This is a genomic window from Marinobacterium iners DSM 11526 (assembly GCF_900107855.1).
GTDB classification, from domain to species: Bacteria; Pseudomonadota; Gammaproteobacteria; order Pseudomonadales; family Balneatricaceae; genus Marinobacterium; species Marinobacterium iners.
Map to the genome: position 1 here is coordinate 1 of NZ_FNRJ01000015.1, position 57,017 is coordinate 57,017.

A 57,017-nucleotide genomic window follows, 5' to 3' on the forward strand; every position below is an offset into this window, starting at 1 on the left:
CAACCGCACCGTTCGGTGCAACCTGTTGTCTCAAGCGAGGCGCGTATTCTACCGCAACCCGTTTCAGTGTCAACCGTTTTTTCGTTTTCTGTTTCAGTGCTGAGCACTCAAACAACGATTCGGCAGTCACTCAAGAAGCGTAATGATGAACCAAAAAACCACTTAATTCAACATCTTACCACTTGCTCAATCGATCTGCCCTGAACCGTTTCCGGTGGGCGTCTCAAGCGAGGAGGCGAATTCTACAGACACCACTGAGGGAGTCAACACCTGCGTGTAAAAAAGTTTCAGAAAGATGAAAACCGGCATTGCCCGACCCCAAAACAACAACAGGCGCCAGAGCGCCTGTTGTTCTTTTGGATGTAGTAACACTACTTATTAGGATCAGCCGCGGAGTCACTTTCATCCTCAGCTTCATCCGGCTTCCGAACCAGTATGGTTCCAAGCAGTATGCCAAGTTCAAACAGCAACCACATCGGAACAGCCAGCAGGCTCTGGGAAATTATATCGGGCGGAGTCAGCAGCATGCCAAGAACAAAACAGCCGACGACGACATAGGCACGCTTCTCTTTTAGGCTTTTGACCGTCACAGCACCAGACCATAACAGCAGCAGGGTAGCCACGGGTATTTCAAAGACGATGCCGAAAGCAAAAAACAGTTTGAGGACAAAATTGAGATAGCTGCTTATATCGGTCATTACCGCAATATTTTCAGGCCCTACACTGGTAAAGAAACCGAAGATGATCGGAAACACCACATAGTACGCAAACGCGATACCCATATAAAACAGCAGGATGCTCGAAATCAGCAATGGAATGGCTAGACGCTTTTCATGCTTGTACAAGCCAGGCGCAATGAAGCTCCAGGCCTGATGCAAAAGAAAGGGCATGGCAATGAAAGCTGATGCCACCAGTGTTAGCTTGAATGGCGCAAAGAAAGGAGAGGTCACATCCGTTGCGATCATGCTTGTGCCTTGCGGCAGCAAGGCTGTCAATGGCGCGGAAATCCACGTGTAGAGGTCGTTGGCAAAGTAGAACAGACCGAGAAAAATCACCAGTATCGCCAAGACGCTGTAAAGCAGTCGTTGACGAAGCTCCACCAGATGGGCAATCAAAGGTTGTTCCTGATCAGAGTGATCCACGCTCATGGTGTCTCTTTCTTGTCACTGGTTTTACTTTCATCCGTATTAATACCGGCCTCGCCTGAACCTTTGGCCTTATCGGCGGTGCCGGTTTCAAAAGGCGAGTCTGAAAATGGTTGGCTCATCTCCCGCAGTTCTCGCTCAAGTTGCTCTTTTTCGATCGCCGTTGTCCGCTTCAGCTCTTCCATTCTGAGCTCTTCCCTGATCTCACTCTGGATGGAGCCAACGGTACGCCGCAGACGCCCCAGCCACAGGCCGCAGGTGCGTGCGGCCATCGGCAGACGCTGAGGACCCAGCACCAGCAGCGCAACAACACCTATGACCAGAAGTTCAAAGAAACCGATATCAAACATCTGCCGTCAGCTTACTTGTCTGACTTGCTGTCGGATTTGGTCTCAGTCTTTTCAGACTCTTTGAACTGAGCATCCTGCTCGGCCGAGATCTTTTTCTGCTCGGCTTCACTGTCGCTCTTACCTGAATCATCCTCATTCACGGCCTTCTTAAAGCTTTTCAGGGCTCCACCCAGATCACCACCGATATTGCGCAGTTTTTTGGTGCCAAACAGCAGAATGATGATTACCAGAACGATCAACAGCTGCCAAATACTGATTCCACCGAGCATATTGCCTCCCGCGGTTGTAAAGATTCACTGTAGTGAATATACCAGTCATATCTTATAGCACCGTTACAGCCCGCAGCTGAAACGGTTTTAATGTTTATTGTTTGCCTCGCGAGGCCTTCTCTTCCAGACCTGAAAGATCAAAACGACGTGCCAACTCCTGCAGTACAGCCGTATGACTCTCTCCCAGATGTGACAGCATCACCAGTGTATGGAACCAGAGGTCTGCGGTTTCATAGATCAGATCGGTATTGTCACCGCTGAGGCCGGCATCCTTGGCAGCCAGTATCGTTTCGACACTTTCTTCACCGACTTTTTCCAGAATTTTGTTGAGTCCCTTGGCATGCAGAGATGCCACATAGGAAGTTTCGGCATCCGCCTGCTTACGAGCCTCAAGCACCTGTTGTAGTTGATCAAGCACATCACTCATCATGCGAGCCTTTGCTGGTATAGATTTGATTCGGATCCTTGCGTACGGCATCAACGGTTTCCCATTCTGTGCCATTGCGCAGTACACGATAGAAGCAGCTCTCACGACCGGTATGACAGGCGATGTCGCCCAACTGTTCAACACTGAGCAGAATCACGTCCCCGTCACAGTCCAGTCTAAGTTCATGCAGTTTCTGCACATGTCCGGATTCTTCACCCTTGCGCCAAAGCCTGTTGCGCGAGCGCGACCAATAGATGGCTCGCTGTTCGGACACCGTCAACTGCAGCGCCTCTTCATTCATCCAGGCCACCATCAGGATGCGCCCGGTTCTGAAGTCCTGGGCGATGGCCGGGATCAGGCCCTTTTCGTCCCACTTGATCTGCTCAAGCCAGTCTGCAGACATGATGCCTCTCTGTACTGTTCCGATTGAATTGGAAGCGTCGAAGCATAACTGATCGTGACGACCTGAACCAGCAGCCTCAGGCTCGCCAGATCAACAGCCAGCCGCAGCCCCCCGCTAGCAGCGCATACCAAGGCAGATCCTGTAGGCTTTGTTGCAATGCTGGCAGTGCAGTCACCGTCGCGGCAGCCAGTAGGGTTATCCCCGTCAGCAGATAACGTCTTTTACGTTGTTCATCCCGTACCCGCTGTTGCTGAAGCTTGAGTTGCAGCCCCTCATTGTTCTCGGAACCAAGCTTGAGTTGTTGCAGGCTGTCATACACCAGCTGGGGTAAGTGGGGCATTTTTTCCAACCATTCCGGCGCCTGTTGCTTGATGCTTTGATAGGCTGCCTTAACGCCCATCCGCTGCTGCATCCAGTTTTCCAGAAACGGCTTGGCGGTCTGCCAAAGGTCGAGGTCAGGGTAGAGTTGGCGCCCCAGCCCTTCAATGTTAAGCAGGGTCTTCTGCAACAATACCAGCTGCGGCTGAACTTCCATATTGAAGCGACGTGCGGTCTGAAACAGCCCCAGCAGCACCATACCAAAAGATATATCCTTCAGCGGCTTCTCAAAAATCGGCTCACAAACGCTGCGGATCGCTGTCTCGAACGCATGCACGTTAGTATCTCTCGGCACCCAGCCTGAGTCGATGTGCAACTGCGCAACCTGCCGATAGTCGCGCTTAAAAAAAGCGAGAATATTACGTGCCAGATAGTTTTGATCCTCGGCATTGAGTGAGCCGATGATGCCAAAGTCTACGGCAATATATTGTGGATTGGCCGGATTATCCCGTGATACGAAAATATTGCCCGGGTGCATGTCGGCATGGAAAAAGCTGTCACGGAATACTTGCGTGAAAAAGATCTCCACGCCACGCTCTGCCAGCAGTTTCATGTCAGTCCCCTGCGCCCGCAGCTGTGCCACATCAGCAACAGGGACCCCCTGTATACGCTCCATCACCAGAACTTGCTGACGGGTGTAATCCCAGAATATTTCGGGCACATACAGGATGTCAGAGTCATCAAAGTTGCGTCTCAGCTGCGACCCGTTGGCAGCTTCCTTGCGTAAATCCAGCTCGTCGAAAATGGTCTGTTCATACTCATGCACCACCTCGACAGGGCGCAGCCGTCGCCCTTCAGACCAGATCGCCTGCATCAGCCGCGCCAGCAGATACAGCAGCGCCACATCTTGACGGATAACGCTGCTGATACCGGGGCGTATCACCTTGACCACAACCGCCTTGCCATCATTCAGTGTCGCCGCATGTACCTGCGCCACCGAGGCAGACGCCATTGGCTCTACACTGAATGATGAGAAAATCTCCGTAACAGGTCGCTTCAATTCGCGCTCGATTATCTTCTGCGCCAACTGACCGGAGAAAGGCGGTACCCGGTCCTGCAGTTTTGAGAGTTCCTGTGCGATGTCATCCGGCAGCAGATCTCGACGCGTAGACAGCATCTGACCAAACTTGATGAACACCGGCCCCAATGCCTCAAGCGCCAGGCGCAAACGTTCCGCCTGCGGGTGGCGAGCAGGAATAAGGTAGCGGGATGGGAGTAGCCAGAACAGAGCCCTCACATACCAGGGCAACAGTGGCTGATTGAAAAACGTGTCGAGACGATAGTAAGAGAAGATCCAGGCGATCTTCAATGAGCGCAATACGGTCCGCACAGCTCAGGATATCCCGTGGTTGACGAAAAGCCCCATTCTACCCTGTCGTGGCCAGCTGTGTCTGGTTTCGGCCCTGTTGCTTGGCTCGATAAAGTGCCTGGTCCGCACGTGTAAACAGATTTTCTGCGTCATCTTCGGAGGCAACCTCAGCGACACCAAAGGAGATACTAACTTCAACCCGCTCACCCTTGAAGTTGAAGGGGCTGTCGGCAATGGCCTGACGCAACTTCTCGGTGGCACGGTAGGCCTCATCGGCACTGGTTGAGGGAAACAGGATAACAAACTCTTCACCGCCAAAACGGGCAATAAAATCAGTGCTGCGCAGACTATGCATCAACACCTTGGTTACAAGGCGCAACACTCTGTCACCAGCAAGGTGCCCCAAATCATCATTGATTTTCTTGAAAAAATCGATATCTCCGACAGCAAGGGAAAACCGTGTTTGATAGCGTCGCCAGCGATCCATCTCCGATTCCAGATGCTGCTCATAGGCAGTTCTGTTCGGCAGACCGGTCAGGGGATCCGTGCGCGCACGCAGTTGCTCCTCTTTCATCCTTGCCTTGACCTTACTGGTCTCGACTTCCATCTGCTCAACCTTGTGCAGCAGGTCATCATAACGCCGGTTCAGACGGTCTTCGCGCGTCTGCTCCTGCTGTCGGTAGCTGTCCATGGTACGCACGATAGAGGCCAACTGCCGGGCAACACTCTGCTTCAGCAGGTTGAGGTCCTCGGACTCTTTCACCGTAAGATGAATATTGCGTACATCACGACGCACCGTCGAGTCCAGCTGATGATGCGCCTGCACCGCCTGCGCCTCATCAGTTCGACTTTCTTCCAGAAACTGTTGTACATACGAGAGTTGGGAATTCAACGTCAGCAGGTAATTTTCAAAATCTTCCTGAGTGTTTCCTCCTGCAAGACGTACCAGCTCAATCACTGTGGAAAGCATCTCAGGCAGCTGCTCCAGCTCCAGCCCTTCCTCAAGCTGACATACCAGGCTCCGAGCACGTTCAACACCCTCTGCTGGCACCTGCAATGCTTCAAGCAACTGCAGCATCTCCGATGCGACACTGGCACGGAGCACATCAATATCCTGGCCCGCATCAGCGTTCAGTTCAAAATCATTTTCAGGGGAGCCTGAGGTTGCGTTACTCACCAGCATGCCATTTTGCAGCTCGACCAGGTCCATCAGCAAATCAGATAGCTTGTACAGACGCTCGACTGCATCCGGGATACGGTTTTCAACGTTGCCCAGAAGATTATCGACAGAAGGAACCTTATTGACCCGACGCAGCTGCTGGCTCCAGCGGCGCAGCACCTTGGCAAGGCTGTCGGAGACTCCGTGCCGATCCTGATCCAGTTGTTTGACGCTTTTACGGACCTGACGTGACAACGATGCCACACGTTCGGTATTCTGTGACTTCAGTGAAGCCAAAAGGGAAGCAAGTTCGCTGTCAAGTTCAGACCCATTGCCCTGCAGGCCCAGTGCCATGTGCTCGACCAGTGCAGTAAGCTCACTTTTGATACGGGCATCAGACTGCTGCTGCCGCTCAACTTCGAGCGTCAACTCCGTATATTTGCGCTTCCAGTTTTCCTGGTCAGACACTCACTTTCCTCACCACAAGACAATCTACGCTTCTGAGCTACAGCATATTACCTTGCGTTTCTGAATGGAAACGAAAAAACCGCCTGCAAAAGGCGGTTTTTGGTGTTGCGGCATGACCTGAATCAGAGTGCCGAGCGTTCGCGCTCAACCAGATAGTCCACGACCTCAAGCATTTCCTTGTGCCCCCCGGCTGAAGCAGCACTTACACGGTACTTGCCATTCACAACCATGGCCGGAACACCGGTAATTTCATAGCCACGCAGCTTGGAGTCTCCCTGCTTGAGTTTCATGTTAACGGCAAAAGAATCATAAAGCTTCGTGAACTCTTCCTTCTCAATACCCAAGGTAGCATAAAACTCAGCCAGCGCTTCCACACTGCTGAAACGCTTGCGCTGAAGGTGGATTGCGTCAAACATTGGCTGGTGCGTTTCTTTAACTTTATCGCTCAATTCGGCAACATAATAGGCCCGCGCCAGCGGCTCCCAGCTGCGACCAAACACCACAGGCAGACCAACGAAAGCAACATCATCAGCCTGCTGTTCGCGCCAGTGAGCCAACATAGGTTCAAAGGTGTTGCAGTGAGGACAGGCATACCCGAAAGCCTCAACCACTTCTACCTTATCATCCGCGACCGTTTTGACCGGATGAGACAGAGCGAAATAGTGCTCACCTTCGCGATAGTCCTGAGCCCAGGACAGTGCGGCAAACAAAGACAGCGATGCTGTCAGCAACAGCTTTTTCAACATTTCAATTCTCCCAGAGCTGGCATCTTGTCGAATAGTGACCTCGACAAGCCTGAATAAGTTTCATGCTCAACAAAAAAGGCAGCCTATGCTGCCTTTTTGATCAGACTGGACGCAACGCCTGCCGCTTAGTGCAGGCCCTGAACGTACTGGGAAACCGCTTTCATTTCCGCTTCGCTCATTTTGGATGCAATATCGCGCATCATGTTGGCCGGATCGTTGTTGCGGTCACCGCTGGCAAACTTCTTCAGTGTAGACTCAACATACTGGGCGTGCTGACCGCTAAGCGACGGGTAGGCCGCAGAGTCTATCCCCTTGCCGTTGGGGCCGTGGCAAGCCGTACAGGCTGCTACGCCTTTATCTGCAACACCGGCGCGCCATATTTTCTGACCCGCCTCAACCTGGTCTGCTGCAGCCTGCCCCAGCTGAACGTTCTTGCTGGCGAAGAACGCCGCAATATCAGCCAAGTCCTGTTCATTGAGGTTATCCAGCAAACCGGTCATTTCCGGCACGGAACGGACACCGCTTTTGATTTCGAGCATCTGCTTGAGCAGGTATTTTTCACCCTGCCCAGCCAGTTTCGGGAAGTTACCCACGACACTGTTGCCATCGGCACTGTGACAGGCAGTACATACGGCTGTCTTGCCCTGGCCTGCAGTTGCATCACCTGCCGCATGCGCGACGCCGGTGATACCGATGCTTACCAGTAAGCTGATCAGTAGTTTGTTCATTGACTAACCCAGACTCTTGCTTGACGAAATGTGTTTTAATCTACCGCTGATTTTGCAGTAAACAGCAGTAAACGGCCAATTTCCACTATTACCCTGACTGGAGACAGACTCGGTTCGCGGGTAAAATTGGCGGCATTATAAACCAATATCCCCACAAACTGGAACGTATATGTTCACTTTGTGGCCACCCGAGTCTTGCGCCATGTCTACGTTTGACCCCGTTATCCATTACAACCTTGCTCATTTCGAGACCAGCGCATCACGTCTCGACCAATGTCCGCCCGACACCGGTGCCGAGGTTGCCTTTGCCGGTCGTTCCAATGCCGGCAAATCCAGCGCGATCAACGCACTGACCGCACAGACCGCGTTGGCACGGACCTCAAAAACCCCCGGACGTACGCAGCTGATCAACTTTTTCAGGCTCAACATTGAAGGCCTTAGACTGGTCGACCTACCGGGTTACGGCTATGCCAAGGTGCCGGTTGCGATGAAACTTCACTGGCAGCGCCATCTGGATGCCTACCTGCAGCACCGCGAATGCCTGCAGGGTGTGGTACTGGTGATGGATATTCGCCATCCAATGAAGGAATTCGACGAAATGATGGTGCATTGGTGCTCATCGACCGGTGTACCCCTGCACGTGCTGCTGACCAAGGAAGACAAACTCAAGCGAGGTCCGGCCAAGAGCACCATGTTGCAGATTCAGAAGCAACTCAAGGAACGGTTGGGCGACAAGGTGAGTGTGCAGACGTTTTCGGCTCTGAAAAAGTCAGGTGTGGACCAGCTGCGCCAGAGGATCAACAGTTGGCTGCTGCCGGATCTGAAAGAGATGCAACCGGATGAGGTGGAGCTGATTCCACCCAAAGCAGACTGACAGCCAAGAAAAACCCCGGCAGATGGAAGGGGAGCACCACTGCCGGGGTCAAGATGTCATGACAGACAGAGCCGCGACTCCACGCTGGCAAGACTGGGATTTCATGCCGCGGCTCAACAGTTAAGACCCTTGATTCGACAAAAGTTCACTTTTGTACAAAAAAAGATCAGTGTGCCTGTTCCCAGTTATCGCCGACACCGGCTTCAACCAGCAGGGGTACCGCAAGTTCGGCGGCATCTTCCATCAGCGGTTTGACCTGCGCGATAAAGTTATCCACTTCGCTTTCACGCACTTCGAACACCAGCTCATCGTGTACCTGCATGATCATGCGAGCATCCATCTGGCCCTGTTCCAGCCAGTTATCCACCGCAATCATCGCGCGTTTGATAATATCTGCTGCCGTACCCTGCATGGGTGCGTTAATCGCGGTACGTTCGGCGGCCTGACGCTTCATCGGATTGCGGTCGTTGATCTCCGGCAGGTAGAGACGGCGACCGAACAGTGTTTCTACATAGCCCTGATCCCGGGCCTGGGCACGAGTTTCGTCCATGTAGCGCTGTACGCCGGGATAGGTGGCGAAATAGTGCTCGATGTAGGTACCGGCCTCCTTGTTGCCGATTCCCAACTGCCGTGCCAGACCAAAGGCGGACATGCCATAGATCAGGCCGAAGTTGATCGCCTTGGCGTTGCGGCGCTGATCTGCCGTTACCTTGTCCACAGTAATGCCGAACACTTCGGCAGCAGTCGCCTTGTGGATATCTTCACCGTGTCGGAAGGCGTTGAGCAGCCCCTCGTCACCGGACAGGTGCGCCATGATGCGCAGTTCAATCTGTGAATAGTCCGCCGCAATGATTTTGTAACCCTCGGGTGCAACAAAAGCGTTGCGGATACGACGCCCCTCGAGGGTACGTACCGGGATGTTCTGCAGGTTGGGCTCGGATGAGGACAAGCGTCCGGTCGCCGTCACTGCCTGATGATAGGAGGTATGGATACGCCCGGTAGCCGGATTGATCATCTGCGGCAGCTTGTCGGTGTAGGTACTCTTGAGCTTGCTCAAGCCTCGCTGTTCAATCAGCAGCTTGGGCAGCGGATAGTCCAGCGCCAACTCCTGCAGCACCTCTTCGGCCGTAGACGGCGCACCCTTCGGTGTTTTCTTTTTCACTGGCAGGCCCATCTTGTCGAACAGAATCGCCTGCAGTTGTTTGGTGGAATTGAGGTTGAACTCTTCGCCCGCCAGCTCGAAAGCGTCTTTCTCTATTTCGCCCAGGCGCTTCTCCAGTTCCCGACTCTGTTCGCCCAGAATCTTGGCATCCACCAGCGCACCACGATATTCCATGCGTGACAGTACCGGGATCAGCGGGCGTTCAATGTCATTGAAGACCTTGAGTAGTTCACCCTCGGCGGCCAGCTGCGGTTGCAGTTTATGATGCAGGCGCAAGGTTATATCGGCATCTTCAGCCGCATAGGGCGCCGCCTGTTCCAGCTCGATCTGGTTAAAGGTCAGCTGTTTTTTGCCCTTGCCGGCGATATCCTCAAAGCTGGTCGTGGTCACGCCCAGGTGACGATCCGCCAGCGTATCCATGTCATGACGACTGGCAGTGGAGTTCAGTACGTAGGACTCCAGCATGGTATCGGCGCCGATGCCCTGCAGTTCAATGCCATAATGGCGCAGCACATTCATGTCGTATTTGATGTGCTGACCGATCTTTTTCAGCTCGGAATCTTCCAGCAGCGGCTTCAGCTGCGCCAGCACAGCCTCGCGATCCAGCTGTACCGGAGCACCCATGTAATCGTGCGCCAGTGGTACATAGGCGGCCTTGCCTGGCTCGACCGCGAAAGAGACACCCACCAGCTGAGCTTCCATGTAGTTCAGGCTGGTGGTTTCGGTATCGAAAGCAAACTCGCCCGCGGCCTTGAGTGTCTCAAGCCAGGCATCGAAGGCTTCCTGCGTCAGGACCGTTTCATATTCGGTTTCGATGGCGTCTTCCAGAGCCACCGGCTCCTCAGCCCCCAACTCTTCGGCATCTCCTGCTTCCAGTTCACGCACCCAGCTCTTGAACTCGAACTGTTTGAACAGCTCCAGCAGCTGCTCCGGCTGGGGTTCAGGCAGGGTAATGTCGTGCAGGTCGATCTGCAGCGGTACATCGGTCTTGATGGTGGCCAGCAGATAGGACAGCTCCGCCGCTTCGCGATTCTCCTCCAGCTTTTTCGGCATGGTCTTGGCGCCACGGAAGCCCAGCGTGGGTATTTTATCCAGGTTCTCATAAAGGTCCTGGATGCCGCCGATACCTTGCAGCAGTGCCAACGCGGTCTTTTCACCCACACCGGGCACACCGGGAATGTTGTCTACCTTGTCCCCCTGCAGCGCCAGCAGATCGATCACCAGCTGCGGCGGCACACCAAACTTTTCCTCGACCCCTGCCACATCCATCTTGCTGTCGTTCATGGTGTTGATCAGGGTGACATGTTCGTCCACCAGCTGTGCCATATCCTTGTCACCGGTGGAGATAACCACCGCGCGGCCGGATTCGCTGGCCTGACGCGCCAGGGTACCGATCACATCGTCCGCTTCCACGCCGTCTTCGACGAACAGCGGCAGTCCCATGGCCCGAATGATGGCATGGATCGGCTCCACCTGAGCGCGCAGGTCATCCGGCATGGGCGGGCGATGTGACTTATACTCAGCATATATCTCGTCGCGAAATGTTTTGCCCTTGGCATCGAAAATAACGGCGACAGGGCTGCCCGGATAGTCCTTGAGCAGACGTTTGAGCATCGAGGTCACAACCCTGATGGCACCGGTTGGCGTGCCGTCAGCTGTACGCAGATCAGCCTGCTGGGAGGCGAAAAATGCTCGATAAAGGTAGGAGGAGCCATCCACCAGAATGACCGGGGCGTGCTGTTCGCTCATGGGAGTATCCATTTAAAACTGTTTCGGGGTTGTCGGCGCCTGCGACAAGGCCCACAATCATAGACAATTCGACCCCGACTAACCAATTGGGAAGCAATGATGCTGAAAAAACTGACGCTGGCGGCGGTATTGGCACTGACGCCCCTGGCCCAAGCCGAAGTAGTGGATGACCCGGCCCTGACCGAGCCAGAGATAACCATCACCCACGATGGTGAAAGCACCTATTACGAGTACACCGTCAACGGCCAGCTGCGCGAAATAAAGGTCGTGCCCAAGGTTGGCAAGCCCTACTATCTGGTGCCGGCTGATGGCTCCAAATTCATTCGTGTAGAGGAGTCGCAGCTGCTGATTCCGAAATGGGTCATCTTCCGCTGGTAACCGACATTGGCCGTATATACCGATATCAGCCGCGCTCAACTTGAAGCCCTGCTGGAAGACTATGCGCTGGGTAGACTGGTCAGCTTCGAAGGGATCGAAGGTGGCATCGAAAACAGCAACTTCTTCGTTACGCTGGACCTTGACGGCCACGAACAGCAGTACGTTCTGACACTGTTCGAAGAGTTGGCCTTCGACGAGATGCCATTCTTTGTCGAGCTGGGCCAGTGGCTGCATACGCGTCAGGTACCGGTTCCCTATGCGATCAAGGATCGCAACGGTATTGCGCTGAAACAGGTGTGCGCCAAACCCGCCTTTTTCCAGCCCCGCTTCCAGGGACATCATGTCAGTCGCGAACAGCTGACAGCGGCACACTGTACCGAGATCGGCACAGCACTGGCACAGTTCCACCTGGCCGGCGAAGAGTTCTATCTGCGCAGACAGGCTCAGAGGGGCGTTTTCTGGTGGCGACGCGAGAGTCAGGCCATTCGCCATCTGCTCAAACCGGAAGATGCTGAACTGCTGCAGCAGGAAGTAGCCCTGTTTGACCAGTTGCGAGAAAAACCCTTCGGCTTGCCGCTGGGTACCATCCACGGCGACCTGTTCCATGACAACGCCCTGTTCCGTGATGGCCATCTGGAAGCGATCCTCGATATCTACAACGCGGCAACCGCTTTCCTGCTGTTTGATCTGGCCATTGTCGCCAACGACTGGTGTACCAACGCACAGGGGCAGGCTGATCCGGTACGGGAGCAGGCACTGCTCAAGGCCTATGCCAGTGTACGCCCGTTTACTGATGAAGAAATCGCCGCCTGGCCGACGCTGGTTCGCACTGCTGCCATGCGTTTCTGGCTGTCGCGGCTAATACCCTGGCTCGGGGTTGAGCAAGCTTCACGCAGTGGCATCAGCACCAAACTGAAAGATCCGGACGAGTTCCGTCGTACCCTGCTGGCACGTATCGAAACACCCGCCTCAATCTGACGGTTGCGGCCCGGATCGGCTGTTGGCTTCAGGCCAAGTCGTCCGGGCTGGTATACTGCAGTCTTTCCACCTCGATTCATCTGATTTCAACTCGGCAGGGCCCATGGACGTTACACACATCATCGACTCGCTCAACGACGCCCAGCGGCAGGCGGTTACCGCTGATCTGAACAACCTGCTGGTTCTGGCAGGTGCCGGCTCCGGCAAAACGCGGGTACTGGTGCATCGCATCGCCTGGCTGATTGAGACCGAAGGCCTGTCACCCTATTCAATCATGGCTGTGACCTTTACCAACAAGGCGGCCCGGGAGATGCGCGGGCGAATCGAACACCTGCTGGGGATCAACACCCACGGCATGTGGGTGGGCACCTTCCATGGTCTGGCGCACCGGCTGCTGCGTGCCCACTGGCGCGATGCCGGGCTGCGCGATAACTTCCAGATCATGGACAGCGACGACCAGCTGCGCCTGATCAAGCGTCTGTGCAAGGAGATGAATCTGGATGACAGTCGCTGGCCGGCACGTCAGTTTCAATGGTTCATCAATGGCCAGAAGGACGAAGGCCTGCGCAGCGCCCACATTGAGCGGACGGGCGATCCGTTCCAGGCGATGATGATTCGGGTCTATGAAGCCTACGAAGAGGCCTGTGAACGAGGCGGCATGATCGATTTTGGCGAATTGTTGCTGCGGGCACTGGAACTGCTGCGCGACCGCGCACCCCAGCTGCTCAAGCACTACCGCGAACGTTTCCGCTATGTGCTGGTGGACGAGTTTCAGGATACCAACGCCATTCAGTACGCCTGGCTGCGCCTGCTGTGTGAGGGCGAGAACAAACTGATGGCCGTGGGCGATGATGACCAGTCGATCTACGGCTGGCGCGGTGCTCGCATCGAGAACATCCAGCATCTTGAGCAACACTTCCCGGGTACCGAAACCATCCGTCTGGAGCAGAACTACCGCTCCACCGGCACCATTCTCGGCGCCGCCAACGCCGTGATCCAGAACAACTTCGGCCGCCTGGGCAAAGAGCTGTGGACCGAGCTGGGCGATGGTGAGCCGATATCGCTCTACAGCGCCTTCAACGAGCAGGACGAGGCACGCTTCATCGTTGACCAGATCCAGAAGTGGGTAGAAGAGGGTAATCGCCGAGATGAATCGGCCATTCTATACCGCTCCAACGCCCAGTCCCGCGTACTGGAGGAGATGCTGATCCGGGCCGGCATGCCCTATCGCATCTACGGCGGTCAGCGCTTCTATGACCGGCTGGAGATCAAGAACGCACTGGCTTATCTGCGTCTGCTGGCCAACCGCGATGATGATACCGCCATGGAGCGAGTGATCAATGTCCCCACCCGCGGTATCGGTACCCGCACCATCGAGGCGATCCGCGAACACGCCCGAGGCGAGAACGTTTCCATGTGGCGGGCCGCCAATGAAATCACTGAGCTGAAGACCCTGCCAGCCCGCGCCAGCAATGCGCTGCAGGCGTTCATTGATCTGATCAATCAGCTGGATGCTGGTACTCGTGGTACCGAGTTGCACGAACAGACCGAGCATGTGGTGCAGCATTCCGGCCTGATTGAACACCACGAAAAAGAGAAGGGCGAAAAAGGCCAGTCCCGTATCGAAAACCTTGAGGAGCTGGTCAACGCCGCCCGCCAGTTTGCCGGCCAGTGGCAGGAAGACAACGAAGAGGGCTTCAATTCACCGCTGGCGGCATTCCTGGACCAGGCGGCACTGGATGCCGGTGAAGCCCAGGCCGATGTGCACACCGACAGTGTACAGCTGATGACGCTGCACTCCGCCAAGGGGCTGGAGTTCCCGCTGGTGTTCCTGGCGGGCATGGAGGAGGGTCTGTTCCCGCACAGCATGTCGGCGGAAGAACCGGGCAGGCTGGAGGAGGAACGCCGCCTCTGCTACGTGGGCATCACCCGCGCCATGCAGAAGCTGTACATGACCTACGCTGAATCACGCCGCCTGCACGGCAAGGAAACCTTTAACCGCGTATCGCGCTTCATCAACGAGATACCGGCAGAGCATATCGAAGAGGTACGCCTCAACGCCACAGTACGCCGTCCCTACAGCAGCGGGTACGATTCAGAGAGCAGCCTGTTCGGGGGTGGCAGCTCGCTGTCCAGCGCCGAGATCCCCAGTACCGATCTGCGCTTGGGGCAAGCAGTAATGCACGCCAAGTTCGGCGCAGGTATGGTGACCAACTTCGAGGGCAGTGGCCCCAAGGCACGGGTACAGGTCAACTTCGAAGAAGCCGGCAGCAAGTGGCTGGTGGTGGGTTTTGCCAACCTGCAACCCTTGTAAAACGTCAATGCTGGAACGGGTAGAGACTATCCAACTGCAGAATGCGCGTCAGCTCATCCAGAGCGGCGTGCGACTCATCCAGCAGTGCCGGGTCGGCCAGCTCGGAGGGTACCAGCCGATCACGGTAATGGCGCTCAACCCAGTCGATCAGCTGCGCATATAGTTGATCGCTGAACAGAACTCCCTGATGGCAGGCTTCCAGAGCTTCAGACTCCAGCACCACCCTTAGCCGCAGGCAGGCCGGACCGCCACCATTGCGCATGCTCTGGCGCAGATCTATCACTTCCACTGCATCGATCCCTTTGCGTGCTTTCAGCAATGTTTGCAGGTAATGCCAGACCTGTTCGTTTTCGCGACATTCCAGTGGTACCAGCAGCAAGGTATGGCCCCCTGAAAGGGTCAACAGCTGGCTGTTGAACAGATAGCTCTGCACTGCTGCCTGCAGCGCCACTTCCTGCTCACTCACCTGAATCAGATTCAGCTTGCCATCGAGTGCATGGCTCAAGCGACCAATCACCTGTGTCTGATCTACAAAAGCGCCTTCGTGACAGAACAGCAGGTTACGATTGGCGACTGCAATAACATCATTGTGGAAAACACCGGCATCGATGGCGTCAGGTTGCTGTTGTGCATAAATAACCCGTGCCGGATTCAGCCCATGCTGACGCGCCACCGCCTCACTGGCTTCAAGGGTTTGACGAGCAGGGAAGCGGTGCGGTCCTGACTGCTGCCGGCTGCGGCCATAAACAAACAGAGCAACACCCGGATCGGAATAACCTGTGCATAACCGATTGTGATTGGCACCACCTTCGTCACCGAGTGCCGAGCTGGCCGGCAGCGCGTTGTGGACACAAAAAAACTGCTCGTTGTGGAAAACCCGCCGCAGAATTTCTCCTGTCATCGCGCTTTCCATGCTGCGATGAAGCTGAGAGACCAGATTGGCTGGTGTAAAGTGCACACGTCCGTCCGCTGTATCAGCCGCCGGTGACACGGTCGCCGCGTTTGCTGTCCACATGGAAGAGGCGGAACAGGCAGCTGAAAGTAGCCAAGGAGCCTCGACTGCAGCGCGAGACAACACCTGAGAATCCGAGCCGGCAAAGCCCAGCCGACGCAGCAATTCAGGCTCCGGCCTGGGTTGCGGCGGCAGCACCCCCTGCGTCAGCCCCAAATCATGCAGCCGTTTCATCTTGGCCAGCCCCTGCAAGGCCGCTGCCCTTGGATTCGAGATCTGGTCACGATTACGGACCGAAGCCAGGTTGCCCGGCGCCAATCCGCTGTAGTTGTGGGTAGGCCCTACAAGACCATCAAAATTGACCTCTACCGCCTTCATTCCTTCGCTCCCAATACCATGCCCGGTGGCAGGCTCTGTGGCAGCTCAAGCCGTGCACTTTCCAACCCAGCCACGGGGTAGGCACAGTAATCCGCCGCATACCAGGCACCGGGGCGGTGGTTACCGCTGGCACCGATGCCGCCAAAAGGCAGTGCACCGGACGCCCCGGTCAAAGGCCTGTTCCAGTTCACCACACCGGCGCGAATATGGCGGTGAAAGTGGTCAAACTCTGCCTCACTGTCACTGATCAGCCCAGCACTGAGGCCATATCGGGTACGATTGGCCAGGGTAATGGCCTGATCAACATCCCGGTAGCGGATCAGTTGCAGCAGAGGACCAAAGTACTCCTCATCAGGCGCCCGAGCACCCAGCTCGGTCACATCAATCAATCCCGGCGTCAGCAAAGCACTGCCTTCACGCACGGATTGCATCGCCAGCACCACTTCAGCCCCCATCGACTGCAGCCTCAGCTGTGCAGCCAGCAGGTTATCCACAGCTTCAGACGAAATCAGGCTGCCCATGAACGGCTGTGGATCAGCAAAGGGGGCACCCACTGCCAGCCTGCCCACCGCTTCAACCAACCTGTTGATAAACTCATCGCCCCAATTACCCACAGGTATCAGCAGACGGCGCGCACAACTGCAACGCTGCCCACTGCTTAAAAAGGCCGACTGGATAACACAGAACAGCGCTGCCTCAATATTATCCACAGACCGCACTACGAGCGGATTATTCCCTCCCATCTCCAGCGCCAGCAGCTTGCCGGGGCGGTTGCCAAACTGCTGCTGCAAGCGCTCTCCCGTAGCCGAACTGCCGGTAAAACAGATACCGTCAAGCTGCTCACTGGCCGCCAACGCCTGCCCGACTTCCGCGCCGCCCTGTAACAGGTTGAGCACGCCGTGCGGCAGTCCGGCTCGTTGCCACAGTTGAACCATGTGACGGCTCACCAGTGGGGTCTGTTCACTGGGCTTGAACAGCAGTGTATTCCCCGCCAGCAGGGCCGGTACGATATGACCATTGGGCAGGTGACCGGGAAAGTTGTAGGGTCCAAACACCGCCAGCACGCCATGTGGCTTGTGACGCACGGCTGTGCGAATACCATTCTGTTCGCTGATATGGCAACCGGTACGTTCTGAATATGCCCGGATTGACAGAGCGGTTTTGCCGATCATGCTGGTGACTTCGGTACGTGCCTCCCACAACGGCTTGCCGGTTTCTTCCGCGATACAAATTGCCATTGGTTCGGCTTCCTGCTGCAGCAGGTCTGTATAACGCTCGACCAGCTGTCGACGCAGGTCAAACCCCAGCCCAGCCCAGTTCGGCGCCGCCCGCCTCGCAGCAGACAACGCCCGGTCAACCTGTTCCAGACTGGCACTTTGGCCACTCCAGAGCCGCTCGCCATTCACCGGATTGATGGAAACCAGTGGCGTACCTTCACCGGTCACCCAGATGCCGTTGATCAGCAGATCCAGCATGCTTACCTCCGTTTACGGCGCCACTGCGCCGGGTCATCCTGGGCCAGTTCGAACAACAACGCGGCTGTCAGTCGGGCGCGCTCTGAAAGACTGCCAACCAACAGAAATTCATCGCTGGAATGAATTGAGCCACCACACACTCCCAGCGTATCAATGTTAGCCACTCCTGCAGCGGCCAGATTATTGCCATCGCAGCAGCCTCCACTGGGCAGCCAGTTCAGCTTGGTGCCCAACCTCTGGCCGATCTGGCGAAGGCGTTCAAACAAACGCAGGTGCGGCCCAAACGGTTTGGGCTTGCGTCCAAAATCACCGTCCAGCTCAATTTGAATACCCTCCTGCCGGAAGATTCGCTGTTGTAACTGCTCAAGCTGTTGCAGGCACCAGAGCTCATCTTCAGGCTGTTCAATACGTATATTGAAACGCGCCATCGCCCGATCGGGCACCACGTTGACCGCACCACCTCCATGAATATAGCCGGGGTTGATGGTCACCCCTTTTCGCTGACCGTTAAGGTTATCCAGCGCACTGATAAAATCGCACAACGCCCGGATCGCGTTACGACCCAGGTGATGTTCGCGCCCCGCGTGGGCAGCACGTCCCGTTACACGCACACTGAAATTGCCACTGCCCTTGCGCGCACCGGCGAGAGAACCATCGGCCAATGCCGGTTCAAACACCAGCCCCAGGTCAGCCTCTGCCGCACAGCTCGCAATCAGTTCAGCAGAGCAGGGCGAGCCGATCTCTTCATCCGGGTTAAGCAGCCATCGCCAGCCGATTTTGCCCGCCAGCGGCGAGGCTTCCAGCACCGTCAGAGCATGCAGTGCTACCACCAGGCCACCTTTCATATCGGTTACCCCGGGGCCGTTGAGGCGCTCGGCATCAAGCCAGCGTATCTGCTGGAAGGGATGGTCAACGCCGTAGACCGTATCCAGGTGTCCCATCAACAACAGCTGCAGCGGCGCATCTGGATGTTTTTGCAGCTGCAGCGCCTGTCCCAGTGGTTGCTCCTGCCATTCGGCCCTGTCCGTGAGCTGACGGTAATGCGGCAGATCGATCCGCTGCACCACGGCATTCAACCCAGCGGCCAGTTCAGCGAGCCTGTCAGCGACGGCATTAACGCCCGTGACATTGAACGTACCCGAATTGATTTCGGCCAGCGCAATTGTCTGCTCCAGCATCAGCGCCTGCTGATCGGGTAACCAGTGGTAATAGGATTGCCGCACACGACCTCCGATTCCGTTGCACGGTTTCAGTATCGGTCAGGCCGAAAGGGGATGCCAGTTCGTTTAGATAAGGGGTTGCAGTGCCTGCCACAGCAGACGCAATGCCAACACAGTGACGATGATGCGGAACAGGCGGTTGAACCAGACCGAGCTGACTTTCTGCAGCAGGTTAAGCCCGATCCAGGTGCCCAGCATACCACTGAGAATCATCAGACCGATCAGTGGCAACCAATCGATAAAGGAAAAGCCAATAAAGGAGAACACCACACCCTTGAGCAGGTGCTGACCAGTCATCGCCGCGGCAAAGGTGGCAACGGTCTGCATCTTGTCATGGCTGTGACGGTGCACGAACGCAGCGACCAGTGGACCGCTGGCCCCGACGAACATGGAGACAAAAGTGGTTAATGAACCGGCCAGCAGGGTGCGCAAGGGTGTCAATGTGCGCATAGCCGGCTTTGGCCCCCACACCATCCACAGAATGAAACCGGCCACTGCCAGCTGAATCACCTGCAACGGCAGCTGTACCACAACCAGTGATGCGAGCCCTGCGCCAATCAGAGCACCGAGCAGAAATCGGCCACACAGAGGCCAATCAATATGCTGACGGGTCATCAGGGCACGGTTGCCATTGGAGCCAAGCTGAACCAGGCCATGCACGGGGATCAGTGCGGCGATCGGTACAATCTGTGCCATCGCAACCAGCAGCAAAACACCGCCACCAATACCAAGGGTCGCGGTCATAAGGGAGGTAAAGCCAGCGGTCAGGATCAGCCAAACAGCATCCATCGCCACCAGTTCAGGCGGTAACCAGCCGATCACGCCTGCTGCATGGCCAGCATCACCTGCTGTGCCCAGTTCAGGCTGTGGCGATAGGCCACCTCATAGAAGGGCTTGTCCAACTCCCGGCTGAGCTGCTCAAACTCACCCCTTTCATAATGTTCAACCTGCTGCAGCAGCTCACCGCATGAGCCTCTGCGGCCAACCAGAGCATCTTTCATATCCTGCTGCAGGGGGACCTGAGACAGAAGATCTTCCATTTCCATGTCCAGCAATACATCCAGCTGTGACAGCAGGCCTACGATGAAATGGTTGATCGGCTCATTTCGCCCCAGCATCTCGGCCAGCAGCTCGCAAAAACGGCCACGCACCAGCATGTTGCGCGTCAGCTCGTCCGGCTTGGTTTTATCGGTGCTGGTCAGGAACAGCATCACCCAGCGTTTGATCTGATCGATACCGAGCAGGGAGATGGCGTGGGAGAGCGAGCTGATTTCACGTTTGAGATTGAAGGCAGCGGAGTTGACCACCCTCAGAATCCGATAGGTCAGCGCCGGATCATGCAGGGCAATCTGTTCAATGGACTGTGCCGTGGCGCTGGGACGCTGCATTTCGGTGAGCAACTCCAGCAGAACCACCTTGTTACCGGTAATTTTCTTGCCTTTGACCGCCTCGGGCTTGCTGAGGAAATAGCCCATATAGAGAGCAAAACCCATCTCCAGACAGCGACGAAACTCTTCCTGAGTTTCCACCTTGTCGGCCAGCAGCTCAAGCTGATAGGTTCGCAGGCGCTGCAACAACGCAGGAATGTTATCCAGCCCCAGCAGCTGAATATCCAGCTTCAGTACATGAACGATGTTCAACAGTGGCTCGAACTTGGGGTCTCGCGGGTCGTAATCCGCCAAAGCCAGTCGGTAGCCCTGCTGCGCCAGTCCCTTCACTCGAGCAATGAACTCGGGCGTTACGTCCGAGTGGCCCAGAATTTCCAGCACAAAATTCTGCTTCGGCAATTCGGGCACATCATTATTGAGCAGGAAGCTGTCCGTCACCTTGAGGAAACAGGGCAGTGACTGAACCGCACCGCCCTTGGTGATACTGGAGTAAGTACCCAGCAACACACCGAGCGTGGCATCTTCATCCTTCAGACCTTCAACGAAATTGCCATCCGTATCACGGAACAGCAACTCAAAGGCGACCACATCCTGGCTCTTGGTATAAATCGGCTGTCGCGCCATTAATACCTGGAGCTGCTGTTCATCTGCCATGATTTGAGAGCCGGTCGACGCCACTGTTGACTCCTTGTTGGTCTGTTTCTGCTTGTTTTCAAACGAGGGTTAGAGTATAGCCACTCACCCTCGCCGAGAACAGAGCCTTACAAGGTTACATTGTATTGGATCAGTACTGATCAGCTTGCTCTTCGATGGTTGCGTAAACCTCGTAGCTGCCATCTTTCTTCACCAGCAGCACCTGATACGGGCTGAAGCGATCATCAACCTCCATACCTGGACTGCCCATCGGCATGCCCGGTACCGCCAGCCCCAGGGCATCGGCGGGCGGCTGCTCCAGAAAGCCTTGCATCAGCTTCGCCGGCACATGGCCTTCAAACAGATAGCCTTGTTCGGATACAGCGGTGTGACAGGAGTGATACTGCCCCTGCAAACCCATTTCCAGCTTCAGTTGGGTCAGGTTATCAGGGTGATGGGTCACCGAATGGAAGCCTGCATCTTCGACATGGTCAATCCAGTCCACACAGCAGCCACAGGTAGGGCTCTTGTAGACACGCAGATTCATGGCATCAACGCTGGCTTGCTGGGCCGTTGTCTGTGTTGCCGGCTTCGGTGCTTCTGAAGTTGCCTGAGAATCGCTGCAGGCACTCAGCACAGCGGTAGATACAACTAACGAAAGGGCCACAAGGCCAGTACGATAAAGGGACATGGAATTTCTCCTCTGTGCGAACGATCAGGCCGCACAATGCTGTTTCAAGGGGAGGGAGCCAGGCTCCCTGAACACACTTCAGACCAATGTGCGGGGTCTGGGTGGCTCATAGCGGGAGAAAACCGGTGCATCCGGTAGCTGTAACAGATCGATAGGGCGGTGCACTGCAGTCGGTCGCAACAGCACCATTTGGCTGTTTAGTACCAGTGCACTGCCCTGAGCACAATGATCGGCGCAGTCAGCTTGAAAACTGTCGCAACAGGCCGCTTCATGAGGCTGCTCCAGATGACAGCTGCTACCCGAAGGTTGATGCGCAGTGTTCATCTGAGCCATGCAGTGACTACTGACGGCATGATGTTCAGCGGGGAGGGACGCCTGAACCAGACTGAACAGCTGCAGCACCAGAACAGCCATCAGCATCAGAACCACAAGGACCTGAGGGCGATGAGAATCAAAATGGTCAGTGCGGGTCTGAAACACGTCGGGTTCGTCAATTGAAAGCTAAACGCCTAAGGTACCCACAAGCAGAAGCGGGTTCAATGCTGCTGACAGAACCACTGGTACTAAGCTTTCTCCATGCTGGTATAAGGCCATTCATCCGGCACCAGAAAAAAACGCTTTGTCTCGTGCCATACACCGCTATTTCCATCCTGCCCCAACTGTGCAAACAGCTTTGGTGGGCCTCCGGCGGCAATTCGAGAGGCCTGCGCATGCGCCAGCATTCCATCCGGGTGACATGTCTGGTGCCAGGGCCCCAGCCAGTCAGGCTTGTTCAGTTGCACACTGGTTTCCAGCCGTAATTCACTTACCTGCGATGCTCGCAGCCAGTCGCCACGCAAGTGGTTCTCCGACACATTGGGCGGCAACGGCAGCGCACTCTGCCCGGCTGGATAAAACAGATATCCCGGCATCAACACATGTGATCGAGCCGACTGCGGCAGCCCTTTTTCAGCCAGCATAGCCCGGCTGGCGGGCTGTTCAGCCATCTTTACCTGATGACCAAGCAAGCGCTCGGTTTTCAGATCCAGCCGGTCACGGCTGTTGGGGCCGTACCAGTGCGAGTCATCAGCACCGGCCGCCAGATAGAATTTCACCGCGATTTCGTGATGCTCAACTTCACCGCTGAGCGGGTTGCGCAGCAGAAAGTCCAACTCGCCCAGTGTACGACCCTGCTCACGCACCTGAAGGTTGTGCCCCAGCAGTTCCCAACCCAGTACGTGGGTCATCAGGCAGGCATACAGCTGCTCAAAGTACAGGCCAAGGCGCAGCTCTGCCGCCATATTCAGTTGCTGCAGCACATCGGGACAATGTGCCAGACGATCAATCCGCAGCCTGTAGTCCTGTGGCAGCGCTGCTGTCAGGTCAAATACCCGCTCATGCCTCATCAGTGATGGCGCCTGACAGAGCCAGTACAAATGACGCAGGCTTCGCGGCAGGTATTCAATTTCATTTGCCCTGTACATCACCCTCTCCACTAACCTGAACCCGGTATTCGGCATCATAGCCCATATGGCTTGAGGTTTCGGAACTTGACCTTCATATTGCGCGACGAGCGGCAGCAGGGTGCTTTCCGTTATACTCATTCACAACAACACGGAGCAAATCGACAGGAGAGAGTGCCATGCGTTGCCATGAAGTGGATTACGAGCTGATCGGCTCGGAGATGCAGCTGGTTGAAGTAGAATTGGACCCGGGCGAGGCCGTCATCGCCGAAGCTGGTGCCATGACCTATATGGAAGAGGACATCGCTTTTGAAACCAAAATGGGTGATGGTTCCAATCCCGACGAGGGTCTGATGGGCAAGCTGTTTTCCGCCGGCAAGCGCGTGTTCACCGGCGAATCGATCTTCACCACTCACTTCAGCAACCGAGGCAGCCACAAACGCCGGGTAGCCTTTGCCGCGCCCTATCCGGGCAACATCGTGCCTCTTAACATGGCACAGCTGGGCGAAAAGGTGATCTGCCAGAAGGATGCCTTCCTCTGTGCCGCGCTGGGCACCCGCATCAGCATAACCTTCAACCGTCGCATCGGCGCCGGCTTTTTCGGTGGTGAAGGTTTTATCCTGCAGAAGCTGGAAGGCGATGGCATGGCCTTCATTCAAGCTGGCGGCACCGTGGTGGAAAAGAAACTGAACGGCGAAACCCTGCGCGTGGATACCGGTTGTCTGGTCGGCTTCACCGAAGGGATCGACTACGACATCCAGCGCGCCGGCAACCTGAAATCGATGGTGTTTGGCGGTGAGGGATTGTTTCTGGCCACGCTCAAAGGCACCGGCACTGTCTGGCTGCAAAGCCTGCCGTTCTCACGCATGGCAGACCGTATTCTGGCCCACGCCCCATCCAACGGCGGCAAGGACCAGGGCGAAGGCTCGGTGCTGGGCGGTATCGGGCGGATGATTGGGGGACGTTGAGTTTTCGCACCTTTGTGCAAGCACCCCTTGCACAAAGGTGCTACCACTACATTCTCTTATTCTGCTCACCCAGCACCTGCTGCCTTAACCACGCCAGCATCAGCCCCTGCAGCTCTTTGGTGATCTGCGGTTCGGACAGATACTTCATCGCAATGCCCTGCTGTGTGTCCATGCGGGCGATCACGGCGTCATCCATCGCTTTGGGGAAGTCGCCATTCATGACCGCAGCGTCGGTGTTGTGGCGAATCTGGTCCATCACGCTTTCGTTCTCGGTCAGCTTGCTGGCCAGCCCTTGCACGAAGTCGAGTTTATCGCCATCGGTGGTTTCGGTGCCAAACAGCTCGTTCATCTTCTCGACGATGTGTGACAGCAGATCGTACTCGCCCTCCTTCGGCTTACCCGTGCCCACGGCGGTGGTGCCGGTGATGTATTGGCCCTCGCCGTCCTTTAGCTTGAGGTCCTGAGTGCGTTTCTGCTTCAGGTTGTAATGGCTCAATGCCACGGCGGTGAGATCGATTTCGTCCTCTTCGATCACTTCCTGACGCAGCAGCGGCAGCAGGTGGCGGCTGTAGACGTTGAGCTGCTCCAGTGCCGGGTCTTCAAATGGGGTGATCTGGCTGATGAACTCGTAAAAGCGGATATAGCTGTTCACGTCTTTCTTGAACAGATCCAGGCTGTCGCGGGTTTCCTCTGCGGCTTTCACTGAGCGTTCGGCATTGGCACGTTCGCTGTCGCTGCCGGATTCGATCAAACGCTTGAGCTGGATACGGGCATCGCGCAGCACTTCGTTGGCGTGGCGGTAGCGCTGGATAAACCGATCCACGGCAGGTTTGATGTAGCCGGTCAGCGCCTCGGCGCCCCGCTTGGGGTCGAAGTAGGCGTCGGCAAATGCTTCCACCTCATGCCACTGGAGGATGCTGTTTTCCAGAAGCTTGTGCTGCAGATCGTATACCAGGTTCGGGTCCGAGGTCTGGTCGAGCTGGGCGGTTTCAAAATACTTCTGGAACTCGGCCAGCACCTCCTGCGGGTCGTTGGTGAAGTCCAGCACATAGGTGGTGTCCTTGCCCGGATAGGTGCGGTTGAGCCGCGACAGAGTCTGGATACAGTCGACGCCGGTCAGTTTCTTGTCCACGTACATGGCGCAGAGTTTGGGCTGGTCGAAACCAGTTTGGAACTTGTTCGCCACCAGCATCACCTGATAGTCGTCGGTATCGAACGCCTTGCGCATATCACGCCCCTTGAGGCCGGGGTTCATGTTGCGCTCGGTGAAGGGATCAGGGCCGCTTTCCAGATCGTTGACCTCACCGGAGAAGGCCACCATAGCCTGAATGCGCTCGTAGCCCTGCTCTCTGACGTACTTGTCGAACGCCAGCTTGTAGCGCACCGCTTCCATACGGCTGCCGGTGACCACCATCGCCTTGGCTTCGCCAGCCAGCAGGTGCATCACATTCTCACGGAAATGCTCAATGATCACCTGTACCTTCTGGCCGATATTGTGGGGATGCAGGCGCACCCAGCGCGACAGACGGGTTTTGGCCTTCTTGCTGTCCACCTCCTGATCGGCTTCCTGCTGCATCGCCAGCTTGTAGGCCAGCGCGTAACTGGTGTAGTTGCGCAGCACATCGAGGATAAAGCCTTCTTCAATCGCCTGGCGCATGGAGTACACATGGAAGGGATGGGGCGGGTTGTCGTCGCTGATCGGCATGCTCGGGTCGTCGGAGCGCCCGAACAGCTCCAGCGTCTTGGCCTTGGGCGTGGCGGTAAAGGCGAAATAGCTGATCTTGTCAGAACCGCCACGGGCTGCCAAGGTGGCGTTCATCACGTCCTCGGCAGACAGTTCATCCTCGTCCTTCAGCTGCTCCGCCATCAACACCTCACGCAGCTGGCGCGCAGTGCTGCCGGTCTGGCTGGAGTGGGCTTCGTCGGCAATGACGGCAAAGGTGCGATCCTGCAGGCCGGTGCTTTCCTGTATCGCCTTGAGCACATGGGGGAAGGTCTGGATGGTGACGATGATAATCGGCGTGCCCCGGCTCAGGGCATCAGCCAGCTGGGCCGACTTGCTGCCGTCGCCTTCTTCGCGGTTGATGCGGCTGACAACGCCGGACTTGTGCTCGAACTGGGAGATAGTCTCCTGCAACTGGCTGTCCAGCACGGTGCGGTCGGTAATCACGATCACCGAGTTGAACACCTTGTCGCCCTCGGCGTTGCACAGGCTGGAGGCCTGATGCGCCAGCCAGGCGATGGAGTTGGACTTGCCGGAACCTGCCGAGTGCTGAATCAGGTACTTCTGGCCGGTGCCTTCCACGCGCACGGTGTTGAGCAGTTTTTGCACCACCGCCCACTGGTGATAACGCGGAAAGATCATGGTCTCTTTAGTGTGGATATGGCCCAGCTCGTCGAAGACCTCTTTCGACTCCAGATGCACGAAGCGGTGCAGCAGCTTGAGCCAGTTATCGGGCTGGAACACCTCGTTCCAAAGGTACTCGGTGGCATAGCCATCAGTAGGCTGATCGTTACCGGCGCCACCCGCCGCCGTGCCCCGGTTGAACGGCAGGAAGAAGGTATCCTTGCCGGCCAGTTTGGTAGTCATCGCCACCTCAAACTGATTCACCGCAAAATGCACCAGCGCCCCGCGCTTGAACTTCAGCAGCGGCTCGTCCTTGCCGTTGGTTTTCGGCTTGCGATCATAGCGGTACTGCTTCTTGGCGTTTTCAAGGCTCTGCTTGAAGCAGGATTTCAGCTCCAGCGTAGCTACAGGCAGGCCGTTGACGAACAGAGTCAGATCGATACGGCCGTCATAGCCGTGGGGACTGTAGATTAGCTCAGGCACCACTCGCAGGCGGTTGGCGGCATAGCGCAGCTCCAGCTCGGGGTTGAGGCTGTTGTCCGGCTTGAAGGTGGCGACTTTGAGGCGCACGCCGCGATCTTCGATCTGATTACGCAGCAGCCAGAGGGTGCCCTTGCGGCTCAGACTGCGCTCGGCAGCATTGAGCAGGTGATGCTCCGGTTCGCGGCCATAGATCTTGCAGAACTTGGCCCAGGCATCGGGCTGGGTCTCCTGCACATAGGCGATCAGGTCGTCCGGGTAGAGGGCGCGTTTGCGGTCATACTGGCTCGACTGCCCCACCTGCCAGCCCTGTGCCTGCAGGGCGGCGATGATGTCGTTCTGAAATGCCAGTTCGCGGCTGTCAGCCATGACGGTTCCTCTTCCATGTATCGGTTGTTGGTGATGCGGGTTATGCGTGCGCTACCTCGGCCAGCGACTGGACTGATGCCAGATAGCTGTTATCGGCATGCTCTACCTCCCAGACATCATAGCGGGTCTGCATGGTGAGCCAACTGGCCACCGAGGTGCCGGTGGCCTTGGCGATACGCAGCGCCAGCTCCTTGCTGCAGGCTGCATGGCCATTTACGAACAGCGAAAGGTGCTTGCGGGAGACTCCCATCGCCTTGGCCGCAGCCGTTACGCTCAGGCCCAGCGGGTCGAGTACGTCAGCCTTGAACACTACACCGGGATGAACCGGTTTGCGGGTACGAATGCGCGTCATGGTGCACCTCTCAGTGGTATTGTTCATAGTCCACGACAATGGCATCGCCATCATCAAACTCAAAGGTAAGGCGCCAGGCGCCCGACACATCAATCGCGTACCGCCCCTGCATCTTGCCTTTCAGGGGATGCAGGCGATAACCCGGCAGATTCATATCCTCCGGGGAGGTGGCGGCATCCAAACGATCAAGGCGGGTTTCCAGCTTGTTGGCATGCTTCGGGTTAATACCCTTGCTGGTGCCGTCATAGAAGAAATCTTCCAGTCCCTTGTGCCTGAAGCTTTTAATCGCCATCCGTCGCGCTTTGATGCGTTACCACTTAGGTAACATTATAGTCATTCACGTCGCAAAAGTGCCAGCTTGTCCTGCTCCAAAGCGGATCTACTGAGCTATATCTTCAGCTGCTTCAATGGTTTCGCATTCAACCTGTTGTGCTTGCCACTCACCATAAGTTGTCTTGCTGCCTTCAACAAACCAGCTGATACGACCGTTGGCACTGCGACCGGAAACCACAGCAGCGGCAGCGCTGGGGCTGGAAAAGGCATGATCCTTGGTGAAGGTACAAAATTTACCCTCACCTTCGACCAGTACACCATCGGTGATCAATTGATCATACAGCCCCTTGTAGCCTCCGTCGGTGCCTACCCATTCAGTACGAGCCTGAGAGCCAGCCAGTACAATGAAGTCACTATCCACTTCCTGAGCCTTTGCGGTGATATTGTGGCGGGGTAGTGTCAGCTCGAAGGTAGGGGAGGGCAGCGTGGTGTTGGCGCTGCTATCAGCGTGGACTGGCTTGGTGGCGGCCTCACGCAGGAAGTCGAACCCTAACACCGGCAGGATGGTGCGGATCTGTTCGATGAAGAACGCCATGTCGGCCTGATCGGCTTCCGGCAGGTTAATGTACTCGTGGGCAGTGCCGTTTTTCAGGCCGCAGCGGCCTGCAGCGGTAGTAAGGGCGATCGACTGGCTTTCCAGATACTTCACATGGGCCTTGGTCAGGTTCTGATCCTTGCTCGTGATCAGGCAGACCCGCTCCCAGAAGTCCTTGCCGCCTTTCTCTTCCGGCTGGTTGTGCTGCTTCAGGCGCTTGGCTACATCGTCGGACTCGCCGATATAGACCAGTGGTCGTGCGGTGTTGTCCGGGTCAGGCCCCACCAGAAAGTAGATGCCGGTACGGCTGCATTCGGGGCGCTTCACCAGCTCCGACAGGCGGGAACGCGGCCCGGTCAGAGCATGACCCGTCCAGTTCATGATCTCGGCGGTCAGCAACCCGTTGGGGCTGCCATCGACCAGAAACAGGCGAATACTGCGTCCTTGCGTCATGGTGACTCCTATACTCGATATTCTGCCGCTTGCTCTGCAGCCATAGGCAGATCGGATTCGGCGGCTTGGGTGCTGGTGTTTAGTTGCCAGTTGCGTACGTCGATCTTGCCGGTGACGGCGGCGGAGATCAGGGCCGTGCGGCGCTCTTGGAGTAGAGCGATCTGTCTTGAGGCAAACTCGCTTACTTGATCAAGCTTTGAGGTCATATTGACGAGATACTTCATGATCTGTTGCCGCTCGATCTTAGGAGGTATTACCAAGGGCGTCTCCTTGATGTTGCTTGAGGAAATGGACGCAAGATTGGTACTCTGCTTTGCCACACAATAAAAATGATATTTAGCATATTTTGAACCGGTAACAAGACTGAGCCACTCAGGTTCAATATCCGACACACGAATTGCGAATACATGATTCTGATGGATGCACGGCTCTAGCTGACCATGCCATACAGCTCCACGCCCGAGCTTGTCGTTATCTCCTCCTTCATTCATTAATACGTCACCAGACTGGAGCGTGTACCGCATCAATTCATGTGGTTCAATTTCAATTTGATGAACGTCATCAAGCTTCACGTAGCCGTCCTGAACATTGGCCACACGAAGCATCGGCACACTAATTGTCTGCTTACCTGAAAGGTCTTTTCCTTTCGGGATGCCAGACTGAAGTTGTGCGATGTGCTTAAGTCTGCGAATGACCCAATGCGCTGGCACCTGCCCCAACCACTCTACGCCGGAATCTTTCATCGGCACATTGGGATCAAGGCCCTTGGTGACGGCATGGGAGATCACCGCCTGCCGCTTTTCCTTCAGCAACTCGATCAGCCGCTGCTGTTTTTCGATCAGCCGATCGATACGGGCGGTTTCGTGGTCGAGGAAGGCGGCGATGGTGTGCTGTTCTTCGAGTGGAGGCAGTCGAAGTGCAATAGCATTCATATCCGCCTGGGTAAGTTTGTCTCTGGTACTTCCGTTTATATACAAATGGAAATCAACACGATTTAGAGCGTACTTCAAAAAGATAGAACATATCTTGTGGCTATTTGGGCGCAGAATGTGGGCATGGTTATTAACCCAAACTTTCCCTGAAACATTGAAGGCAACGTCCTTGTTTGATTCGAAAAAAGGAGCGCCATCCTCCCCGATGAGTACTAAATCTTCATCGAATAACCATTCTCCAACGTGGTCAACAACACCGTTGGCCCCCCAGTATGGATATGGGCCGGGCATTTCACCGCGCTCTGTTGCATTCAGCGGTATGCGTTTACCGTCCAAACACTCCGTCAAGTAGCGTACTTTCGATATGATCCAGCTAGAAGGAATCAAGCCTAACCAAGAGTAGCTGGAGTTTTTATATTCAGGATACGCCTGATACTTCGCCGCCATCAGCTATGCACCTCCGCCAGCAGTTCCATGATCTCGCGGCTGACCTTGTCCAGATCGGCGTCGATCTCTTCCAGTGAGCGCGGTGGCTGGTACTGGTAGAAGTGGCGGTTGAACGGGATCTCATAGCCGACAATGCCCACCTGGCCATCCTGCTCGTCGCATTTGCTCTCGTCGATCCAGGCATCCGGCACGTGGGGCAGCACTTCGCGGGCAAAGTAATCATGAATATCTTCGCCCAGCGGTACGTTTTCGTTGTCGCGCAGGTCCGGGTTAGCTTCCGGCTGGCCTTTGGATTTACAAACTTCCGCTTCGTCGTCCTGTTCGCCGATCTGCTTGCACAGCAGCTTGAACGCGGGTGTGGGCAGTTTGATCTCACCCAGCAACGCAGTGAGCTGCTTCTTGAACTGGGTGCGTGACAGCAGCCGGTCCTGATCGAATCGGCTCAGGGCGTCCAGAATCGCACTCTGCAGGTTGCCGTCCAGCTTCTCCCAGGCCTTGTCGGCCTGCAGGGCGGCGATGCGCTCGGCATCTTTCGGGTAGAACGCCAGTTTCAGCGGTCGCTCGACGGTGATGCGGCGGTAACCGAAGTCGGTGGTGTTGAACACCTTGGCGATGCCGGAGGCTTCCAACTCGGCGCTGTCGTAACGGCTGTAGAGGCCGACGATCTTTTCCAGCGCTTCGTCGTTGAGCTGCTTGCGCTTGGAACCCAGCGACTTGCGCATGGGGCTGTGCAGATCGGTGGCGTTGATCAGCAGCACCTTGCCCTTGCGCTCCACCGGCTTGTGATTGGACAGCACCCAGATATAGGTGGCGATGCCGGTGTTGTAGAACATATCCGTGGGCAGGGCGACGATGGCGTCGAGCAGGTCATGCTCCAGCACATAGCGGCGGATCTCGCTCTCTCCACTGCCCGCACCGCCGGTAAACAGCGGTGAGCCGTTGAGGATGATGCCGATGCGGCCACCGGGGTTGGTCTCGGTTTTGGGTGCCATTTTGCTGATCAGATGCAGCAGGAACAGCAGCGAGCCATCGGATACTCGCGGCAGACCGGGGCCGAAACGGCCATTGAAGCCCTGCAGCTTGTTCTCGTCCTTGATCACCTTTTCTACCTTCTTCCAGTCCACGCCGAACGGCGGGTTGGAGAGGCAGTAATCGAAGGTGTTGCCGCGCAGCTGGTCGTTGGAAAGCGTGTTGCCCAGCTTGATGTTGTCGATATGCTGCCCCTTGATCAGCATATCCGCCTTGCAGATGGCGTAGGACTCGGGGTTCAGTTCCTGGCCGAAGGTCTTCAGGCTGGCGCGTTCGTTCAGCTCCAGCAGGTACTCCATGCCGCTGGAGAGGAAGCCACCCGTTCCCGCTGTCGGGTCGTAGATCGTTTTGATGATGCCCGGCCTGGTCAGCGCTTCGTCGTCACCGCTGAACACCAGCGAAGTGGTCAGGCGCACGATATCACGCGGGGTAAAGTGCTCACCGGCGGTATCGTTGGCGCTTTCCGCAAAACGGCGGATAAGGTCTTCGAACACCAGCCCCATCTGGTAGTTGCTCACCGCCTCCGGCGACAGATCGAAATGGGCGAACTCCTGTACCACGCGGTACAGCAGGTCGGCTTCATCCAGTTTGTCGAGGCTGCTTTCGAAACTGAAGTGCTCGAAGATCTCCCGCGCATCCTTGGAGAAGGCGCGCACGTAGCTGTCCAGGTTATCGAAAATATGCGTTTCGCCCAGGTGCGCCAAATCCAGCTTCGAGGTGTTGTAAAACGTCTTGTCGGCGGCATGGAGCAGCACCTTATGGCGAGCGTCATCCAGCATCGCTTTGCTGCTTTCGGCCAGCGCCAGCACTTTGTCCTTGGTCGGCGCCAGCACGCACTCAAGGCGGCGTAGTACGGTAAACGGCAGGATGATGCGGCCATACTGCGACTGCTTGAAGTCACCGCGCAGCAGATCGGCCACCGACCAGATCAAGCCAGCCAGCGAGGCGGTGGAGGTGTTCATGGAAGCAGGGTCTTTGGGCAGCATGCGGCGATCCTTGCAACAGGTAAAAGGCCTGTTTGGTTGACGGTTGATTTGGCTATGGGCGAAATCATATCAACAAATCGAGCAACATAGGTGCAGCGGGCAACAAAGCGGAGCAAAGAAGAAAGGTAAAAAATGGCGCGCCTGGAGGGATTACTCGGCTACGCCTCGCCCTGCGGGTCGTTGCCTTCGGCAACGCGGTCTCGCTTCGCTCGGCTCGAACCCATCGGGGGTTCTCACCCTCCAGGCGATAAGGCTCTGTTTGAAGCTGTAGAGAAACTGGAAGGGTGTTGCAATAAGAAAAAATGGCGCGCCTGGAGGGATTCGAACCCCCGACCAACAGGATCGGAACCTGCTACTCTATCCAGCTGAGCTACAGGCGCGTAATAGAAGTGTTTGCGGGCCATATACTACGGATCAGAACCGTGTTTGCCAAGTGAATTCTAACGCCTCTGCAGCCCGCCGGGTGATCCTTGCGACTAAAAGGCAGGTATAAAGTGGCGCGGGAATGCTTCAACTCAATTTCCGTATGGGCTTTTTTGCCGGTATAATCCCGGGTCAGATTTTTGTGTGCGCAGTCATGTCTGCATCGGGTCCTGCCGCTACGGCATCTTCGACCATCAGCCAGGCATCGCTGCCCCGCCAACTTACCAAGTGATGAGGTCGTGACTGTGAATAAATTTGCTGCAAAAGCTGCATCTGCACTCTGCGCGTTTGGTCTGGGCATGGCCCTGACTGTATCGGTTCAGGCTGCTACTCCTGCTGAAGAACAAATCATCGAGCGCATCAAGCCTGTCGGTTCAGTTTGCGTTGAAGGCGACGAGAATTGTGGCGGTGCTGCAGCTGTTGCCGCCGCTGGCAGTTCTGCCGGTGGCCGTTCTGGTGAAGATGTGTACAAGGCCAGCTGTTCAGCCTGTCACGGCACCGGTGTACTGGGTGCGCCCAAGTTTGGCACCAATGAGCTGCAGCTGCGCCTCGACGAAAAGGGCATGGAAACCCTGCTGACGCATGCTCTTAATGGCTTCAATGCCATGCCACCACGCGGCACCTGCTCTAGCTGTTCCGACGAAGAGATTCAGGCCAGCATCGACTACATGCTGGGTAACTGATACCTCTCGAGTACTTGTTTTGGACAGGGGCTGCTTCGGCGGCCCTTGTTGTTTCTGGTCGGCACGGATAGCCGATCCAATCTGACTCAAGGATGATACTCATGTTCAAATCCGCCTCTGCCTTGTTGCTGCTTGGGCTTCCTTTCGCCCTGCAGGCAGCCCCGACTTCTTCGCACACTCCCATGCTTGCCACCTCAATTGGTCCTGACGTAGTGCAACCTGAAAGCTTGCATGACTGGCTGGTCAGTGAAAAATATGATGGTGTGCGTGCCTACTGGGATGGTCGTCAGCTCTACAGCCGCAGTGGCTATCCGATCAACCCGCCCGCCACAATTACGCAGAACTGGCCCAACACGCCACTGGAAGGCGAGTTATGGATTGACTATGGCCGTTACAGCGAGGTCGCTGCCCTGATCAATCGCCACCAGACAACCGCTGATGACTGGAAGAATGTGCGCTTCATGCTGTTTGATCTTCCGCACTGGCCCGGCAATTTCCGCCAGCGCTTAACCCGGCTTGAGGCCCTTATTTCGACAACTGAAGCCGACAACCTCGTGACAATTCGCCAGCACAGCGGGTTGGATCAGCCGGCTCTGGAACGATTGCTGGATGTGACGGTCAGCCGCGGTGGTGAAGGGCTGATGCTGCACCGGGCCAGTGCCTTGTATCAATTCAGCCGCAGCACTGATCTGCGCAAGCTGAAACGGCACCAGGATGCCGAAGCCGTTGTAGTGGCTCACCTGCCGGGCAAGGGCAAATACACAGGCATGCTGGGTGCCTTGCTGGTCGAGCTGGAAGATGGCCGTCGTTTTCGCCTCGGTACCGGCTTCAGTGATACCGAACGGGCCGAGCCGCCTCCCATTGGCAGTCAGGTCACCTTTCGTTATGACGGGTTGACCACGCATGGGCTGCCACGGTTTGCTCGTTTTCTGCGAATACGTCGATCGGAATGACATCGCTCAAGCTCAGGGTATGCCTGGATATGGTTTTCATTCACGGGGTAACGTAGGATCAGTGTCTGTAAGCCCGACCTCTGAATGCGATAGCCATGACTCTTTCCAACCTGACCACCTTCCCCTTACGGCTGGGCAGCACTCTGCTTTTGCTGTTGCTCAGTCTGCCGCTGACTGCACAAACACTGGTGCTGGCCCAAATCAGCGATCGGCCCAAGAAGGATTTTCGCCAGCTGCGACCGATGGTGCAGTTCATGGCAAAAGCACTTGAGGCAGAGGGCTTCAGCCGTGGTGAAGTGCGCCTGTTTCCGGACTATGAACAGTTGAGTGCCGCCATCAGAGCCGGCGAGGTTCACTGGGTGACTGAAACACCGCTGACCGCTGCCCGCCTGGTGCAGGCAGATCTGGCGACGCCACTGCTGCGTAAATGGAAACGGGGCCAGCGTTCCTACCAGAGCCTGATCTATGTGCGTGCTGACAGTGATATCAACACACTGCAACAACTGAAAGGCAAAACAATCGCATTGGAGCACCGGGACTCTTTCAGCAGCTACCTGCTGCCCCTGATGGCGTTACAGGCGGAAGGACTCAAGCCCGTCGAGCTGGACAAGCCCGGCCAGCCCACTCCTGCCGATCAGGTCGGTTACCTGTTCAGCCGCAATGAGAAGAACAACATTCTTTGGGTAGATAAGGGGGTCACGACAGCAGGCAGCGTGAACGATGGTGACTGGACAACAGCCGGCCGCCTGCCTGCCGGTTTGACCGAAAAGATGCGAATTATCCACCGCTCGGAACATTATCCACGCGCATATGAACTGGTAACGTCTGCGCTGGCCCCTGCTGCTGCCGAAGCATTGGCACAACAACTGCTGACACTTGATGACGCGCACCGCTCGCTATTGCAGCGCTATGAGCAGACCCGTCGCTTTGAACCTGCCAGCCAACAGGACCTGGATCTGCTGCAACAGCTCTCTACCGGAATAGCGCCATGAAGCCACTGCGCTCACTGGCTGATCGACTGACGCTCAGTTTTGCACTCGTTGCCTGTGTGCTCGTTACGATTTTGATGCTGACCCTGCTGTCGGCATTCGGGCGTTTTAATCAGTTCACAACAGAAAGCGGCCAGCGTCATATGTCCGAGGTGCTTAAAACTCAGCTGGAACAGGATGCTGCCCTGCTGACCGATACGCTCAGCGCTCAGCTGGATATCCCGTTGTATCATCTGGACTTGACCGAAATCGGCAAGCAGCTGCGGCAGGTACAGGCCCAGCCGGGACTTGATTACGTACTGCTGTTCGACCATGAGCTGAAACTGGTACACGACGGCTCCGAAGCAGTGGCCGATTACGGTCGTCCACTGGAAAGCATCGACCAGGTGCCGGGCGATGCTGAACAAGCCTGGGTGGACAGCACCCTGCACCTGTTCAAGCCGATACAGGTCTCCAACCAGACCATCGGCCAGCTGGCACTGGCGGTGGACTTTACCCGCGCGCTTGAGAATCTGACCGCACACAGCAATGCAATCTCGTCAGAGGCTGCTCAGAAGCAGCGGCAGCTGGCTGGCCAGCTGGTAATGGGGTCTGTAATCCTGTTGCTGCTTGCGCTGCTGTTTACCTGGCTGTTCTGTCGCCGTCTGTTCCGCCCGCTGCGTCAGTTGGCGGATAAAAGCCTGCGCTACGGCGAAGGTGACAAAAGCATCAGCTTCAGACTGGAACAAACAGATGAACTGGGGCAGTTGGGCAATGCATTGGAGCAGATGCGGCGCAGCCTGGAACAAAGCCATCATCAAACTACCCAGCTGGCCTATCTGGACAACCTGACACAACTGCCCAACCGCCACTGGTTCCAGCAATCACTGGAACGGCTGCTGCAGTATTCGGAGCGCAACGGGCAACGGCTGGGTGTTGTCTTTATCGATCTGGATCACTTCAAGGAAGTGAACGATACCGCCGGTCACGACATGGGCGACCTGCTGCTGTTCGAAGCCGCAGCGCGGTTACGCAACTTGTTGCTGGAGCTGAATGTCTGCGATCCGGAAACCGGTGAAGTACTGCTGGCACGCCTTGGCGGCGACGAATTCGTAACGCTTTATCCCGCACCCGAGCGCAGCGACCAGGTTGCCGAGCTGGCTGGCAAGGTCGCCGCGACCCTGGACCAGCCATTCCTGATCGATGGACGCTACTTCAACATCTCGAGCAGTATCGGCATTACTCTGTATCCCGATGACGGCGCCAGCAGCAGTGAAATTCTGAAAAATGCCGATATCGCCATGTACGCGGCCAAGCAGAGCGGACGCAACCAGTACGCCTTCTTCTCGCCACAGATGAACCAGGAACTGTACGAGCGGCTGGAAATACTGCAGGGCGTTCGCACGGCACTGGCAGAGTCCCAGTTTCATCTTGAGTATCAGCCGGTGATTGATCTGCGCAACGGCCGCATTCGAGCAGCCGAAGCCCTGCTGCGCTGGAATCACCCCGAACAAGGGTTAATTTCACCGGCACGTTTTATCCCGTTGATTGAAGACTCGGATCTGATGGAGCCGGTTACCCGTTGGGTCGCTCACCAGGCCATTCATGATCTGCTTGAGCTGCAGGCGCTTTACCCAGGCTTCGCCATCTCGATCAACATCTCCGGTGCCGCACTGCATCAGGCCAGTACTCGAACATTCCTGACTGAACTGATCCAGACACGGGGCGTACCGCCGCACTGCCTGAGCATTGAACTGACCGAGACCAGCATGATTCGTCATCTGGATGACTGCCGCGATACCCTCACGCAGTGGAAAGATGCCGGCATCAACATCTGGATCGATGACTTCGGTACCGGCTACTCCTCATTGAGTTACCTGCATCAACTGCCGATTGATGGTCTCAAGATTGATCGCAGCTTTATCCGTGAGCTGAGACCCGAATCTGATCACTCGCTGGTGGAGTCGATCGTGACTCTGGCGCGCAGCATGAAGCTGAAGACCGTTGCCGAGGGGATCGAAACCGACTCCCAACTGGCGTGCATCACTGCATTGGGCAGCCACTATGGTCAGGGCTTTGGCCTCTATCGCCCCATGCGCTATTCATCTCTGAAACCGCTGCTGGAACAACAATGCACCGAAACCTCCTCCTGAGCGGCCTGCTGCTTGGCAGCCCGGCACTGGCCATGGACATTGAGCTGAAAACCGATCTGGAATACAGCCGCAGCCCCGAAACCCGTGAAATCCAGTACAAGAAAAGCGGTGCCTTTGATGAACTGGACGTAAATCGCAAAACCCGCTGGGAAAGCAAAACCCTGCTCATACTGGGGTTTTGGCAAGGTGAGCGCTGGACGTGGCAGAGTCGAATGGGGATGAACTACCGCCGCACACAGGACATGAGCCTGGAGTTTCGTGAAGATGGCTCACTCAAGAACGACAAGAGTCGAACCGAGTGGCGTACCACTCCCGTTATCGGCGCCGGTTTTCGTTACGACATCGGACGTGCCCTGGGTGGTTATAACTGGACGCTTGATGGTTACCACGACCGCTTTATAGACGTTTCTTACAAGGCCACCAGCGTTGCTCCCGATGCCAACCAGCGCAGCGGTCGTGGTACCGGCCATGAGTCGAAACTGCTGTTGAACGGCGAATACATGACGCCGGTCAGCAGCCTGTTTTTGCAGCCCCGGCTGGAAGTAAAGCATCAATATTTCAGCCAGTGGCATGACAGTGCCCGTGAGCGTGACGAAGCAGCAGAACAGGAGCTGCAGTATGAGGCCAGCCTCTGGCTGAGCTGGATTCCGCCATTGGATGGCTGGGAGCTGACTCTGGGCCCTACCTGGCAGCGGGAAGACAAGGCAGAACGGGATACGGACAGCCACCAGTGGAGCTGGGAAGACGAGGAACGCTGGCTGGGGCAGGTCAGGCTGGAGTACGAAGCCCCTGTGCCCGGGTTTGAATTCGAGTTCAAGATCGAGCGCCATCTGAACGGTCCCGACCGACGCGAAATGAAGTACCAGGCCGAGCTCAGCTACGAATTCTGAGCCCGGCCGGCCTTAGCCTGTTTACAGACGCACTTCAATCCCGTGCTGGCGCATGTATTCCTTCGCCTGCGGGATGGTGTACTCGTTGAAATGGAAGATAGAGGCCGCCAGAACGGCATCGGCCTTGCCCAGAGTGCAGCCTTCCACCAGATGGTCCAGATTGCCAACGCCACCCGACGCAATGACCGGCACATGCACAGCCTCGCTGATGGCACGGGTCACGCCAAGATCATACCCACTCTTGACACCGTCCTGATCCATTGAAGTGAGCAGAATCTCGCCGGCACCATAGTCGACCATTTTCCTTGCCCATTCCACTGCATCCAGTCCGGTCGGCTTGCGGCCGCCGTGGGTGAAGATCTCCCAGCGGTCGGGTTCGCCCGGCTGGCTGACCTTCTTGGCATCGATCGCCACCACGATACATTGGCTGCCAAATCTTTCCGCCGCTTCACGCACGAAGTCGGGGTTGGTCACCGCCGCGCTGTTGATCGACACCTTGTCGGCACCTGCATTGAGCATGGTGCGGATATCCTCGCAGGTGCGAATGCCGCCACCGACAGTCAGAGGAATGAACACCTGAGACGCCATCTTCTCCACGGTATGCACCATGGTGTCGCGGCCTTCATGGGTGGCGGTAATGTCGAGAAAGGTGATCTCGTCTGCGCCCTGTTCATCGTAGCGCTTGGCCACTTCCACCGGGTCACCGGCATCACGAATGTCGAGGAACTTGACCCCTTTCACCACGCGGCCGTTTTCAACGTCGAGGCAGGGGATGATGCGTTTTGCCAGAGCCATCTCGTGTCCTCTTACTTGGCAGTCAGCTGATCGCTCAGCGTCTGGGCCTCGGCCACGTCCAGCGTGCCTTCATAGATGGCACGGCCGGTAATAGCGCCCAGAATACCCTGATCAGCGACTGCTGCCAGTGCCTTGATATCGTCGATATTGGTCACACCACCGGAGGCGATTACCGGAATACCGGCTTCACGCGCCAGTTCCACAGTGGCGTCCACGTTCACGCCCTGCATCATGCCATCGCGACTGATGTCGGTGTAGACAATGGCACTGACACCATCGTTCTTGAAGCGCTTGGCAAGATCAACCGCTTTCACGTCGGTAACTTCCGCCCAGCCATCGATCGCCACATAACCATCCTGTGCGTCCAGTCCCACGATGATGTGGCCCGGGAACCGCTTGCACATTTCGGTGACGAACTCCGGCTCTTTCACCGCCTTGGTACCGATGATGACGTACTCTACGCCAGCATCCAGATAGGCCTGAATGATCTCGGCGGAACGAATTCCTCCGCCGATCTGGATCGGCAGGTCCGGGTAGGCCTCCGCAATCTTCTTCACGATCTCGCCATTGACCGGCTCACCGGCAAAGGCGCCGTTCAGATCGACCAGGTGCAGACGACGACAGCCGGCGTCCACCCACTTGGCGGCCATATCGACCGGGTTGTCGGAGAATACGGTGGAGTCGTCCATGCGCCCCTGACGCAAACGAACACAGGCACCATCTTTAAGGTCAATCGCGGGAATAATCAGCATATCGGCTCAGATCCAGAATAATCAGTAAAAAGTTTTCGTGCGAATGTATGGCTCAGGGGCGGCCGTCCCAGTTGAGGAAGTTCTGCAGCAGCTGCAGCCCCACCTTCTGGCTTTTCTCAGGATGGAACTGCACCGCAAACACGTTATCGCGAGCGATCGCCACATCGAAGTCGACACCGTAATTACAGGTCGCAGCCACGAGTTCAGACTGCTTTGCCTTCACATAGTAACTGTGCACGAAGTAAAAGCGGCTGCCGTCATCGATATTGGCCCAGAGTGGGTGATCGATTGTCTGGTAGACCTGGTTCCAGCCCATATGCGGCACTTTCAGACGCTCGCCATCGGCATCCTTGAGGTCGTTGCCGAAGAAGTTGACGCGGCCCCCGAACTCGCCGAGGCAGTCGACGCCGCTGTTTTCCTCGGAAAAGTCCATCAACGCCTGATAGCCGACACAGATACCCAGAAACGGCTTGCCTGACGCGATCGCTTCACGCACTTCGGCATCAACACCCAGACGGCGGATCTCGGCCATACAGTCACGAATTGCCCCAACACCGGGCAACAGAACACGGTCTGCACTGCGCACCTGCTCCGGGTCAGCGGTTACCCGTACCTCAACGCCCGGCTGAACATGCTCCAGCGCCTTGGCCACCGAGTGCAGGTTGCCCATGCCATAGTCAATTACTGCGATACTGCTCATGACTTACAGGCACCCCTTGGTGGAGGGCATAATCCCTTCGCCACGTGGATCGAACTCCAGCGCCATGCGCAGAGCACGGCCGAACGCCTTGAAAACGGTTTCGGCCTGATGGTGAGTGTTCTTGCCACGCAGGTTGTCGATGTGCAGCGTTACCTGAGCATGGTTGACGAAGCCGTGGAAGAATTCACTGAACAGATCCACGTCGAACCCACCCACGCGGCCCCGCGTGAAATCCACATGCATTTCCAGGCCGGGACGACCGGAGAAATCGATCACCACACGCGACAGGGCCTCATCCAACGGAACATAGGCGTGGCCGTAACGACGGATACCCTTTTTGTCACCCACCGCCTGCTTGAACGCCTGACCGAGGGTGATGCCGATATCTTCCACGGTGTGATGGTCATCAATATGCAGATCGCCGATGGCGCTTATTTCAAGGTCGATCAGGCCATGCCGGGCGATCTGATCCAGCATGTGATCCAGAAAAGGCACACCGGTATCCACATCCAGCTGCCCGGTGCCATCAAGGTTGATTGCAACACTGATCTGGGTCTCCAGCGTGTTGCGGGTTACCTGGGCTTTGCGCTCGGCCATCTTTCTCTCCGCCATGGTTTTACCAAAACGATCATTATACATTCAACCGTCGCTGAACGGCAGGTTCATTGCCTACTGACAGAATCTGGCGTTCAGTTCCGCTATACTCAGACTCAGTCTAAATCCCCGGGGAAACACAGGGCCACTTTATGAAAGCAATCAAGTTGATAGCTGTAATCTTCCTGCTGATCATTGCCCTGCTGGTGGCGGCCGCCATCGCAGTGGTGACGCTGGTTAACCCCAACGATTACAAATCACAGATTCGTGATGCGGCGTTGAAGCAGGCCGGCATTGAACTGGATATTGCCGGTGATATCGGCTGGTCTTTTTACCCCTGGCTGGCACTTGAACTGAACAGTGTAGGTGTGGGCTATCCCGAAAAACCAGCACTGGGTCGGCTTGAACGTGCTGAGATTTCAGTCAGCATTCCAGCTTTGCTGAGCGGGCAGCTGCAGATGAACCGTATTCTGGTCGACGGTCTGCAACTGGAGCTGGTGCAGTCGGCCGAGGACAACAACTGGACTGCAGATACTGAGGCCCTGGCAGCCGCTTCTGAGGCTGGAGAGACCGCGGCAGAAACCAAGCCTGCAACGCCGGCCGATGGGGGCAAGACGCTGGCGATCGATATCGAGGCGATTGAGCTGCGCAACGCGGCCCTGACTTTTACCGACCAGACCAGTGACAGCCGCATCGAGCTGAGTGACCTTAACCTGTCCACTGGGCGCGTCAGCCAGGACAGGGCATTTCCACTTGAGCTGAGTTTTGCCCTGCAACAGTTTGCAGCCAACGAACTGCAGCTGAGTACCCAAGCCAATCTGACTACCGATATCACTCTGGACCTGACACAGAACCACTACCGTCTGGACAATCTCAATTCCACCCTGAAACTGATTGAGGGCGCAGCTGTTCCCGCCGTCCTTGAGTTTGCGCTGGCAGCCAACATTGATGCCCGCATCAATGAGCAGCAGGTGGACATCAGCAACCTTAGCCTTAAAGCTGATCCACTGATACTGAGCGGTAACATCAAACTGCGCAATTTCAGTCAGCCTGAACTCAGCGGCGCTCTACAGAGTAACAGTTTCAGCCCGAAACAGTTGCTGACCCAACTCGGTCAGAACACGCCGGAAACGTCCGACAGCAACGCTCTGACCAGCGCATCCTTCAAGGCGACTCTCGGTGGCCCTGCCGGTACGGTACAGCTTAAACCGTTTTCTGTGCAGCTGGACGATACCCAACTCGACGGTGAAGCCAGTTTTGTACTCGCTTCTCAGGTGATCGCACTCAAGCTCAGGGGTAACTCTCTGGATGCAGATCGATACCTGCCACCGGCAACCGGCTCAGCCGCCAAAGAGTCGGACGGCACCGGCAACCGTTCAACGGCTCGCAGTTCTGGCTGGCCCAAAGACGAGATCATTCCGCTGGAGCCCCTGCGCGCGCTTAACCTCAGTGCCGACCTTGATCTGGAGAGTCTGAAGGTCAACGGCATCAACATGAGCAACCTCGGACTTAGTACGAGCGCTGACAATGGCCTGATTCGTCTGACCCGTTTCAAGACCGATGTATTTGAAGGGCAGATCAACGCTACCGCTCGCATCGATGCTCGCAAGACACCGCTGCAACTGAGTGTCAGCAAGCAGATCAACGGTGTACAGATCGGTTCTGTGTTGCAGACACTGGCCGACACCGATGTAATGGCCGGCAAGCTCAATGCAAAGGCAGAACTCAGCATGAGCGGACAATCAATCCACTCCTGGATCAACTCCCTCAACGGTACTGCCAATCTGGGCATGGCCGAAGGTCTGATCAAGGGGATTGATGCCGCTCAGTCCATGTGCCAGGGCATCAACAATCTGTCGGCGCTGTGGATCAACGCCGAACAGGTCGACAAAACCACGCCCTTTGCCGATCTGGGCGCCAGCTTCAACATCCGCAACGGTGTGGTCAGCAATCAGGATCTCAAGGCCCAGTTGGATGCGATGGCACTGGCAGGAAGTGGCAGTATCAATCTGCCACAGCAGACATTGGACTATCGAGTGGGCCTGACCATTGAAGACAACCTGTTCAACCAAAGCTGCTCGGTCAATGACCGCTTGGAAGGCGTCGAGGTGCCGGTAAACTGCAAGGGCGGCTTTTACGATGAGCCTGCCAAGTTATGCCGCCTTGATACCAGCTTCATTTCCGACATCATCAAGGCAGAGGCCCGTCGCAAGATTGAAGAAAAAGTCGGTCCTCAGGCGGAAGACAAGCTGAAGGAGAAACTGGGCGAAGAGGGTGCAGGCGTGCTCAAGGGGCTGTTTGGCCAATGACAGCAGAGCAGTTCCACTCAGCCGTGCTGGAATGGTTTGACCGGCACGGCCGCCATGACCTGCCTTGGCAGGCCGAAAAAACCGCTTATTTCACCTGGATCTCCGAGATCATGCTGCAGCAGACTCAGGTGAAAACGGTGATTCCCTATTTTCAACGTTTTGTGGAGCGCTTCCCGACTGTGCATGAGCTGGCAGATGCCGACCAAGATGAGGTGCTGCACCTCTGGACAGGTCTTGGCTATTACGCCCGTGCGCGCAACCTGCACAAGACCGCCCGCATCGTCAGCCGTGAGCTGGGCGGCGAATTCCCGCATACGGTTACAGAGATGGCACAACTGCCCGGCATCGGTCGCTCCACCGCCGGAGCCATAGTCTCGATCTCGACCGGCAGGCGCGCCGCCATCCTCGATGGCAACGTCAAGCGGGTACTGGCACGCTTTTACGCCGTGGAAGGCTGGCCCGGCACCCCCTCGGTGATGAAGGAGCTTTGGGCCTATGCCGAGCACAATACCCCGCATCAGCGGGTGGGCGACTACACTCAGGCGATGATGGACCTGGGCGCAACGCTTTGCACCCGCAGCAAGCCGAGTTGTCTGCTCTGTCCGCTGCAACAGAGCTGTGAGGCCCGAGCGCTGAATCTGACTGACCGTTTGCCGTCCCCTCGGCCGAAGAAAGTGTTACCAGTGAAACAGACGCTGATGCTGCTGATCCGCAATGAAGAGGGCGAAATCCTGCTGCAGCAGCGCCCGCCCAGCGGTATCTGGGGTGGCCTTTGGAGCCTGCCTGAAGTGGCCGACCTGCGCGATGCCCCCACAACCCTTGGTATCGCGTTGGATGATGCTGCGACACAGGTACTGGAACCGCTGCGCCATACCTTCAGCCACTACCATCTGGATATCACTCCGGCCCGGGTTGCACTTAAAGACCCCACAAACTCTGTCATGGAAGGCCCGCCTGCACTCTGGTATAACGTGGACCATCCTGCAAATATCGGGCTGGCCGCACCGGTCAAGCGCCTGCTTGAACGTTACGCCAGCTGAAATCGGAGACAGCATATGACACGCACGGTTTTCTGCCGCAAGTACAAACAGGAACTGGAAGGTCTGGAACGCGCGCCCTATCCGGGTGAGCTGGGACAGCAAATCTATGACAACGTATCGAAAAAGGCCTGGCAGGAGTGGACCGATCATCAGACCATGCTGATCAACGAGAAGCACCTGAGCCTTATGGACCCGGAAAGCCGCAAGTATCTGCAGCAGGAGATGGAAAAGTTTCTCTCCGGTGAAGAATATGACAAGGCTGATGGCTACGTGCCGCCGGCAAAATAATTCCACCTGCGGGGCTTGACCACCTTAAGGCTTTCCGGTTTAATACGCCCCCGTTGCCCAGATAGCTCAGTCGGTAGAGCAGGGGATTGAAAATCCCCGTGTCGGCGGTTCGATTCCGTCTCTGGGCACCAAAATTCAACAAAAGAGCCCCGCGAAAGCGGGGCTTTTTTGTATCTGCCTGTTTTATCTGTCTATCTCAGCGTCTCGTCACCGGAGCCCGAAGCTGCTGCACGGACGTACTGCGTCCGCAATAGGTCTGCTGCACCAACTCCTTGGGCACACTCACCATCAACTCGGACGAGGGCATACCGATAAGGGCGCCCTGTGAGAAGCTGATCCCAAGCCTCAACACCTCCATCTGAATTTCAGGCGAGTGTACAAACTCCGCCACGGTCTCAATCTTCATACTGCGTGCAAGGCCGACAATCCCGCGGGTAACTCGACGCGCATTGGTGTCACTGTCCAGGTTGCGGATCAGGCTGGCATCAATTTTTATCAGGTCCACCTGCAGCTGCAGCAGATGCTCGAAGTTGGAATAGCCTGTACCGAAGTCATCGATGGCAATGCGACAGCCGCGCTGCTTGGCCTGATCGACAAACTCTTTCACCTGATCGTAATTGTCGATACTGTCCGATTCCAGAATTTCGAATATAACCCTCGGCCCCACGCCTGTTTCATCCAGTTTTTCAAGAATGAAGCCGGTCAACTCGATATCCTGCAGGTCACCGTAAGCCAGATTAATCGAAAATTGCAGCGGCGAGTCCTGAAAACGGGCAAAGCAGCGTTCCACCATGATCCGGGTTATATGACGGTCAAGCCGCAGCTTTCCGGCCACTCCCAGAAAGTGCCCGGGGCTGGCCGGGTTGCCTTCGGCATCCAGCATGCGCACCAGGCATTCGTACTTGTCGATACGACCGGTGGTATTATTCAGTATCGGCTGATACCAGGCTACCAGCCGCTCACTGTCCAGCGCTTCACGCAGTTTCCCGGCCCAGATCTGATTGTGTTCAAACTGCTGCTCCAGCGGCTGCGAGCCATCATACACACGATAATGCAGCCCCTGCTGACGTGCTTCTCGTAACGCTTCCTTGGCGTGAATGAACAGGCTGTGCTGACGCGGAGCATCGTACCAGGGCACCGCTGCACTCAGGGTTGCACTGAGGTTGATCTGGTGGTTTTGCCAAAATACCGGAGCCTGACGCAGGCAGCGCAGCAACGCCTCCAGTTCAGCTTCAATCAGTTCCGGTTTACGCCGTGGTGCCTGAATCGCAAACTCATCTCCGCTGAGGCGGTAAAGCCGGGTCCCATGCCATTCCATGCTACTGATATACCCTTCAAGCCGCAGTGCAACCTCTTTCAGGATATAGTCACCGCAGGCATCACCAAACAGGCCATTGATCTCGCGGAATCGGTCCAGATTGACCAATATCAGTGTCACACCACTTTCGTAATGCAGCTCCTGTAACAGACGAGCGCGGTTAGGCAGTCCCGTCAATTCATCGGTGTAAGAGGCTTTCAGCTCGCGCAGAGGGGCAGTGACCTTGAACAGAATGGGCGCCGACAGCAGCAGGATCGCCAGCCCCCCCAACAGCAGAATACGGTTACTGTTTTTCTGCAGTGGCAACAGCACCGCGCTCATTTCATCTCTTGGTACCGCTGCCGTCAGGCGCAGGCCGGCACGGGTGGTAGCGTAATACAGCTCCAGTGGCTGCCCTGCTATCCGGTAGGAATCATGCTGCATGGCGGCGCCCGCCGTTTCGAACATCAGATACTGTTCGACCTGGTCCAGTATGGCGCCCGCCTGTGCTTCGTCCAGCGGCGTAGCCTGACGCCGGTCATGCCCTGAACTGAGCCAGATTCGCGCACCGGAAGCGATGTCAGCACTGTTCAGCAAGGCCAGCAGGCTTTGGAGTTGCCAGTCTGTGCTCAAAACTCCCACTACACGGGAGCCTTCCAGTACGGGCATGACCAGGCTTATGACAGGCTCGCCACTGAGTGGGTGGGTATACATGGGGGTCCACCAATAACGGGGAGGACTCACATTCTCGGTCAGCAGTGGCTCCCAGTGCTCCTTGCGCAGCTCCAGCCCTGCCTGCGCAGACGCAGTCTGTGCACCGTCCTCCATGCGATAGACTTGAGCACCACCACCGGGCACACCATCACTGCTCACTCCATACCAGAACCCAGCTCCAGCCAGTTCAGAGCGTTCCAACAACATCTGCATCAGTTCAGTTTGCTGACCGGGAGTGGAGCTGGCTTTCAGACGCTGCCCGATGCGTACCAGCCTCAGGGAGTCCTGCTCTATTTGCTGCAGGCGGCTATTAACCCGATCAAGACTGTTGGTAAAGGCAACTTCGATCTGACGCTGGTGAAATTCGGCCAGCGTTCGCTGAGAATATTCCAGATTGAGGCGGGAAATCACCCAAAGCCCGACAAGAAAGAGCCCGACCAGTGACAACAGCCCCCAGATAATTGACTGCTTGAGGGGTGCTGTCGCACGCGGTCGTCTGGCCAGCAGGCGGGCTTTGGCTCGATTACTACTGCCGAAAGTCATCTCGGGTCTCCAATCCCTGGGGCCAGCAAACGAGCTGCCGCTGTCCCTGTGGCAAAGTGCTAGTCACCATTATGCAACATACCAGTGCCATCGGCACCTTGCATGGGTCAATGAACCCATGGAAACATGTTCTTAAAGAGCAACGCAATAAATCAGTAAGTCACTACGTTTTAACCTTACATAACCAATACGAGTGATCCAATGAGTTGCCGATGCGAACAGGTTACACACATAACTGAGATATCCAGCCGCTCCTGTGCACAAAAGATCACGAGCACTCTGTCTTCTGAAAGACCTGTGGATCAAAGCGCTTGATTGTTATCCCCAGTATCGCTGCACAGAGGTGTTAACAACCTTGGTACGGTTTTATGACAACCCGCCACAGCCCCCACTATATAAGGCTTGTGAAAAACTGGTTGTTTACTGTCCAGTTTACCGAACAACCTGTGCCATACACATTTTACCCACAACTCGATTGATTCCAGGGCCAGGGAAGCCAAGGTTGATGTTTTCCGAAAAAGCTGTGTGTAACTTCAGTTCTGTGGATATTCCGTCCATGGATCTGTACTTGACGACCACTGTCGGATTTACGCAAATAAACTGAACCGGAAAACAATCATCACTGTCAATAATGGCGTCATATGCCATAAATGACATATGAGTCTGCCAGTACGATTCTGATAACCCGCCCTCAATCGTTGCTAACATACTGAAAATTACCACTTATATGGAGATTAGTCAGGTTGGCACCGGGTTTGCTATACCCATTATAGATACAGGGTAAACGATACGCTCTGTAGTGAATCGATCTTAAAGGGGTATTTGCCATGAGTTATGCACATGAAGAGAAAGGCGTAGAAGTAGTCGGAGTGGTACCGTCAATCGCCATGGTACTAGCAGGGTTGGTCGTGGCTATTTTTCCGGCACTGGTGCAATTGTATTTGCTGGTGGCCAACTGAAAACATTGAAACAAAACAACAGAAAGCCCTGATGACATATGATGTTGTCGGGGTTTTTGTTTATCTGTGGTTTCATCCCGGATGATCAGGAACCTGATCGGGATGGTGCAGATGGGGAGACTCGAACTCCCACGCCCGTGAAGGCACTAGCACCTGAAGCTAGCGTGTCTACCAATTCCACCACATCTGCATTGGGTGAGACGTTTTAATGTGCGTTACCACTCAAATTTTGCTTTCGAAGAGCCTTACATCCTGAGATGAAAGGTGGTGCAGATGGGGAGACTCGAACTCCCACGCCCGTGAAGGCACTAGCACCTGAAGCTAGCGTGTCTACCAATTCCACCACATCTGCTTCGAAAGTGGGGCGCATTATATAGCGCCCCATTGGGCTTGTGAAGCCCGTCTGCGATTTTTAGTCCGCTTTTTTTGCCAAACAACTACGAAAGCTGTCGCTCAGGCTCTGCAGATAATCCAGATAACCCTCAGCACTGACGTTGATCGAACGAGCCAGTGGATCAAGCTCGCCCTGAGCAACCGGCAAGCCGCTGATGATTGCGTCCACTACCGCACTGGTAAACTGGGGTTCGCTGAATACACAGACAGCTTTCGCTGCTTCAAGCTGCTGCCTGATCTCGGCCAGATGTCGTGCACCGGGTTTGCGTGCAGGATCTACCGTGAAGTAACCCAGCTGCTTCAGGCCATAGTGTTCAACAAAGCCTGAATAGGCATCGTGGAATACAAAGAACCCAGCATCACCGTAGGGAGCCAACTCTTCTGCAATGGCACGCTCCTTTTGCTTCAGTGCACTGGCAAAGGCCTCATAGTTCTGTTGCAATTGAACCGAGTGCTGAGGCAGTGCCTGCTGCAGTGCAGGCAGTAACTGCTGTGCAATCTCCAGCCCGTTCATCGGATCCAACCAGATGTGTGGATCATTGCCTGCGCCGTGATCGTGGTGCTCTTCGGCATGATCATCGGCCACATGATTTTCGTGCTCATGTTCGTGCTCATCATGATGGTCATGATCGGAAGGCTCAGCCTCCTGATGCAGGTGCGCCTCAAGATCGGGACGCAGTGTTACAATCTCTGCATCGGTTCGGGCAAGAGGGCGCACCATGAACTGCTCAAGCCCGGGGCCAACCCAGATCACGACTTTCGCATCCGTCAGCTTACGCATGTCTGATGGCTTGAGGGCGTAATGGTGGGGTGAACCCTCAGCCGGCAGCAACACCTCCGGGCTGGTTACACCTTCGGTCAGGGCAGCTGTAATCAACTGCAGCGGCTTGATACTGGTAACAACCTCGGATGCTTGAACCACGGGCGCCAGCGCCAGGGCAGAAAGCAGGGTCAGTGTCCGCAGGGGGCGGGCAGAATTATGCAGCATGGTGTAAAGTCTCCTCAGGATGCTTTATAGGTTATAATATAACACATTGAATCGGATGTACTCACGTCATGACGACTGACTCGCTTGCCTTCGCGGCCGATCATAATCACCAGCACTGCATCGACCAGGCACTTACCCTCGCTCGGCAGATTTGCCGCGAGCGACGCCAGCGTCTGACACCGATCCGTGAACTGGTATTGAAGCTGATCTGGCAGAGCCACCAGCCGCTGGGCGCGTACGAGCTGCTGCCGGCACTGGCCGAGGCAGGCTTCAACTCGGCACCGCCCACCGTATACCGCGCACTGGAGTTTTTGCAGCAGCAGGGGCTGGTCCACCGGATTGCGTCACTGAACGCATTTGTCGGTTGCCCTCACCCGGAACATCCTCATCAAGGCAGCTTCCTCATCTGTCGACATTGCGGCTCAACCTCTGAGCTGGACTCGGCCTCGATTCATGCCGTACTTGAACAAAGTGCTGCTGCGCTTGGATTCAAGGTCGAACAGGAAACTGTCGAAGTCACCGGTCTTTGTCCCAATTGCCAGCGCCAGGAGCACTTACATGGCTGAACACGGGCCAGACCTGGTCAAGCTTGATCAGGTCAGCGTACAGTTCAATCGCCAGCCGGCGCTGCAGAATATCAATCTGCATCTGCATGATAACTGCATCACAACCCTGATCGGCCCCAACGGGGCAGGGAAGACTACTCTGGTACGAGTCATTCTGGGACTGATCAAACCTTCCAGTGGAAATGTTTGGCAAAAACCACAACTCAAGATCGGCTATATGCCGCAGAAACTGCATATCGACCGTACTTTGCCTCTGTCGGTCGAGCGCTTTCTCAGTATTCCGAAACGGGTAGATCAGAGCCTAATGCTCAAGGCTTTGGAAGATGTCGGCGCGGCCTATCTGCTTAAACATTCCATCCACAATCTTTCTGGTGGTGAGACCCAGCGCGTGTTGCTGGCGCGAGCGTTGCTGCGTGATCCCGAGTTGCTGGTGCTGGATGAGCCTGTTCAGGGGGTGGATATTAACGGCCAGCTGGAGTTGTATCGGCTGATCTCCGATATTCGAAAACAGCGCCAATGTGGGGTACTGATGATTTCACATGACCTGCATCTGGTGATGGCCTCTACCGACCATGTCGTGTGCCTCAATCATCATATCTGCTGTTCGGGCCACCCCGAGCATGTCAGTAACGACCCGTCGTTTCTCGAACTGTTCGGCCCGGCACAGGCGAGTGCTCTGGCACTTTATAATCATCACCATGGCCACAAGCATGATGTCCATGGCGATATCATCGTTGACCATCCGCAACCGGATGAATGCAGTGGAAGTGGACATCATTGTGGCTGATTTTCTGATCCTCGCCCTGGCCGGCGGCATTGGCATTGCCGCGTTGGCAGGCCCGCTCGGTGCCTTTGTGGTCTGGCGCCGCATGGCCTATTTTGGCGATACCCTCGCGCACTCGGCCCTGATGGGTATCGCGCTGGGATTCCTGTTTGATATCAACCTGAATCTGGCAGTCGTTGCCTGCTGTGTAATGCTGGCGGTGCTGCTTGTGTCTCTGCAACGCCAGCATCTGGTCGCCACCGACACTCTGCTGGGGATCATGGCACACAGCGCTCTGTCGCTGGGGCTGGTCGCGGTGGCCCTGCTGGATAACGTACGCATTGACTTGATGGAGTATCTGTTCGGTGACCTGCTGGCGATCGCACCTGCCGATCTCTGGTGGATTTACGGCGGTGGTGCCGTAGTAATACTGCTGTTGTGGCGGCTCTGGAACCCCTTGCTGGCGATCACCATCAATGAAGAACTGGCGCAGGTTGAGGGGGTCCCTGTGGCGCGGGTACGTCTGGGCCTGATGCTGCTGATTGCGGTGGTGATCGCGGTTGCAATGAAGCTGGTGGGCATCCTGCTGATCACCTCGCTGCTGATCATACCGGCTGCAGCCGCTCGGCGCCTGGCCAACACCCCTGAGCAGATGGCACTGTTTGCGTCGCTGCTGGGGATGCTGGCGGTAGTCGGTGGGATCAGTGCTTCCTGGTTCTGGGATACGCCCGCCGGGCCATCGGTCGTAGTCACGGCGCTGGTTGAATTTTTGATTCTCTATTCACTGCCGATGCGCTCGCTGCAGGGCAGATGAAAATGGCGCAGCACTGGCCCGACCGCGCCACCCACCGGCGGGTCTGGTCACTGGCCTGGCCCATGATGTTGTCCAATATCACGGTGCCGCTTCTGGGCCTGGTGGATACTGCTGTTATCGGTCATCTGCCCGAACCCCATCATCTGGGTGCCGTTGCGCTGGGCGGCATGATCTTCTCCATCCTTTATTGGGCATTCGGATTTTTGCGCATGGGTACCACTGGCATGGTGGCGCAGGCCCATGGCCGCGAGGATGGCGACCGGCTGCGCACGCTGCTGGGGCAGTCGCTGGTACTGGGCGCATGTATCGGGCTGCTGATCCTGCTGCTGCGCACGCCGCTGACCACACTGGCACTGCAGCTGATGGGCCCCGAGTCGGATGTATTGACCGAAGCCACCCACTATACCGAAATTCGGGCCTTTGGCGCACCCGCGGTGCTGTGTAACTTCGCTCTGCTGGGCTGGTTTGTGGGCATGCAGAATACCCGCATAGCCCTGATTCTGCTGACGAGCACCAACCTGCTCAATATGCTGCTGGACCTGCTGTTCGTGTTCGGGCTAGGCATGAAAGCGGACGGGGTTGCCTTAGCCACGGTGCTGGCCGAATATTTCAGCCTGTTGCTTGGGTTATGGTTCTGTCGCCGCCTGCTGCTCAAAACCGCGGGGCAGTGGCTCTGGCCTCAGCTACGGCGCCTGCGCGACTACAAGGCACTGATTCAGGTAAACCGTTATCTGTTTGTACGCACGGTTAGCCTGCTGCTGACCTTTGCCTTTTTTACTGCACAGGGTGCCCAGCAGGGTACGGCGATACTCTCCGCCAATGCCGTACTGCTGAACTTTCTGCTGCTGATCTCCAATGCCCTGGACGGCTTCGCCCATGCCACGGAAGCGCTGATCGGACGTGCCGTAGGCAGGCGTGACCCAAGTGAATTCAGACGCATACTCGGCTGCACCGCCTTCTGGTCGCTGGTCAGTGCGATTATGCTGACGCTGGTGTTCTGGCTCGGCGGCAACACCATCATTCACCTACTGACCGACATCACTGAGGTACGCGAAATCGCCGGCCGCTACCTTCCCTGGATAATCATACTGCCGCTGATCGGTTGCTGGAGCTTTCTGCTCGATGGTCTTTTTATCGGTACCACTCAGGTCAAGGCAATGCAGGACACCATGCTGTTCTCGGTGTTTATGGTGTTCGCTCCAATCTGGTGGATAGCCCAGCCCATGGGTAATCACGGCCTCTGGCTGGCCTTCATCTCCCTGTTTGCAGCCCGCGGCCTCAGCGGTGGCTGGGTGTTCTGGCGCATGCAGCGGCACAATGTCTGGTTTAGCTGAACTGGCAAAATCACGGCGTGGCAACCAGACTTATCCCGAACACAGGCAGGGGAGAACAGGATGCGCATTACACTGACCACAACACTGTTGGCACTGAGCCTGCCGCTGGCTGCCGCGCCACTGGAGCAACTAAAACTGCCAGATGACTATAGAATCGAGGTCGCAGCTGAAGTGCCCAACGCCCGGCAGCTGGCACTGAGCCCCGATGGCACACTGTTTGTCAGCACACGGCGCGATGGACGGGTGTTTGCGCTGCAGGATCTGGACGGTGATCAGCGCTATGAAACCCGTCATACTCTGCTGGAACGCAGACGCCTGCCCAACGGCATCAGCTTTGTGGATGGCGATCTGTATGTGGCCGAACTGACTCAGCTGATCCGGCTTGTCGATGTGGAGTCACGACTGGAGCAGCCGCTCAAGCCCGAGGTTATACTGGATGGCCTCCCCGATATCACCCACCACGGCTGGAAGTATCTGAAGCAGGGGCCGGATGGGGCTTTCTACTTCACGCTTGGTGCTCCCTGCAATGTATGTCTGCAATCGGACCCTCAGTTTGCCAGCATCATGCGTTTTGATCCTGCCACCGGCGAGGCCGCACCCTGGGCTCGAGGGGTACGCAACACAGTGGGATTTGACTGGCATCCCGAAGATGGCAGCCTCTGGTTTACCGACAACGGACGCGACCATATGGGCGATAATCTGCCTGATGACGAGCTGAACCGAGCCGACCGCGCCGGGCTGCATTTCGGTTTTCCCTTTGTACATGCCGACGGAGTTTCAGACCCGGAGTTCGGCAAGGGCGCCAATGCCATCAATGCAGAGCCGCCGGTGGCGCTGCTGGGCCCCCATGTCGCGGCGCTGGGCATGAGCTTTTACCACCACAGGGATGGGGCCTTCGATAACGCGTTCCCCGATACCCCCAATACCACCGCCTTTATTGCCCTGCATGGCTCCTGGAATCGCTCCAGCAAGATCGGCTATGAGGTGATTCGGGTGGATACAGAAGGGGAAGAGGTGACGCAGATTCAGACCTTTATCAGTGGCTGGCTGCAGGACGAGCGGGACTGGGGACGTCCGGTGGATGTGCTGGTGCGGCCACAGGGTGATCTGCTGATCTCCGATGACAAGGCCGGGCTGGTGTATCGGGTCTGGTATCAGACCCAGTAACGTTTCTACCGCGGGGCACTACAGTTCAATGTGTCCGGCCAGCTCTCGACAAGCCTTCTGGCGAGGGCAGTGTAGTAAGTGGTCATTCACCAACCCCACTGCCTGCATATAGGCATAAGCGATGGTGGGGCCGAAAAAGCGTATGCCTTCGCGCTTCAGATCTTTCGCCAGCTGCACCGACAGGGCAGTCTGGGCCGGAATCTGCTCCATCCGTTCAAAACCGGACTGGATCGGCTGGCCCTCAATATAGCGCCACAGAAAGCGGGCAAAGCTGCCGTGGTGCGCCTGCAGGCGAAGAAACACTCTGGCATTGTTGATTGAGGCTTCGACTTTGGCACGGTTACGGATGAGGCCGGGATCCGCCAGCATCGCGGCCACTTCCGTTTCACCGAAAAGAGCCACCCGCTCGGGGTCAAAGTCGCAATAGTGACGCCGGTAACCTTCACGCTTCTCCAGCACCGTGCGCCAGCTCAGACCTGCCTGAGCCGACTCCAGTACCAGAAATTCGAACAACACCGGATCATCCGTCTGCGGCACACCCCATTCATGGTCATGATAGGCATGCTCAAGCGGACTTTGCATCGCCCAGCCACAGGACTGGTGCGATGCAGTATCGGGCTTGTCAGTGATCACGACGCAGGCCGCCCGCATCAAGGATGCGAATCGGCTGAGGACTGTCATCCGCTTTGGAGGCCGGTGCACGGTCCGAACGCTCCCCGCTGACGCGGGTTTCGATCTGCTCAGGATCAGGGCGACCATCCAGTCGCAGGGAATCCGAGAAACCGCACTTTACACACTCGCGGTATTCTCGCTCGTCATCACGGTACATTCTGACCGTATCCATCTCGCCACAGCGCGGACAGACCGCACCGGCAATAAAGCGCTTGCTTACACTCATTTTTCAACCTCTCAGCGGATACCGGAATGGCGCAGCAGGGCATCCACACTGGGCTCCCGGCCACGGAAGGCCACAAACAGATCCATCGGATCACCCGAACCGCCCTGTTCCAGAATCTCCTGACGGAAGGCGGCGCCGGTTTCCGCATTGAAGATGCCTTCCTCCTCGAAACGGGAAAAAGCATCGGCCGACAGCACCTCGGCCCACTTGTAACTGTAGTAGCCTGCGGCATAGCCACCTGCAAAGATGTGACTGAAGCTGTGCTGGAAGCGGTTTTCTGCCGGAGGGCGTATCACCGATACCTGATCCCGCACCCGGTTCAGCAGCGCCTGAATATCGGTTTTGCCCGGCTGGTATTCATGGTGCAGGCGGAAATCAAACAGTGAGAATTCCAGCTGGCGCAGCATCATCATCGCCGACTGGAAGTGCTTGGCCGCCAGCATCTTGTCCAGCAGTGACTGCGGCAGCGGTTCACCGGTTTCATGATGACCGGAGATCAGCGCCAGTGCTTCCGGTTCCCAGCACCAGTTCTCCATAAATTGACTCGGCAGCTCCACCGCATCCCAGGCGACACCGTTGATACCGCTGATGTCTGCCTCTTCCATCTGCGTCAACATATGGTGCAGGCCATGACCAAACTCATGGAACAGAGTCGTCACTTCATCATGGGTCAGCAGCGCCGGCTGGCCGGGCAGGGGCGGGGTGAAGTTGCATACCAGATAGGCCACCGGGAGCTGCAACTGGCTGTCGCTCAGGCGGCGCCGTACACGACAGTCGTCCATCCAAGCACCGCCACGCTTGCCGCTGCGGGCAAAGGGGTCCAGATAGCAGTAGGCAAAGGGCTCGCCGTTGCGCTTGAGTGCAAACAGACGCGCATCGTTGTGCCAGCTGTCGAAGTTCGACTGCTCTTCAACGTCCAGATCAAACAGACGACCGGCGATGGTGAACATGCCATCCAGCACTTTCGGCAGCGGGAAGTAGGGACGCAGCTCCTGCTGGGAGATGTCATAGCGCGCTTGTTTCAGCTTCTCACCATAGTAGGTGACATCCCAGGCCATCAGCTCTTCAATGCCATCACGTTCCTGGGCAAAGGCTTGCAGCTCGGCCAGCTCACGCTCGGCAATCGGGCGAGTTTCCGTGGCCAGATCTTCGAGGAAGGTCACCACCTGTTGCGGTGACTGCGCCATTTTGGTTGCCAGCGAGTAATCGGCATAGGTGTCGAAGCCCAGCAGCTGCGCCAACTCGTGGCGCAGATCCAGAATTTCCTGCATCACCGCCGAGTTGTCCCATTCACCGGCCTTCGGCCCCTGATCGGATGCGCGGGTGCTGTAGGCACGGTACAGCTCTTCGCGCAGACTGCGACTGTCGGCAAAGGCCATCACGGCGTAGTAGGCGGGGAAGTCCAGCGTGATCACCCAGCCTTCAAGCTCTTTCACCTTCGCCGCCTCTTTGGCGGCGGCAACGGCATGATCAGGCAGCCCGGCCAGCTCCGCTTCATCATCGATCTGCTTCCACCAGCCCTGGGTGGCATCGAGCACATTCTCGGAAAAACGGGTGGTCAGCTCAGACAGGCGCTGCTGTAGCTCTGCATAGCGCTTCTGCTGGGCTTCCGGCAGGGCAATACCGGACAGGCGGAAGTCCCGCAGAGCATTATCGATCACCTTTTTGCGTGACTTGCTCAACTGCGGGTAGGCATCACTCTGTGCCAGAGATTCGAACGCCTTGAACAGTCCCTGATGCTGGCCCAACTCGGTCCAGTACTCGGACAGTTTCGGCAGACAGGCGT

The 57,017-nt window shown here is 56.5% G+C and carries 53 protein-coding genes, 4 tRNA genes and 1 other RNA gene (1 of these 58 running past the window's edge); 21 read left to right on the plus strand and 37 right to left on the minus strand.

All coding sequences use genetic code 11. The features are described 5' to 3' along the window. Positions 1–204 (plus strand): hypothetical protein (locus BLV48_RS19225; RefSeq protein ID WP_217633028.1); only part of this gene is annotated, 204 nt, incomplete at its 5' end. Between the two features lie 167 nt (positions 205–371). On the opposite strand, the gene tatC is transcribed toward BLV48_RS19225, so the two are convergent. The 9 genes from tatC to BLV48_RS14245 all read right to left on the minus strand — a co-directional run bounded on the left by tatC (position 372) and on the right by BLV48_RS14245 (position 7,382). Then, positions 372–1,148 (minus strand): twin-arginine translocase subunit TatC, encoded by a 777-nt coding sequence (gene tatC, locus BLV48_RS14205; protein WP_091827459.1) that lies wholly within the window; start codon positions 1,146–1,148, stop codon positions 372–374. Further along, complete coding sequence (tatB, locus tag BLV48_RS14210) at positions 1,145–1,495, minus strand: Sec-independent protein translocase protein TatB (RefSeq protein ID WP_091827460.1); 351 nt, start codon at positions 1,493–1,495, stop codon at positions 1,145–1,147. The genes tatC and tatB overlap by 4 nt, the downstream gene beginning before the upstream one ends. Before the next feature lie 11 nt (positions 1,496–1,506). Further along, positions 1,507–1,764, minus strand: coding sequence for a Sec-independent protein translocase subunit TatA (gene tatA, locus BLV48_RS14215; RefSeq protein ID WP_091827461.1), 258 nt, complete (start codon positions 1,762–1,764; stop codon positions 1,507–1,509). A 94-nt stretch (positions 1,765–1,858) separates the two neighbouring features. Beyond that, positions 1,859–2,191 (minus strand): phosphoribosyl-ATP diphosphatase, encoded by a 333-nt coding sequence (locus tag BLV48_RS14220; protein ID WP_091827462.1) that lies wholly within the window; start codon positions 2,189–2,191, stop codon positions 1,859–1,861. After that, a complete protein-coding gene (hisI, locus tag BLV48_RS14225; protein WP_091827463.1) occupies positions 2,184–2,594 on the minus strand; it encodes a phosphoribosyl-AMP cyclohydrolase in 411 nt (136 codons plus the stop codon). Before hisI ends, BLV48_RS14220 begins: the two co-directional genes overlap by 8 nt. A gap of 76 nt (positions 2,595–2,670) precedes the next feature. After that, on the minus strand, positions 2,671–4,302 hold the full coding sequence (gene ubiB / locus BLV48_RS14230; protein ID WP_091827464.1) for a ubiquinone biosynthesis regulatory protein kinase UbiB: 1,632 nt from the start codon (positions 4,300–4,302) through the stop codon (positions 2,671–2,673). Positions 4,303–4,339: 37 nt separating this feature from the next. Beyond that, entirely contained in the window at positions 4,340–5,908 is a 1,569-nt protein-coding gene (locus BLV48_RS14235) for a GGDEF domain-containing protein (protein ID WP_091827465.1), read from the minus strand. Positions 5,909–6,030: 122 nt separating this feature from the next. After that, entirely contained in the window at positions 6,031–6,654 is a 624-nt protein-coding gene (locus tag BLV48_RS14240; RefSeq protein ID WP_091827466.1) for a thiol:disulfide interchange protein DsbA/DsbL, read from the minus strand. Positions 6,655–6,779: 125 nt separating this feature from the next. Then, entirely contained in the window at positions 6,780–7,382 is a 603-nt protein-coding gene (locus tag BLV48_RS14245; RefSeq protein WP_091827467.1) for a c-type cytochrome, read from the minus strand. A gap of 202 nt (positions 7,383–7,584) precedes the next feature. Here BLV48_RS14245 and yihA point away from each other — a divergent pair, with 202 nt between their 5' ends. After that, entirely contained in the window at positions 7,585–8,256 is a 672-nt protein-coding gene (gene yihA / locus BLV48_RS14250) for a ribosome biogenesis GTP-binding protein YihA/YsxC (protein WP_091827541.1), read from the plus strand. 166 nt (positions 8,257–8,422) lie between these two features. Here yihA and polA read toward each other — a convergent pair whose 3' ends face one another. Beyond that, on the minus strand, positions 8,423–11,167 hold the full coding sequence (gene polA, locus BLV48_RS14255; RefSeq protein WP_091827468.1) for a DNA polymerase I: 2,745 nt from the start codon (positions 11,165–11,167) through the stop codon (positions 8,423–8,425). Positions 11,168–11,266: 99 nt separating this feature from the next. Here polA and BLV48_RS14260 point away from each other — a divergent pair, with 99 nt between their 5' ends. The 3 genes from BLV48_RS14260 to uvrD all read left to right on the plus strand — a co-directional run bounded on the left by BLV48_RS14260 (position 11,267) and on the right by uvrD (position 14,837). Beyond that, positions 11,267–11,545 (plus strand): DUF2782 domain-containing protein, encoded by a 279-nt coding sequence (locus BLV48_RS14260; RefSeq protein ID WP_091827542.1) that lies wholly within the window; start codon positions 11,267–11,269, stop codon positions 11,543–11,545. 6 nt (positions 11,546–11,551) lie between these two features. Beyond that, a complete protein-coding gene (locus BLV48_RS14265) occupies positions 11,552–12,523 on the plus strand; it encodes a homoserine kinase (RefSeq protein WP_091827469.1) in 972 nt (323 codons plus the stop codon). Positions 12,524–12,626: 103 nt separating this feature from the next. Continuing rightward, complete coding sequence (gene uvrD, locus BLV48_RS14270; protein ID WP_091827470.1) at positions 12,627–14,837, plus strand: DNA helicase II; 2,211 nt, start codon at positions 12,627–12,629, stop codon at positions 14,835–14,837. Between the two features lie 4 nt (positions 14,838–14,841). On the opposite strand, the gene astB is transcribed toward uvrD, so the two are convergent. The 8 genes from astB to BLV48_RS14310 form a co-directional block, all read right to left on the minus strand. Further along, positions 14,842–16,167: an N-succinylarginine dihydrolase gene (astB, locus tag BLV48_RS14275; protein WP_091827471.1), complete on the minus strand. Its 1,326-nt coding sequence runs from the start codon at positions 16,165–16,167 to the stop codon at positions 14,842–14,844. After that, complete coding sequence (gene astD / locus BLV48_RS14280; protein ID WP_091827472.1) at positions 16,164–17,642, minus strand: succinylglutamate-semialdehyde dehydrogenase; 1,479 nt, start codon at positions 17,640–17,642, stop codon at positions 16,164–16,166. The genes astB and astD overlap by 4 nt, the downstream gene beginning before the upstream one ends. 2 nt (positions 17,643–17,644) lie before the next feature. Continuing rightward, on the minus strand, positions 17,645–18,865 hold the full coding sequence (locus BLV48_RS14285) for a hydrolase (protein ID WP_254775051.1): 1,221 nt from the start codon (positions 18,863–18,865) through the stop codon (positions 17,645–17,647). A gap of 63 nt (positions 18,866–18,928) precedes the next feature. Further along, positions 18,929–19,684: a sulfite exporter TauE/SafE family protein gene (locus BLV48_RS14290; protein ID WP_309546612.1), complete on the minus strand. Its 756-nt coding sequence runs from the start codon at positions 19,682–19,684 to the stop codon at positions 18,929–18,931. Continuing rightward, a complete protein-coding gene (locus BLV48_RS14295; protein ID WP_254775052.1) occupies positions 19,681–20,928 on the minus strand; it encodes an EAL and HDOD domain-containing protein in 1,248 nt (415 codons plus the stop codon). Before BLV48_RS14295 ends, BLV48_RS14290 begins: the two co-directional genes overlap by 4 nt. A gap of 106 nt (positions 20,929–21,034) precedes the next feature. After that, positions 21,035–21,574, minus strand: a complete 540-nt coding sequence (locus BLV48_RS14300) for a DUF411 domain-containing protein (protein ID WP_091827474.1) — start codon at positions 21,572–21,574, stop codon at positions 21,035–21,037. 78 nt (positions 21,575–21,652) lie between these two features. Beyond that, on the minus strand, positions 21,653–21,994 hold the full coding sequence (locus BLV48_RS14305; protein ID WP_139253932.1) for a hypothetical protein: 342 nt from the start codon (positions 21,992–21,994) through the stop codon (positions 21,653–21,655). A 143-nt stretch (positions 21,995–22,137) separates the two neighbouring features. Further along, positions 22,138–23,037 (minus strand): DUF1853 family protein, encoded by a 900-nt coding sequence (locus BLV48_RS14310; RefSeq protein ID WP_175527688.1) that lies wholly within the window; start codon positions 23,035–23,037, stop codon positions 22,138–22,140. Positions 23,038–23,195: 158 nt separating this feature from the next. On the opposite strand from BLV48_RS14310, the gene BLV48_RS14315 reads away from it, so the two are divergent. Then, on the plus strand, positions 23,196–23,984 hold the full coding sequence (locus BLV48_RS14315) for a TIGR00266 family protein (RefSeq protein ID WP_091827477.1): 789 nt from the start codon (positions 23,196–23,198) through the stop codon (positions 23,982–23,984). A 46-nt stretch (positions 23,985–24,030) separates the two neighbouring features. On the opposite strand, the gene BLV48_RS14320 is transcribed toward BLV48_RS14315, so the two are convergent. From BLV48_RS14320 to BLV48_RS14355, 8 genes are all read right to left on the minus strand, one after another. Continuing rightward, positions 24,031–27,180, minus strand: a complete 3,150-nt coding sequence (locus tag BLV48_RS14320; protein WP_091827478.1) for a type I restriction endonuclease subunit R — start codon at positions 27,178–27,180, stop codon at positions 24,031–24,033. A 40-nt stretch (positions 27,181–27,220) separates the two neighbouring features. Then, a complete protein-coding gene (locus BLV48_RS14325; protein WP_091827479.1) occupies positions 27,221–27,532 on the minus strand; it encodes a HigA family addiction module antitoxin in 312 nt (103 codons plus the stop codon). 10 nt (positions 27,533–27,542) lie between these two features. Next, complete coding sequence (locus BLV48_RS14330; RefSeq protein ID WP_091827480.1) at positions 27,543–27,824, minus strand: type II toxin-antitoxin system RelE/ParE family toxin; 282 nt, start codon at positions 27,822–27,824, stop codon at positions 27,543–27,545. A gap of 87 nt (positions 27,825–27,911) precedes the next feature. Further along, positions 27,912–28,853 carry a GIY-YIG nuclease family protein gene (locus BLV48_RS14335; RefSeq protein ID WP_091827481.1) on the minus strand — a complete coding sequence of 314 codons (942 nt, stop codon included), beginning with the start codon at positions 28,851–28,853 and terminating at the stop codon, positions 27,912–27,914. Positions 28,854–28,861: 8 nt separating this feature from the next. Further along, positions 28,862–30,232 carry a restriction endonuclease subunit S gene (locus BLV48_RS14340; protein ID WP_091827482.1) on the minus strand — a complete coding sequence of 457 codons (1,371 nt, stop codon included), beginning with the start codon at positions 30,230–30,232 and terminating at the stop codon, positions 28,862–28,864. Next, complete coding sequence (locus tag BLV48_RS14345) at positions 30,232–32,247, minus strand: type I restriction-modification system subunit M (RefSeq protein ID WP_254775053.1); 2,016 nt, start codon at positions 32,245–32,247, stop codon at positions 30,232–30,234. Before BLV48_RS14345 ends, BLV48_RS14340 begins: the two co-directional genes overlap by 1 nt. A gap of 133 nt (positions 32,248–32,380) precedes the next feature. Then, positions 32,381–32,504: non-coding RNA, RtT sRNA (locus tag BLV48_RS14350), on the minus strand. Between the two features lie 46 nt (positions 32,505–32,550). Next, a tRNA-Arg gene (locus BLV48_RS14355) sits at positions 32,551–32,627 on the minus strand. A gap of 288 nt (positions 32,628–32,915) precedes the next feature. On the opposite strand from BLV48_RS14355, the gene BLV48_RS14360 reads away from it, so the two are divergent. The 5 genes from BLV48_RS14360 to BLV48_RS14380 all read left to right on the plus strand — a co-directional run bounded on the left by BLV48_RS14360 (position 32,916) and on the right by BLV48_RS14380 (position 38,317). Continuing rightward, positions 32,916–33,353 carry a c-type cytochrome gene (locus tag BLV48_RS14360; RefSeq protein ID WP_091827546.1) on the plus strand — a complete coding sequence of 146 codons (438 nt, stop codon included), beginning with the start codon at positions 32,916–32,918 and terminating at the stop codon, positions 33,351–33,353. 101 nt (positions 33,354–33,454) lie between these two features. Further along, on the plus strand, positions 33,455–34,306 hold the full coding sequence (locus tag BLV48_RS14365; RefSeq protein WP_091827483.1) for a DNA ligase: 852 nt from the start codon (positions 33,455–33,457) through the stop codon (positions 34,304–34,306). A gap of 95 nt (positions 34,307–34,401) precedes the next feature. Next, positions 34,402–35,298 carry a phosphate/phosphite/phosphonate ABC transporter substrate-binding protein gene (locus BLV48_RS14370; RefSeq protein WP_091827484.1) on the plus strand — a complete coding sequence of 299 codons (897 nt, stop codon included), beginning with the start codon at positions 34,402–34,404 and terminating at the stop codon, positions 35,296–35,298. Continuing rightward, on the plus strand, positions 35,295–37,427 hold the full coding sequence (locus BLV48_RS14375; RefSeq protein WP_091827485.1) for a putative bifunctional diguanylate cyclase/phosphodiesterase: 2,133 nt from the start codon (positions 35,295–35,297) through the stop codon (positions 37,425–37,427). Before BLV48_RS14370 ends, BLV48_RS14375 begins: the two co-directional genes overlap by 4 nt. After that, positions 37,406–38,317: a hypothetical protein gene (locus BLV48_RS14380; RefSeq protein WP_091827486.1), complete on the plus strand. Its 912-nt coding sequence runs from the start codon at positions 37,406–37,408 to the stop codon at positions 38,315–38,317. The genes BLV48_RS14375 and BLV48_RS14380 overlap by 22 nt, the downstream gene beginning before the upstream one ends. 21 nt (positions 38,318–38,338) lie before the next feature. Here BLV48_RS14380 and hisF read toward each other — a convergent pair whose 3' ends face one another. The 4 genes from hisF to hisB are packed head-to-tail and all read right to left on the minus strand — an operon-like array spanning position 38,339 to position 41,161. Beyond that, on the minus strand, positions 38,339–39,112 hold the full coding sequence (gene hisF, locus BLV48_RS14385) for an imidazole glycerol phosphate synthase subunit HisF (RefSeq protein WP_091827487.1): 774 nt from the start codon (positions 39,110–39,112) through the stop codon (positions 38,339–38,341). A gap of 11 nt (positions 39,113–39,123) precedes the next feature. Beyond that, complete coding sequence (gene hisA, locus BLV48_RS14390) at positions 39,124–39,864, minus strand: 1-(5-phosphoribosyl)-5-[(5-phosphoribosylamino)methylideneamino]imidazole-4-carboxamide isomerase (protein ID WP_091827488.1); 741 nt, start codon at positions 39,862–39,864, stop codon at positions 39,124–39,126. Between the two features lie 52 nt (positions 39,865–39,916). Beyond that, positions 39,917–40,564: an imidazole glycerol phosphate synthase subunit HisH gene (gene hisH, locus BLV48_RS14395; RefSeq protein ID WP_091827489.1), complete on the minus strand. Its 648-nt coding sequence runs from the start codon at positions 40,562–40,564 to the stop codon at positions 39,917–39,919. 3 nt (positions 40,565–40,567) lie between these two features. Beyond that, positions 40,568–41,161, minus strand: a complete 594-nt coding sequence (gene hisB, locus BLV48_RS14400) for an imidazoleglycerol-phosphate dehydratase HisB (protein WP_091827547.1) — start codon at positions 41,159–41,161, stop codon at positions 40,568–40,570. 149 nt (positions 41,162–41,310) lie between these two features. Here hisB and BLV48_RS14405 point away from each other — a divergent pair, with 149 nt between their 5' ends. From BLV48_RS14405 to BLV48_RS14420, 4 genes are all read left to right on the plus strand, one after another. Next, positions 41,311–43,467 (plus strand): AsmA family protein, encoded by a 2,157-nt coding sequence (locus BLV48_RS14405; protein WP_091827490.1) that lies wholly within the window; start codon positions 41,311–41,313, stop codon positions 43,465–43,467. Continuing rightward, the gene (gene mutY / locus BLV48_RS14410; RefSeq protein WP_091827491.1) at positions 43,464–44,507 is read left to right on the plus strand and encodes an A/G-specific adenine glycosylase; all 1,044 of its coding nucleotides are present in this window, start codon (positions 43,464–43,466) and stop codon (positions 44,505–44,507) included. Before BLV48_RS14405 ends, mutY begins: the two co-directional genes overlap by 4 nt. 15 nt (positions 44,508–44,522) lie before the next feature. Further along, positions 44,523–44,795, plus strand: a complete 273-nt coding sequence (locus BLV48_RS14415; RefSeq protein ID WP_091827492.1) for an oxidative damage protection protein — start codon at positions 44,523–44,525, stop codon at positions 44,793–44,795. A gap of 55 nt (positions 44,796–44,850) precedes the next feature. Further along, positions 44,851–44,926: transfer RNA gene (locus BLV48_RS14420), tRNA-Phe, on the plus strand. 65 nt (positions 44,927–44,991) lie between these two features. Here BLV48_RS14420 and BLV48_RS14425 read toward each other — a convergent pair. Further along, positions 44,992–47,349, minus strand: a complete 2,358-nt coding sequence (locus BLV48_RS14425; protein WP_091827493.1) for an EAL domain-containing protein — start codon at positions 47,347–47,349, stop codon at positions 44,992–44,994. Positions 47,350–48,176: 827 nt separating this feature from the next. Between BLV48_RS14425 and BLV48_RS19495 the strand changes: the two genes are divergently transcribed. Then, positions 48,177–48,308 carry a hypothetical protein gene (locus BLV48_RS19495; RefSeq protein WP_302847906.1) on the plus strand — a complete coding sequence of 44 codons (132 nt, stop codon included), beginning with the start codon at positions 48,177–48,179 and terminating at the stop codon, positions 48,306–48,308. A 103-nt stretch (positions 48,309–48,411) separates the two neighbouring features. Here BLV48_RS19495 and BLV48_RS14430 read toward each other — a convergent pair. From BLV48_RS14430 to znuA, 3 genes are all read right to left on the minus strand, one after another. After that, positions 48,412–48,498, minus strand: a tRNA-Leu gene (locus BLV48_RS14430). A gap of 75 nt (positions 48,499–48,573) precedes the next feature. Then, positions 48,574–48,660 (minus strand) — tRNA-Leu (locus BLV48_RS14435). Between the two features lie 60 nt (positions 48,661–48,720). Then, complete coding sequence (znuA, locus tag BLV48_RS14440; RefSeq protein ID WP_091827494.1) at positions 48,721–49,689, minus strand: zinc ABC transporter substrate-binding protein ZnuA; 969 nt, start codon at positions 49,687–49,689, stop codon at positions 48,721–48,723. 68 nt (positions 49,690–49,757) lie between these two features. Here znuA and BLV48_RS14445 point away from each other — a divergent pair, with 68 nt between their 5' ends. Genes BLV48_RS14445 through BLV48_RS14465 form a run of 5 tightly spaced genes read left to right on the plus strand, consistent with a single transcriptional unit; the run spans position 49,758 to position 54,333 of the window. Continuing rightward, positions 49,758–50,255: a Fur family transcriptional regulator gene (locus BLV48_RS14445; RefSeq protein ID WP_091827495.1), complete on the plus strand. Its 498-nt coding sequence runs from the start codon at positions 49,758–49,760 to the stop codon at positions 50,253–50,255. Beyond that, a complete protein-coding gene (gene znuC, locus BLV48_RS14450) occupies positions 50,248–51,042 on the plus strand; it encodes a zinc ABC transporter ATP-binding protein ZnuC (RefSeq protein WP_091827496.1) in 795 nt (264 codons plus the stop codon). The genes BLV48_RS14445 and znuC overlap by 8 nt, the downstream gene beginning before the upstream one ends. Continuing rightward, positions 51,035–51,832 carry a zinc ABC transporter permease subunit ZnuB gene (znuB, locus tag BLV48_RS14455; protein WP_091827548.1) on the plus strand — a complete coding sequence of 266 codons (798 nt, stop codon included), beginning with the start codon at positions 51,035–51,037 and terminating at the stop codon, positions 51,830–51,832. Before znuC ends, znuB begins: the two co-directional genes overlap by 8 nt. Further along, positions 51,829–53,166 (plus strand): MATE family efflux transporter, encoded by a 1,338-nt coding sequence (locus BLV48_RS14460; protein ID WP_091827497.1) that lies wholly within the window; start codon positions 51,829–51,831, stop codon positions 53,164–53,166. Before znuB ends, BLV48_RS14460 begins: the two co-directional genes overlap by 4 nt. A 60-nt stretch (positions 53,167–53,226) precedes the next feature. Beyond that, a complete protein-coding gene (locus BLV48_RS14465; protein ID WP_091827498.1) occupies positions 53,227–54,333 on the plus strand; it encodes a PQQ-dependent sugar dehydrogenase in 1,107 nt (368 codons plus the stop codon). An 18-nt stretch (positions 54,334–54,351) separates the two neighbouring features. Here BLV48_RS14465 and BLV48_RS14470 read toward each other — a convergent pair whose 3' ends face one another. The 3 genes in view from BLV48_RS14470 to prlC are tightly spaced (at most 11 nt apart) and all read right to left on the minus strand, a layout consistent with a single transcriptional unit that may run on beyond the window. Then, a complete protein-coding gene (locus tag BLV48_RS14470; protein ID WP_254775054.1) occupies positions 54,352–54,966 on the minus strand; it encodes a DNA-3-methyladenine glycosylase I in 615 nt (204 codons plus the stop codon). Beyond that, complete coding sequence (locus BLV48_RS14475; RefSeq protein ID WP_091827500.1) at positions 54,956–55,231, minus strand: YheV family putative zinc ribbon protein; 276 nt, start codon at positions 55,229–55,231, stop codon at positions 54,956–54,958. The genes BLV48_RS14470 and BLV48_RS14475 overlap by 11 nt, the downstream gene beginning before the upstream one ends. An 11-nt stretch (positions 55,232–55,242) precedes the next feature. Further along, on the minus strand, positions 55,243–57,017 hold the 3' portion of the coding sequence (gene prlC, locus BLV48_RS14480; protein ID WP_091827501.1) for an oligopeptidase A. Its footprint extends 256 nt past the window's final position; only the last 1,775 of its 2,031 coding nucleotides appear in the window; its start codon lies off the right edge, out of view; the stop codon is at positions 55,243–55,245.

Bases quoted from the DNA above. Each gene is read 5' to 3' on its own strand.
- tatC (WP_091827459.1), bottom strand. From the start codon at position 1,148: ATGAGCGTGGATCACTCTGATCAGGAACAACCTTTGATTGCCCATCTG.
- tatB (WP_091827460.1), bottom strand. From the start codon at position 1,495: ATGTTTGATATCGGTTTCTTTGAACTTCTGGTCATAGGTGTTGTTGCG.
- tatA (WP_091827461.1), bottom strand. From the start codon at position 1,764: ATGCTCGGTGGAATCAGTATTTGGCAGCTGTTGATCGTTCTGGTAATC.
- BLV48_RS14220 (WP_091827462.1), bottom strand. From the start codon at position 2,191: ATGAGTGATGTGCTTGATCAACTACAACAGGTGCTTGAGGCTCGTAAG.
- hisI (WP_091827463.1), bottom strand. From the start codon at position 2,594: ATGTCTGCAGACTGGCTTGAGCAGATCAAGTGGGACGAAAAGGGCCTG.
- BLV48_RS14240 (WP_091827466.1), bottom strand. From the start codon at position 6,654: ATGTTGAAAAAGCTGTTGCTGACAGCATCGCTGTCTTTGTTTGCCGCA.
- BLV48_RS14245 (WP_091827467.1), bottom strand. From the start codon at position 7,382: ATGAACAAACTACTGATCAGCTTACTGGTAAGCATCGGTATCACCGGC.
- yihA (WP_091827541.1), top strand. From the start codon at position 7,585: ATGTCTACGTTTGACCCCGTTATCCATTACAACCTTGCTCATTTCGAG.
- polA (WP_091827468.1), bottom strand. From the start codon at position 11,167: ATGAGCGAACAGCACGCCCCGGTCATTCTGGTGGATGGCTCCTCCTAC.
- BLV48_RS14260 (WP_091827542.1), top strand. From the start codon at position 11,267: ATGCTGAAAAAACTGACGCTGGCGGCGGTATTGGCACTGACGCCCCTG.
- uvrD (WP_091827470.1), top strand. From the start codon at position 12,627: ATGGACGTTACACACATCATCGACTCGCTCAACGACGCCCAGCGGCAG.
- astB (WP_091827471.1), bottom strand. From the start codon at position 16,167: ATGAAGGCGGTAGAGGTCAATTTTGATGGTCTTGTAGGGCCTACCCAC.
- astD (WP_091827472.1), bottom strand. From the start codon at position 17,642: ATGCTGGATCTGCTGATCAACGGCATCTGGGTGACCGGTGAAGGTACG.
- BLV48_RS14300 (WP_091827474.1), bottom strand. From the start codon at position 21,574: ATGTCCCTTTATCGTACTGGCCTTGTGGCCCTTTCGTTAGTTGTATCT.
- BLV48_RS14305 (WP_139253932.1), bottom strand. From the start codon at position 21,994: ATGCTGATGGCTGTTCTGGTGCTGCAGCTGTTCAGTCTGGTTCAGGCG.
- BLV48_RS14310 (WP_175527688.1), bottom strand. From the start codon at position 23,037: ATGTACAGGGCAAATGAAATTGAATACCTGCCGCGAAGCCTGCGTCAT.
- BLV48_RS14315 (WP_091827477.1), top strand. From the start codon at position 23,196: ATGCGTTGCCATGAAGTGGATTACGAGCTGATCGGCTCGGAGATGCAG.
- BLV48_RS14320 (WP_091827478.1), bottom strand. From the start codon at position 27,180: ATGGCTGACAGCCGCGAACTGGCATTTCAGAACGACATCATCGCCGCC.
- BLV48_RS14325 (WP_091827479.1), bottom strand. From the start codon at position 27,532: ATGACGCGCATTCGTACCCGCAAACCGGTTCATCCCGGTGTAGTGTTC.
- BLV48_RS14330 (WP_091827480.1), bottom strand. From the start codon at position 27,824: ATGGCGATTAAAAGCTTCAGGCACAAGGGACTGGAAGATTTCTTCTAT.
- BLV48_RS14335 (WP_091827481.1), bottom strand. From the start codon at position 28,853: ATGACGCAAGGACGCAGTATTCGCCTGTTTCTGGTCGATGGCAGCCCC.
- BLV48_RS14340 (WP_091827482.1), bottom strand. From the start codon at position 30,232: ATGGCGGCGAAGTATCAGGCGTATCCTGAATATAAAAACTCCAGCTAC.
- BLV48_RS14345 (WP_254775053.1), bottom strand. From the start codon at position 32,247: ATGCTGCCCAAAGACCCTGCTTCCATGAACACCTCCACCGCCTCGCTG.
- BLV48_RS14365 (WP_091827483.1), top strand. From the start codon at position 33,455: ATGTTCAAATCCGCCTCTGCCTTGTTGCTGCTTGGGCTTCCTTTCGCC.
- BLV48_RS14370 (WP_091827484.1), top strand. From the start codon at position 34,402: ATGACTCTTTCCAACCTGACCACCTTCCCCTTACGGCTGGGCAGCACT.
- BLV48_RS14375 (WP_091827485.1), top strand. From the start codon at position 35,295: ATGAAGCCACTGCGCTCACTGGCTGATCGACTGACGCTCAGTTTTGCA.
- BLV48_RS14380 (WP_091827486.1), top strand. From the start codon at position 37,406: ATGCACCGAAACCTCCTCCTGAGCGGCCTGCTGCTTGGCAGCCCGGCA.
- hisF (WP_091827487.1), bottom strand. From the start codon at position 39,112: ATGGCTCTGGCAAAACGCATCATCCCCTGCCTCGACGTTGAAAACGGC.
- hisA (WP_091827488.1), bottom strand. From the start codon at position 39,864: ATGCTGATTATTCCCGCGATTGACCTTAAAGATGGTGCCTGTGTTCGT.
- hisH (WP_091827489.1), bottom strand. From the start codon at position 40,564: ATGAGCAGTATCGCAGTAATTGACTATGGCATGGGCAACCTGCACTCG.
- hisB (WP_091827547.1), bottom strand. From the start codon at position 41,161: ATGGCCGAGCGCAAAGCCCAGGTAACCCGCAACACGCTGGAGACCCAG.
- BLV48_RS14405 (WP_091827490.1), top strand. From the start codon at position 41,311: ATGAAAGCAATCAAGTTGATAGCTGTAATCTTCCTGCTGATCATTGCC.
- mutY (WP_091827491.1), top strand. From the start codon at position 43,464: ATGACAGCAGAGCAGTTCCACTCAGCCGTGCTGGAATGGTTTGACCGG.
- BLV48_RS14415 (WP_091827492.1), top strand. From the start codon at position 44,523: ATGACACGCACGGTTTTCTGCCGCAAGTACAAACAGGAACTGGAAGGT.
- BLV48_RS14425 (WP_091827493.1), bottom strand. From the start codon at position 47,349: ATGACTTTCGGCAGTAGTAATCGAGCCAAAGCCCGCCTGCTGGCCAGA.
- BLV48_RS19495 (WP_302847906.1), top strand. From the start codon at position 48,177: ATGAGTTATGCACATGAAGAGAAAGGCGTAGAAGTAGTCGGAGTGGTA.
- znuA (WP_091827494.1), bottom strand. From the start codon at position 49,689: ATGCTGCATAATTCTGCCCGCCCCCTGCGGACACTGACCCTGCTTTCT.
- BLV48_RS14445 (WP_091827495.1), top strand. From the start codon at position 49,758: ATGACGACTGACTCGCTTGCCTTCGCGGCCGATCATAATCACCAGCAC.
- znuC (WP_091827496.1), top strand. From the start codon at position 50,248: ATGGCTGAACACGGGCCAGACCTGGTCAAGCTTGATCAGGTCAGCGTA.
- BLV48_RS14460 (WP_091827497.1), top strand. From the start codon at position 51,829: ATGAAAATGGCGCAGCACTGGCCCGACCGCGCCACCCACCGGCGGGTC.
- BLV48_RS14465 (WP_091827498.1), top strand. From the start codon at position 53,227: ATGCGCATTACACTGACCACAACACTGTTGGCACTGAGCCTGCCGCTG.
- BLV48_RS14475 (WP_091827500.1), bottom strand. From the start codon at position 55,231: ATGAGTGTAAGCAAGCGCTTTATTGCCGGTGCGGTCTGTCCGCGCTGT.